41 protein-coding genes, 4 tRNA genes and 1 riboswitch (1 of these 46 only partly in view) are annotated in these 46,427 nt (G+C 59.4%); of the genes, 18 read left to right on the plus strand and 27 right to left on the minus strand.

Going from position 1 to position 46,427, the window contains the following annotated elements; genetic code table 11:
* From ACE1BR_RS07965 to ACE1BR_RS08005, 9 genes are all read right to left on the minus strand, one after another.
* Window positions 1-1,339 carry the 5' portion of a DUF4118 domain-containing protein gene (locus tag ACE1BR_RS07965; protein WP_374869160.1) on the minus strand. Its footprint begins 1,250 nt before the window's first position, so 1,339 of the gene's 2,589 nt are visible here — the first part of the coding sequence; the start codon lies at window positions 1,337-1,339; its stop codon lies beyond the left edge, outside the window.
* Between the two features lie 69 nt (window positions 1,340-1,408).
* Window positions 1,409-1,936 carry a potassium-transporting ATPase subunit C gene (locus ACE1BR_RS07970; RefSeq protein ID WP_374869162.1) on the minus strand — a complete coding sequence of 176 codons (528 nt, stop codon included), beginning with the start codon at window positions 1,934-1,936 and terminating at the stop codon, window positions 1,409-1,411.
* Between the two features lie 62 nt (window positions 1,937-1,998).
* The gene (kdpB, locus tag ACE1BR_RS07975) at window positions 1,999-4,056 is read right to left on the minus strand and encodes a potassium-transporting ATPase subunit KdpB (RefSeq protein WP_374869163.1); all 2,058 of its coding nucleotides are present in this window, start codon (window positions 4,054-4,056) and stop codon (window positions 1,999-2,001) included.
* A gap of 68 nt (window positions 4,057-4,124) precedes the next feature.
* The gene (gene kdpA, locus ACE1BR_RS07980; protein WP_374869165.1) at window positions 4,125-5,807 is read right to left on the minus strand and encodes a potassium-transporting ATPase subunit KdpA; all 1,683 of its coding nucleotides are present in this window, start codon (window positions 5,805-5,807) and stop codon (window positions 4,125-4,127) included.
* A 350-nt stretch (window positions 5,808-6,157) separates the two neighbouring features.
* Entirely contained in the window at window positions 6,158-7,507 is a 1,350-nt protein-coding gene (gene gorA / locus ACE1BR_RS07985) for a glutathione-disulfide reductase (RefSeq protein ID WP_374869167.1), read from the minus strand.
* Window positions 7,508-7,583: 76 nt separating this feature from the next.
* Window positions 7,584-9,551, minus strand: coding sequence for an ATP-binding protein (locus tag ACE1BR_RS07990; RefSeq protein ID WP_374869169.1), 1,968 nt, complete (start codon window positions 9,549-9,551; stop codon window positions 7,584-7,586).
* 116 nt (window positions 9,552-9,667) lie between these two features.
* A complete protein-coding gene (locus tag ACE1BR_RS07995; protein WP_374869171.1) occupies window positions 9,668-12,748 on the minus strand; it encodes a multidrug efflux RND transporter permease subunit in 3,081 nt (1,026 codons plus the stop codon).
* Between the two features lie 15 nt (window positions 12,749-12,763).
* The gene (locus ACE1BR_RS08000) at window positions 12,764-13,897 is read right to left on the minus strand and encodes an efflux RND transporter periplasmic adaptor subunit (RefSeq protein ID WP_374869173.1); all 1,134 of its coding nucleotides are present in this window, start codon (window positions 13,895-13,897) and stop codon (window positions 12,764-12,766) included.
* On the minus strand, window positions 13,894-14,490 hold the full coding sequence (locus ACE1BR_RS08005) for a TetR/AcrR family transcriptional regulator (protein WP_374869175.1): 597 nt from the start codon (window positions 14,488-14,490) through the stop codon (window positions 13,894-13,896). The genes ACE1BR_RS08000 and ACE1BR_RS08005 overlap by 4 nt, the downstream gene beginning before the upstream one ends.
* 241 nt (window positions 14,491-14,731) lie before the next feature.
* Here ACE1BR_RS08005 and ACE1BR_RS08010 point away from each other — a divergent pair.
* From ACE1BR_RS08010 to ACE1BR_RS08030, 5 genes are all read left to right on the plus strand, one after another.
* A tRNA-Arg gene (locus ACE1BR_RS08010) sits at window positions 14,732-14,808 on the plus strand.
* 51 nt (window positions 14,809-14,859) lie between these two features.
* Window positions 14,860-14,935: transfer RNA gene (locus tag ACE1BR_RS08015), tRNA-His, on the plus strand.
* A gap of 20 nt (window positions 14,936-14,955) precedes the next feature.
* Window positions 14,956-15,041 (plus strand) — tRNA-Leu (locus ACE1BR_RS08020).
* An 80-nt stretch (window positions 15,042-15,121) separates the two neighbouring features.
* Window positions 15,122-15,198: transfer RNA gene (locus ACE1BR_RS08025), tRNA-Pro, on the plus strand.
* A 180-nt stretch (window positions 15,199-15,378) separates the two neighbouring features.
* Window positions 15,379-15,894 (plus strand): ricin-type beta-trefoil lectin domain protein, encoded by a 516-nt coding sequence (locus ACE1BR_RS08030; RefSeq protein ID WP_374869177.1) that lies wholly within the window; start codon window positions 15,379-15,381, stop codon window positions 15,892-15,894.
* Window positions 15,895-15,928: 34 nt separating this feature from the next.
* Here ACE1BR_RS08030 and ACE1BR_RS08035 read toward each other — a convergent pair whose 3' ends face one another.
* The 8 genes from ACE1BR_RS08035 to ACE1BR_RS08070 all read right to left on the minus strand — a co-directional run bounded on the left by ACE1BR_RS08035 (window position 15,929) and on the right by ACE1BR_RS08070 (window position 23,908).
* A complete protein-coding gene (locus ACE1BR_RS08035; protein ID WP_374869179.1) occupies window positions 15,929-16,744 on the minus strand; it encodes a Cof-type HAD-IIB family hydrolase in 816 nt (271 codons plus the stop codon).
* A gap of 89 nt (window positions 16,745-16,833) precedes the next feature.
* On the minus strand, window positions 16,834-17,874 hold the full coding sequence (locus ACE1BR_RS08040) for an alpha/beta fold hydrolase (RefSeq protein ID WP_374869181.1): 1,041 nt from the start codon (window positions 17,872-17,874) through the stop codon (window positions 16,834-16,836).
* Window positions 17,874-18,536 (minus strand): CatB-related O-acetyltransferase, encoded by a 663-nt coding sequence (locus tag ACE1BR_RS08045; RefSeq protein WP_374869183.1) that lies wholly within the window; start codon window positions 18,534-18,536, stop codon window positions 17,874-17,876. Before ACE1BR_RS08045 ends, ACE1BR_RS08040 begins: the two co-directional genes overlap by 1 nt.
* Complete coding sequence (trmH, locus tag ACE1BR_RS08050; protein WP_374869185.1) at window positions 18,536-19,267, minus strand: tRNA (guanosine(18)-2'-O)-methyltransferase TrmH; 732 nt, start codon at window positions 19,265-19,267, stop codon at window positions 18,536-18,538. Before trmH ends, ACE1BR_RS08045 begins: the two co-directional genes overlap by 1 nt.
* Window positions 19,268-19,312: 45 nt before the next feature.
* Window positions 19,313-21,430: a bifunctional GTP diphosphokinase/guanosine-3',5'-bis pyrophosphate 3'-pyrophosphohydrolase gene (gene spoT, locus ACE1BR_RS08055; RefSeq protein ID WP_374869187.1), complete on the minus strand. Its 2,118-nt coding sequence runs from the start codon at window positions 21,428-21,430 to the stop codon at window positions 19,313-19,315.
* Between the two features lie 136 nt (window positions 21,431-21,566).
* On the minus strand, window positions 21,567-21,842 hold the full coding sequence (gene rpoZ, locus ACE1BR_RS08060) for a DNA-directed RNA polymerase subunit omega (RefSeq protein ID WP_026456240.1): 276 nt from the start codon (window positions 21,840-21,842) through the stop codon (window positions 21,567-21,569).
* A gap of 80 nt (window positions 21,843-21,922) precedes the next feature.
* Complete coding sequence (gene gmk, locus ACE1BR_RS08065; RefSeq protein ID WP_374869189.1) at window positions 21,923-22,549, minus strand: guanylate kinase; 627 nt, start codon at window positions 22,547-22,549, stop codon at window positions 21,923-21,925.
* 303 nt (window positions 22,550-22,852) lie between these two features.
* A complete protein-coding gene (locus ACE1BR_RS08070; protein WP_374869191.1) occupies window positions 22,853-23,908 on the minus strand; it encodes a glycosyltransferase family 9 protein in 1,056 nt (351 codons plus the stop codon).
* A gap of 200 nt (window positions 23,909-24,108) precedes the next feature.
* Between ACE1BR_RS08070 and ACE1BR_RS08075 the strand changes: the two genes are divergently transcribed.
* Together ACE1BR_RS08075 and ACE1BR_RS08080 are read left to right on the plus strand one after the other, a co-directional pair.
* The gene (locus tag ACE1BR_RS08075) at window positions 24,109-24,822 is read left to right on the plus strand and encodes a 3-deoxy-D-manno-octulosonic acid kinase (protein WP_374869193.1); all 714 of its coding nucleotides are present in this window, start codon (window positions 24,109-24,111) and stop codon (window positions 24,820-24,822) included.
* A gap of 70 nt (window positions 24,823-24,892) precedes the next feature.
* Complete coding sequence (locus tag ACE1BR_RS08080) at window positions 24,893-25,756, plus strand: sensor domain-containing diguanylate cyclase (protein ID WP_374869195.1); 864 nt, start codon at window positions 24,893-24,895, stop codon at window positions 25,754-25,756.
* A 7-nt stretch (window positions 25,757-25,763) separates the two neighbouring features.
* On the opposite strand, the gene ACE1BR_RS08085 is transcribed toward ACE1BR_RS08080, so the two are convergent.
* Window positions 25,764-26,618 carry a carboxylate/amino acid/amine transporter gene (locus ACE1BR_RS08085; protein WP_374869197.1) on the minus strand — a complete coding sequence of 285 codons (855 nt, stop codon included), beginning with the start codon at window positions 26,616-26,618 and terminating at the stop codon, window positions 25,764-25,766.
* Between the two features lie 42 nt (window positions 26,619-26,660).
* On the opposite strand from ACE1BR_RS08085, the gene ACE1BR_RS08090 reads away from it, so the two are divergent.
* The gene (locus tag ACE1BR_RS08090) at window positions 26,661-27,119 is read left to right on the plus strand and encodes a DUF6314 family protein (RefSeq protein WP_374869199.1); all 459 of its coding nucleotides are present in this window, start codon (window positions 26,661-26,663) and stop codon (window positions 27,117-27,119) included.
* Between the two features lie 124 nt (window positions 27,120-27,243).
* On the opposite strand, the gene ACE1BR_RS08095 is transcribed toward ACE1BR_RS08090, so the two are convergent.
* Both ACE1BR_RS08095 and ACE1BR_RS08100 read right to left on the minus strand, forming a co-directional pair.
* Window positions 27,244-27,405 (minus strand): hypothetical protein, encoded by a 162-nt coding sequence (locus tag ACE1BR_RS08095; protein ID WP_374869201.1) that lies wholly within the window; start codon window positions 27,403-27,405, stop codon window positions 27,244-27,246.
* Window positions 27,390-28,289: a DMT family transporter gene (locus tag ACE1BR_RS08100; RefSeq protein ID WP_374869203.1), complete on the minus strand. Its 900-nt coding sequence runs from the start codon at window positions 28,287-28,289 to the stop codon at window positions 27,390-27,392. The genes ACE1BR_RS08095 and ACE1BR_RS08100 overlap by 16 nt, the downstream gene beginning before the upstream one ends.
* A 91-nt stretch (window positions 28,290-28,380) precedes the next feature.
* Between ACE1BR_RS08100 and ACE1BR_RS08105 the strand changes: the two genes are divergently transcribed.
* On the plus strand, window positions 28,381-29,340 hold the full coding sequence (locus tag ACE1BR_RS08105; protein ID WP_374869205.1) for a LysR substrate-binding domain-containing protein: 960 nt from the start codon (window positions 28,381-28,383) through the stop codon (window positions 29,338-29,340).
* Here the strand turns inward: ACE1BR_RS08105 and trpS are convergent.
* Together trpS and ACE1BR_RS08115 are read right to left on the minus strand one after the other, a co-directional pair.
* Window positions 29,319-30,332 carry a tryptophan--tRNA ligase gene (trpS, locus tag ACE1BR_RS08110; protein WP_374869207.1) on the minus strand — a complete coding sequence of 338 codons (1,014 nt, stop codon included), beginning with the start codon at window positions 30,330-30,332 and terminating at the stop codon, window positions 29,319-29,321. The two genes, ACE1BR_RS08105 and trpS, sit on opposite strands and share 22 nt — an antisense overlap.
* Before the next feature lie 192 nt (window positions 30,333-30,524).
* Window positions 30,525-30,962 (minus strand): universal stress protein, encoded by a 438-nt coding sequence (locus ACE1BR_RS08115; protein WP_005339229.1) that lies wholly within the window; start codon window positions 30,960-30,962, stop codon window positions 30,525-30,527.
* A gap of 390 nt (window positions 30,963-31,352) precedes the next feature.
* Between ACE1BR_RS08115 and fabV the strand changes: the two genes are divergently transcribed.
* From fabV to ACE1BR_RS08145, 6 genes are all read left to right on the plus strand, one after another.
* Window positions 31,353-32,540: an enoyl-ACP reductase FabV gene (gene fabV / locus ACE1BR_RS08120; RefSeq protein ID WP_374869209.1), complete on the plus strand. Its 1,188-nt coding sequence runs from the start codon at window positions 31,353-31,355 to the stop codon at window positions 32,538-32,540.
* 92 nt (window positions 32,541-32,632) lie between these two features.
* Window positions 32,633-33,157, plus strand: coding sequence for a non-heme ferritin (gene ftnA, locus ACE1BR_RS08125; RefSeq protein ID WP_111808883.1), 525 nt, complete (start codon window positions 32,633-32,635; stop codon window positions 33,155-33,157).
* A gap of 158 nt (window positions 33,158-33,315) precedes the next feature.
* A complete protein-coding gene (locus ACE1BR_RS08130) occupies window positions 33,316-34,500 on the plus strand; it encodes an NAD(P)/FAD-dependent oxidoreductase (RefSeq protein WP_374869211.1) in 1,185 nt (394 codons plus the stop codon).
* Window positions 34,501-34,581: 81 nt separating this feature from the next.
* Window positions 34,582-36,255 (plus strand): LytS/YhcK type 5TM receptor domain-containing protein, encoded by a 1,674-nt coding sequence (locus ACE1BR_RS08135; protein WP_374869213.1) that lies wholly within the window; start codon window positions 34,582-34,584, stop codon window positions 36,253-36,255.
* 46 nt (window positions 36,256-36,301) lie between these two features.
* Complete coding sequence (locus ACE1BR_RS08140) at window positions 36,302-37,033, plus strand: LytR/AlgR family response regulator transcription factor (RefSeq protein WP_374869215.1); 732 nt, start codon at window positions 36,302-36,304, stop codon at window positions 37,031-37,033.
* 109 nt (window positions 37,034-37,142) lie between these two features.
* Window positions 37,143-38,339, plus strand: coding sequence for an MFS transporter (locus tag ACE1BR_RS08145; protein WP_374869217.1), 1,197 nt, complete (start codon window positions 37,143-37,145; stop codon window positions 38,337-38,339).
* 75 nt (window positions 38,340-38,414) lie between these two features.
* On the opposite strand, the gene ACE1BR_RS08150 is transcribed toward ACE1BR_RS08145, so the two are convergent.
* The 4 genes from ACE1BR_RS08150 to ACE1BR_RS08165 all read right to left on the minus strand — a co-directional run bounded on the left by ACE1BR_RS08150 (window position 38,415) and on the right by ACE1BR_RS08165 (window position 41,342).
* Window positions 38,415-39,539, minus strand: coding sequence for a 5-(carboxyamino)imidazole ribonucleotide synthase (locus tag ACE1BR_RS08150; protein WP_374869219.1), 1,125 nt, complete (start codon window positions 39,537-39,539; stop codon window positions 38,415-38,417).
* Window positions 39,536-40,045, minus strand: coding sequence for a 5-(carboxyamino)imidazole ribonucleotide mutase (gene purE, locus ACE1BR_RS08155; protein WP_374869221.1), 510 nt, complete (start codon window positions 40,043-40,045; stop codon window positions 39,536-39,538). Before purE ends, ACE1BR_RS08150 begins: the two co-directional genes overlap by 4 nt.
* Before the next feature lie 63 nt (window positions 40,046-40,108).
* Window positions 40,109-40,411, minus strand: coding sequence for a P-II family nitrogen regulator (locus ACE1BR_RS08160; protein ID WP_374869223.1), 303 nt, complete (start codon window positions 40,409-40,411; stop codon window positions 40,109-40,111).
* Between the two features lie 4 nt (window positions 40,412-40,415).
* Entirely contained in the window at window positions 40,416-41,342 is a 927-nt protein-coding gene (locus tag ACE1BR_RS08165; protein ID WP_374869225.1) for a sodium-dependent bicarbonate transport family permease, read from the minus strand.
* A gap of 109 nt (window positions 41,343-41,451) precedes the next feature.
* On the opposite strand from ACE1BR_RS08165, the gene nhaR reads away from it, so the two are divergent.
* The 3 genes from nhaR (at window position 41,452) to murI (ending at window position 45,409) form a co-directional block, all read left to right on the plus strand.
* Window positions 41,452-42,354, plus strand: a complete 903-nt coding sequence (nhaR, locus tag ACE1BR_RS08170) for a transcriptional activator NhaR (RefSeq protein WP_374869227.1) — start codon at window positions 41,452-41,454, stop codon at window positions 42,352-42,354.
* Window positions 42,355-42,389: 35 nt separating this feature from the next.
* Window positions 42,390-42,568, plus strand: a riboswitch (cobalamin riboswitch).
* A 51-nt stretch (window positions 42,569-42,619) separates the two neighbouring features.
* Entirely contained in the window at window positions 42,620-44,497 is a 1,878-nt protein-coding gene (locus ACE1BR_RS08175; RefSeq protein ID WP_374869228.1) for a TonB-dependent receptor domain-containing protein, read from the plus strand.
* Window positions 44,498-44,605: 108 nt separating this feature from the next.
* Window positions 44,606-45,409: a glutamate racemase gene (gene murI / locus ACE1BR_RS08180; RefSeq protein ID WP_374869230.1), complete on the plus strand. Its 804-nt coding sequence runs from the start codon at window positions 44,606-44,608 to the stop codon at window positions 45,407-45,409.
* 7 nt (window positions 45,410-45,416) lie between these two features.
* Here the strand turns inward: murI and ACE1BR_RS08185 are convergent, their stop codons facing one another.
* Window positions 45,417-45,908 (minus strand): RNA recognition motif domain-containing protein, encoded by a 492-nt coding sequence (locus tag ACE1BR_RS08185; protein WP_374869232.1) that lies wholly within the window; start codon window positions 45,906-45,908, stop codon window positions 45,417-45,419.
* Between the last annotated feature and the right edge of the window lie 519 nt (window positions 45,909-46,427).

Genomic DNA, 46,427 nt, shown 5'->3' on the forward strand with positions numbered 1-46,427 from the left:
AGTAGGGGGCGGTGAACAGCAGATTGTGGGCGATAAAGCCCATCACTGCCGCCAGCGTGGCGGGCACCAGACTGGTGGTAAGGGCGGTCGCCAGTACCCCCAGCACGAAGATGAGCGGCAAAGCTGCAGGGGGCAGCCAGTAGGATAGCCCCCATGCGATGGCCGAGGTGATCCCCATGATGGCCACCGCCAGCAGGCTGTGGTGGATATCCTTCTGCGTCGGGGCGCGCATCACCACCTCGGGCTTGTGTTTCCCGGTATCGACCAGGGTTATTTCGAGCCCCTGTGCCTGCTTGAGCAGGTGCTGCACCAGCGAGCGACGCCACGGTGCCTTGTGGGGTTTGCCGAGCAGCAGCTGGGAGACCTGCTGCTGCTCGGCGGTCTCCAGCAGGGTATTGGCGACCGCCGGACTGGAGAGAGTCAACACCTTGGCTCCCAGTTGGGAAGCGAGCGCCAGCGCCTGCTCCACGTCGGCTGAGCGGCGGCCATTGCTGTCAATATGCACCACCAGCCAGGGCAGCTGGCGACGCTGGGCAAAGCGGTGGCCATAGCGCACCAGCGCAGCCCCGTGCAGGTCGCCGAGGCAGACCATCAGCTTGCCCCGCAGCGGCAGGGTGGTTTTGCCTGCCGCCTGCCACTGTAGTTGCAGATCGCCCTCCACATGGCTGGCGGCGGTTTGCATCGCCAGCTCCCGCAATGCGGTGAGGTTGTTGAGAGAGAAGAAGGATTGCAGGGCGGCCTTGGCCTGATGGGGGACATAGACCTTCCCCTCGCGCAGGCGGCCGAGCAGCTCTTTGGGGGGGAGGTCGATAAGGATAATGCTGTCTGCATCGAGCAGCACCTGATCGGGTAGGGTCTCTTTGACCCTGACCCCGGTCAGCTGCCACACCAGATCGTTGAGGCTCTCCAGATGCTGGACGTTGAGGGTGCTGTAGACGTCGATCCCGGCGTTGAGCAGCTCCTCCACATCCTGCCAGCGCTTCTCGTGACGGCTGCCGGGGGCGTTGCTGTGGGCCAGCTCGTCCACGACCGCGATGGCCGGCTTGCGCGCCAGCAGGCCGTCGAGGTCCATCTCCTCCAGCCGCTGCTGACGATGCATGTGGATCTTGCGCGGCTGGATGGCGAGTTTGTCGAGCAGGGCCAGGGTCTCTTGTCGGCCGTGGGTCTCCACCACGCCGATCAGGATATCGACCCCCTCTTTGGCCTGTTCCCGTACCGCCTGTAACATGGCGTAGGTCTTGCCCACACCGGGGGCGGCCCCGAGAAAGACCTTCAGCTTGCCCTTGTGTTCCTGTTCCAGGCTCGCCAGCAGGGCGTCAGCCCTTACCTCATCACGCATGCTTATCCCTATCGAGCCAACTGCCCGCGTCGAAAATGGAGGTCAACGCCAGATCGGCAAGGAGCGCCCTCAGGCGCCCTTTTGATGATCCAGTTGCAGGTTCAGCTGGAGAATGTTGACCACCTGCGGGCCAAGGATACCAGCTTGTGTGGCCGACTTGACCTGCTCCGTCAGTTGGGCGGGATCCAGTCCACGCTCTCTGGCGACGCGATCCACCTGCGCCAGCACCGCATCGAGTGGCAGATGGGGATCTAGGCCAGAGGCGGAACGGGTCAGCATGGCGGGAGATCTGGTTTCAGGCTGTGCCTTGGCGGCCTGTTCGGCGAACTCCGCCCGCAGTGGTGAACTCATGCCCAGATTGCTGGCGCTGCCGCCAATGGTGTTGAAATCGCTGGCGGAGGGGCGGGGATGGAAGTAGTCCGCCCGCTCGAATTTCTGCCCCAACAGGGCGCTGCCGATCAGTTGCTGCTTGCTGTCGGTCAGCTGGCTGCCGTTGGCCTGCCAGGGGAACAGCAGTTGGGCCAGCCCGGTGACCGCCAGCGGATAACCCACTCCCAGCAGTAGGGTCAGGGTCAACAGGGTTCTGATTGCTATCATGATTCTCTTGCTCCAAAAGGATGGCTGGGAATGCGGAGCTGCCCCGCATCCCGGTTATGTCGTTACACCAGACCCAGGCCGGTAATGACCAGATCGATCAGCTTGATACCGATAAACGGCACCAGCAGGCCGCCGACACCGTAGATCAGCAGGTTGCGGCGCAGCAGGCTGGCGGCCGAGCCTTTCAGGTCGACTCCGCGCAGGGCCAGCGGCACCAGCGCTACGATGATCAGGGCGTTGAAGATGATGGCCGACAGGATGGCGCTCTGCGGGCTGCCCAGCTGCATCAGGTTCAGTACCCCCAGTTGCGGGTAGGCAGCGATGAACAGGGCTGGCAGGATGGCGAAGTACTTGGCCACGTCGTTGGCGATGGAGAAGGTGGTCAGGGCGCCACGGGTCACCAGCAGCTGTTTGCCGACCAGCACCACATCCAGCAGCTTGGTGGGATTGGAGTCGAGATCCACCAGATTGCCCGCCTCCTTGGCGGCCTGGGTACCCTCGTTCATGGCCAGACCCACGTCAGCCTGTGCCAGTGCGGGCGCATCGTTGGCGCCGTCACCGCACATGGCGACCAGACGGCCATCGGCCTGCTCCTGCCGGATATAGGCCAGCTTCTTCTCCGGCGTTGCTTCGGCGATGAAGTCATCCACCCCGGCTTCGGCAGCGATGGCGGCGGCTGTTTTCGGGTTGTCACCGGTGATCATCACGGTACGGATCCCCATGTGGCGCAGGATCTGGAAGCGGGCCTTGATGCCGGGCTTGATGATGTCCTTGAGGTAGACCACCCCCAGCAGCTGCTCATGGGTACAGACCAGCAGCGGAGTACCACCCTGGCGGGCGATGTTGTCGACTGACTTGAGCACCAGCTCCGGTACCGCTTTGCGGTCGAGGGAGAGGTAGTTCAGTACCGCATCGACTGCCCCCTTGCGATATTGGTGACCGTTGCGATCCAGCCCGCTCAGACGGGTCTCGGCGCTGAAGGGGATCACCTTGTCATCATCCAGCTGGCTCGGTTTGGTGTGGCTCTTGCCCGCCAGAGTCAGGATAGATTTACCCTCGGGAGTGTTGTCACCCAGCGAGGCCAGCATGGCCGCTTGTGCCAGCAGGGCAGGATCAATGCCGGGGGCCGGGATCAGCTCATCTGCCATTCGGTTACCGAAGGTGATTGTGCCGGTCTTGTCCAGCAGCAGAGTACGCACGTCACCGGCCGCCTCGACGGCCCGGCCCGATTTGGCAATCACGTTCAGTTTCACCAGTCGATCCATACCGGCAATGCCGATGGCGGAGAGCAGGCCGCCGATGGTGGTCGGGATCAGGGTGATAAAGAGAGCGATCAGGTAGAGGCGCGGGACCTGGGTGCCGTTGTAGTCGAGGAACCAGGGCAGGGTGGCGACCACCAGCAGGAAGATGAGGGTCAGCCCGACCAGCAGGGCATCCAGCGCCATCTCGTTGGGCGTTTTCTGGCGCTTGGCCCCTTCCACCAGTGCAATCATGCGATCCAGTGTGCTTTCGCCCGGATTGTTGCTGACGCGTATCCAGATCTCGTCTGAAACGACGGTGGTATTGCCGGTTACACCGCTGCGATCGGTACCCGATTCGCGGATGACGGGGGCGGATTCGCCGGTGATGGCGGCCTCGTTGACCGAGGCGATACCGGCGATCACCTCGCCGTCGGCCGGGATCATCTCGCCGCTGCGTACCAGCACCAGATCACCCTTCATCAGGCTGGTGGCAGGAACCCACTCACCCTGACCATCTTTTGCATTAGCCACCCGACGGGCCTTGAGTTGGCTCATGCCCGCCTTGAGGCTGTCGGCTCGCGCCTTGCCGCGACCTTCGGCCAGCGTCTCGGCGAAGTTGGCAAACCAGAGGGTGAGCCAGAGCCAGGCTGTCAGCTGCCAGGCCAGCGAGGGGGCGACGCCGGAGAACGGCTGCCCCAGCAGTGACTCCACCGTCGCCATGACTGCTGCCAGCCAGAGGGTGAACAGGATGGGGCTGCCAAACAGTGCCTTGGGATTGAAGCGGTAGATGGCTTCAACCATGGCCTGCAGGATCTGCGATTGCTGTTTTTTGCCCTTCGCCAGCATGGTGTCGGGACTCATTGAAGTGGACTTGCTCATTTAGAAAGCTCCCAGCATCAGATAGTTGGCCATTGGCATCCGGATAGTGATCGACAGGGGTTGATTCATCAGAACGCTCCTCCAATCAGGCTCAGATGCTCTGCCACCGGGCCCAGTGCCAGCACCGGCAGGAAGGAGAGGCCGCCAATCAGCAATACGGTGATGATCAGCAGGGTAATGAAGAGTGGGCCGCGGATCGGGAAATCCCCCTCGCTTATCTCCTGGCGCGGAGCGCGGGCGAGCTGGCCGGCAATGGCCATGATGGGGATGATGTAGCCGAAGCGACCGAGCAGCATGGCCAGACCGATGGCAACGCACTGCCAGTTGTCACCGGCGGCAAAACCAGCGAAAGCGGAGCCGTTGTTACCGGCAGCCGAGGCGTAGGCATAGATGAGGCGTGACAGGCCGTGCGGGCCATCATGGCCGATGATTGTGCTGGCATCCGGCATCAGCAGAGTGATACCGCCGATCACCAAAACCCCCACCGGCATCACCAGCATGCTGGCGACGACCCACTTCATCTCGGTGATACCGAGGCGCTTGCCCAGATAGGTGGGGGTACGACCCACCATCAGACCGCACAGGAAGACGGTGAGCAGCACGAACAGCATCATGCCGTAGATGCCGGCACCCACACCGCCGAACACCACCTCACCCAGCAGCATGTTGATCATCGCGACCATGCCGGAGAGAGGAGCGAAGCTGTCGTGCATTGAGTTAACCGAGCCGTTGGAGGCGGCGGTAGTTGCCACTTCCCAGATACTGGAGAGCACAGGGCCGAAGCGGCTCTCTTTGCCCTCCCAGTTGCCCGCTTCGCTGGCAAGATGAGTCAGGGCCGGATCCAGTTTCATCTCCTGAGTGATGGAAACGAAGAGTCCCAATGCCAGCATTATGGTCATGGCAATGACGATAGCGCGGCTGTGGGCCATGTCCTTCACATAACGGCCCAGGGTAAAGACCATGGCGGCGGCCAGGGTCAGCAGGGCGACCATCTCCAGCCAGTTGGAGAGGGCGGTCGGGTTCTCGAACGGGTGGGCGGAGTTGATGCCGAAGAAGCCACCGCCGTTGGAACCGAGCTGTTTGATGGCAATTTGCGAAGCAGCCGGGCCGAGCGGCAGCAGCTGTTCCTGACCTTCCAGAGTGTGGAACGGCGGATAGGCTGACAGGCTCTGCGGAACCCCTTGCCATACCAGCAGCAGCGCCAGGATCAGCGACATCGGCAGCAGCACGTAGAGGCAGAAACGCACCAGATCCAGCCAGAAGTTGCCAAGGTGGGTTGTCTGCTGGCGGGCGATACCGCGGAACATCGCCACCGCTACGGCAGCACCTGTGGCGGCAGAGACGAAGTTCTGGGTGGTCAGGCCCACCATCTGGCTGAAGTAGGAGAGGCTGGCCTCACCGGAATAGGCTTGCCAGTTGGTGTTGGTCATAAAGCTGACCGCAGTGTTGAAGGCGAGCTGCCAGTTCAGGCCCGGCAGTTGCTGCGGGTTGAGGGGCAGCAGACCCTGCGCCATCAGGATCAGGAACAGCAGGCCGAAACCGGTGCCGTTGAAGGCCAGCAGGCTGAGGGTATAGGACTTCCAGTCCTGTTCCCGTCCGTCCGTGCCGCAACAGAACAGGGTGGCACGCTCCACAGGAGCCAGCCAGCGGCACTGGCCTTCAAATACCCGGTAGAGATAACTGCCAAGCAGAGGTGCTGGCAGCAGTACCAGCAGCACAAATGCGACGGGATAGATCATTTCTTGCCACATAGCGGATTCCTCACTCGTGACTGCGCGTGAGTGCGCGCAGCAGATAGACCATCAAAGCGAGGACCAGCAGCAGATATAGCCAATTCATATCGACTCCATTGAGATAATTAGCTGCGAGAGCCGATGTAAAACCATATCGACTCTGTTGGTGTAATTGACGCTTAAATGGTAAGAAGAACCGGCGTAAAGGCGCCATAAAGCGCCATGTGGCAGGCGTAAAATCGGCGTAAAGAACGATGCTTTTGCGAGGGTTCTGGTGGCGAGGCGGGATCAAAAAACCCGGCCTGAGCCGGGTTTGAACGCTGGTGGATGAAGATGACCTGATAGTGACAGGCCAGCCTGCAACGTGCTTATCGCATTGTTACAAACTCTTCCGCACTGGTGGGATGAATGGCGACGCAGTTGTCGAAGTCTGCCTTGGTGGCGCCCATCTTCATGGCGACGCCAAAACCTTGCAGGATCTCGTCCATCGCAAAGCCGATACCGTGCAGACCGACAACTTTCTCTTCGGGGCCGACGCAGACCAGTTTCATCCGGGTAGGTTGGCGATGCTGGGTCAGCGCCGAGTACATGGCGGTGAACTGGCTGCGGTAGACTTTCACCTGATCCTCGCCATATTCGGCGATGGCTTCCGGCTCGGTCAGGCCAATGGTGCCGATGGGCGGGTGGCTGAACACCACGGTCGGCACCAGATCGTAGTTGAGGTGCTCGTTCGGCTTGTTGTTGAACAGCCGCTCGGAGAGGCGACGACCTGCTGCGACGGCTACCGGCGTGAGCTGGATGCGACCAGTGTTGTCACCTACTGCATAGATGTTGGCGACGGCGGTGTTCTGGAACTTGTCGGTCGGGATAAAGCCCTTCTCGTCCAGCTCGAGACCGGCGGCGGCCAGATTCAGGTTGTCGGTGGCCGGGACGCGGCCGATTGCCCAGATCAGGCAATCGACGGTGAGGTGGCGACCATCTTCCAGCTGCAGAGTCAGGCTGTTGTCAGCGTTCTTGAGCACGGCTTTGGGAATGGCGTGGGTATGCAGCTTGGGTCCTTCCTGCGCCATGATCTCCACCAGTGTCTCGTGGATCATGGGATCGAAATTACGCAGCGGGGCGTGCTTGCGCACCACCAGATGGGTTTCTGAGCCCAGCGCCTGCATCACCCCGGCGATCTCGACGGCGATATAGCCAGCACCTACCACGGCAACCCGTTTGGGCTGGCTTTGCAGGTCAAAGAAACCGTCGGAGTCGATACCCAGCTCGGCGCCCGGGATGACCGGAATTTCCGGACGGCCACCGGTAGCGATCAGGATGTGATCTGCGGTGTAGTGCTCGCCATTGACCTCGATCGTGTTGCTATTGACGAAGCGAGCGAATCCCTTGATGACGGTGATCTGGTTCTTGCCCAGCACATTCTGATAAGAGGTGTGGATACGGCCGATGTAGGCCTGGCGGGACTCGACCAGCTTGGCCCAGTCGAAGTGGTTGAGAGTGGTGTCGAAGCCGTAATCGGCGCCATATTTAAGGGCATCGGCGATCTGGCCAGCATACCACATGGCTTTCTTCGGGACGCAGCCTACGTTGACGCAGGTTCCACCCAACTCTTTGGCTTCAATCAGGGCAACTTTCTTACCGTACATGGCAGCCCGGTTGGCAGAGGCGATACCGCCGCTACCGCCGCCGATGGCGATATAGTCAAAATGCTGTGCCATTGCGAGGTTCTCCGCTCATTAAGAATGCAATCACAGCATGATGGGGATAAAGCGGCTGGCTCACAAGAGCCAGCACTCAGTTATGTTGGATCGGCAGGCGAATATGGAACTCGGCGCCGTTGCCTGGCTCGCTAGCACAGTGGATGCGGCCACGCAGCAGTTGCACCACCAGGTTGTAGATGATGTGAGTGCCGAGGCCGCTACCGCCCTGGCCCCGCTTGGAGGTGACGAACGGGTCGAAGATGCGCGGCAGTATTTCCGGCGGGATGCCGCGACCGTTGTCGCTGTAGTCGATCAGCAGATCCTCTCCCTGTTGTTCCACCTTGATGGTGATCTTCTTGGGTTTGTCCCAGTTGTCGAACCCATGGTTGATGGAGTTGAGGATCAGGTTTGAATAGATTTGGGTGAAGCTGCCGGGGAAGGAGAATATCGACAGTTTGGGATCGCACTGGATATCCACTTCGCACTGGCTCTTCTTCAACTTGTGGCCAAGGGAGACCACCACCTGGTGGAGGTTGTCGGCGAGGCTGAAGTTGTAGCGAGCTTCCGATGATTGATCGACCGCCACCTGCTTGAAGCTGGCAATCAGTTCGGAGGCGCGGCGCAGGTTGCTCTGCAGCAGTTGCATCGATTCGTCGAGGTTGACGGTGAACTCGTTGAGATAGGAGCGCGATAGTTGCTTGGAGTCGATATGGGATTTGAAGTCTGCCACCCGCTCCTGCAAATAGGAGGAGGCGGTCACGCTGATACCAATCGGGGTGTTGATCTCGTGTGCCACGCCAGCTACCAGCGAACCGAGGGAGGCCATCTTCTCTGACTCAACCAGGGTCTGCTGCGCCTGTTTCAGGTCGTCGTACGCTTTGCCCAGCTGGTTGTTGGCTTCGCTCAGGCTGCGGGTTCGCTCGGTGACTTTGCCTTCCAGCTGTTCGTTGAGCTGGATAATCTCCCGCTCGACTTTCTTCAGTTGGGTAATGTCATAGCCAAAGCCAATCTGGTATTTGAGGTTTGGCCCCTCGTAGAAGGGGACAAAGGTCCACTGCAACACCAGCTCATGGGCCTGCTGGTCATGCATGATGACCACCTTGTCGGCCAGTGACCCCTCTGCAGAGAGAATATCGCTCAGCTCTTTGCGTTGCGCCGGGCTGACAAACAGATCGAGCCAGTTGTGTTGCAGCAGCTCTTGCTGGTGGTAGCCGGTGAGCAGGATCGCGGCCGGGTTGATGCTGGCGATGGTGAGATCCGGTTCCATGCAGCAGATGACCATGTTGGCCGAATTGATCAACGTAGCGGAGAAGTCCCGTTCCTGTTGCAGCTGTTCGACCGCCTGATGGCGAGCAAGCAGCTCGTCGCGCAGGCGTGTTCGCATCTGGTTGAGGGTGGCGACCAGGGTGTCCAGCTCATCGGGCTTTTTACGGGGCAGGGGGCGCCCTTCCAGCTCCAGCTCCATATCGAGTCGATCCAGATTGAATTTCTGGGCATAGCTGGCGATGCGGTTGATGTGACGAACCACCAGGTAGTAAATGATGATCAGGATGCAAAATGAGACCACCAGCGTCTTGATGGTCTGGCTGACCATGATGAGCACCGACTTCTCGATGAGGCGCTGGTAGATTTGCTCCAGCGAGGCGGCAACGAACAGCTTGCCCACCACTTCGCCCTGATAGGTGAGATTGAACTCGCGGGAGATGTCGTAACTCTCCCGTTCAACCCCTTGGGTTAGCAGCGGAACTTCGGAGTTGCCGAGCATCTCCTTGACCATCACGAACTGCATGTTGGGCAGGTTCATGATCCCTTCTATCTGCACCTTGACCTGCTCTTCATCCAGGTTCCACAAGCTGGCAGCGATGGGTTGCAGGAAAGAAGCCTCGATCTGGCCGATGCTGTCCTCGATGACGGCGACATCCTTGCGGTAATCCCAAGCAAGTTGCAGTGCCGTAATGATCATCGCCAATACGGTACTGCAGACCAGAATATAGGAGAGCAGGCGGTATGAGAGTCCGTTGCGGCCGACGGCCGTGGCGGTCTTGAAGAAATGTCCTGACATGGCGTCCTTGCGGTCTGGATGTGATGCTTTTTAGTTTAACTGCTTCATGGACTTATGTCGTCTTTCCTGAGATGCATAAAAAAAGGCCCCTTGTGGGGCCTTTATTGTTATGGGGATCAATGCCCACTATTCGCTTTGGGTGGAATAGTTTCATCGAATACCGGCAACGGTTTGTGCTCGGAAGCCAGGAAGGTGTAGATCACCGGCAAAACGAACAGAGTAAACAGGGTACCGATGGCAAGGCCTGCCACGATGACGATACCGATGCTGAAACGCTGTGCGGCACCGGCGCCTGTGGCGTAGAGCAGCGGGATCAGACCGGCAATCATGGCGGCTGTGGTCATCAGGATTGGGCGTAGACGCACCTTGGCAGCTTGCATCACAGCCTCCATCCGGTTCATGCCGCGCAGCAGCTGCTCTTCCTTCGCCACTTCACAGATCAGGATGCCGTGCTTGGTAATCAGTCCGACCAGGGTGATGAGGCCCACCTGGGAGTAGATGTTCATGGTTGCCAGTCCCCATGCCAGGGCAATCAGTGCCCCGCTGATGGCGAGCGGTACAGAGACCATGATCACCAGCGGGTCACGTACCGACTCGAACTGGATCGCCAGCACCAGGAAGATGATGGCCAGTGCCAGCGCGAAAGTAGCGTAGAGCGCGTTCCCTTCGGTGACGAACTGGCGGGCTTCTCCCATGAAGTCATAGCGATAGCCTTGCGGTAACTTCTCGTCGGCAACGGTCTGGAACCAGTTGATCGCATCACCCATGGCCACGCCCGGTGCCGGAACGGCGCCGATGGTGGCGGAGTTGAGCTGGTTGAAGTGGGGCAGGGCACGGGGCTCGCCAACCACTTCGATGCTGATCAGGCTGCCGAGCGGGATCGACTTGCCGTCAGCGGCTCGCACGTAGTAGCCATTAATGGATTCCGGATTGAGACGGTATTTGCGCTCGACCTGCGGGATCACCTCGTAGGAGCGGCCATCCAGATCGATCCGGTTGACGTAACCGTCCGCCATCATGGTGCCCATGGTGATACCGATGTCCTGCATGGTGATGCCGTAGGCACCCGCCTTGTCCTTGTCGATGCGGATTTTCATGGTGGCAGAGTCGTAGTTCAGATCGAGATCCGAATAGACGAACTGACCGTTACTCTGAGCTGCTGCCAGAATTTCACCTGCCACCAGGAACAGGCTTTCGAAGCTGTTCGGGGTGGTAATGACAAACTGGATTGGCAGGCCGCTGGAGGCGCCAGGCAGTTCCGGGAACTGGAAGGTGGTGATGGCCATACCGGGAATGTCTTTTACCAGCTTGGCGACCCGATCCAGCACCTCTTTCTGGCTTGCCTCACGCTGACTCCAGGGCACCATGGAGGCGATGCCGAACGCCTGGTTGGCGTTGAACACACCGGAGAATACCTGGGAGAAGGCGATCTCGGGCTGGTCGTCTAGGATCTTGTTCACATCCGCCATGGTGTGTTCGATGTAGTCCAGGTTGGCGTTGGAGGGGGCAGTCCCCAGCACCGCCATTACCCCTTTGTCCTCTGATGGTGCCAGTTCACTCGGGATGAACTTGAACAGCAGCGGTAGGCTGGCGAAGACGATGATGGCGAACGCCACGATGACGATGCGCTTTTTCATTACGGCATGCAGCATGCGATCGTAGCGGTCAGTCATCCGCTCCAGCAGATGGTGGACGGTACTCTCGAATTTGCCCGGCTGTTCATTGGCCTTGAGCATCTTGGAGCACATCATGGGTGACAGGGTCAGGGCGATGATGCCCGACACGAACACCGCGCCCGCCAGGGTCAGGGCAAACTCCTTGAACAGCGAGCCGGTGATGCCCCCCATCAGTGCAATCGGTGCGTATACCGCTGCCAGAGTGACCGTCATGGCGATGACTGGCACCGCGATTTCACGGGTACCAATGATGGCTGCCCGAAACGGCTCTTCCCCCTCCTTGATATGGCGGTCGACGTTCTCCAGCACCACGATGGCGTCATCCACCACCAGACCGATCGCCAGCACCATCGCCAGCAGGGTCATCAGGTTTATCGAGAAGCCGAACATATCCATCATCATTACCACACCGATAAGACTGAGCGGGATGGTGATGATCGGGATGATGACCGCACGGAACGAGCCTAGGAACAGGGTGATGACCACCAGTACGATGGCTGCAGCCTCCAGGATGGTCTTGATAACTTCGTAAATGGACTCGTTGATCGCTACGGTAGAGTCATACATCACGTTGAGATGCATGGTGCTCGGCATGTTGCGCTCAAGACTTGGCAGCAGCGCCAGCACATCGCGGGCGATGTTGATGGGGTTGGCTGTCGGTGCGGCGTTGACCGCCATGACCACGGCTTCACGGCCGTTGGCGCTGGCGCGATAGATATCGTGGCTCTTCTCGAGGCTTACCTTGGCGATGTCGGAGAGGCGGATCACCTTGCCGTCACGGGTGGCGACTACCAGACGTTTCAGCTCGTCGACATCCTTGACCTGGGTCTCGGCATTGCCATTGAAGAGGGTGAAGTAACTGGTTGCCTGACCTGTGGCTGACTGATAGTTGTTGCTGTTGAGCACCGTCATCACGTCGCTGGCCGTCAGGTTGAACGCCGCCATCTTGGCCGGATCCAGCCATACCCGCAGGGCAAACTCGACGCCACCGTAGAGGTCAACCTTGGAAACCCCGCCGACGGTGAAGAGTTGCGGCTTGATAACCCGCTCCAGATAGTCGGTGATCTGGCTGGAGTTGAGCTCCGGGCTGGTGAAACCGAGGTAGAGCACCGCCGTGGTGGAGCCGGTGGAGGAGGTGACCGAGGGGTCTTCCGCCTCTTTCGGCAACTGGGACCGTACCGAGTTCACCTTCGCCAGGATGTCGGACAGCGCGGCGTTGGGGTCGGTGTTGAGCTTCATGTAGGCGGTGATGGTGGAGCGGCCCAGCTGGCTGGAGGAGGTCATGAAGTCGATGTTGTCGGCTTGCGCGACCGCCTGCTCCAGCGGCTGGGTGATGAACCCCTGGATCAGGTCAGAGCTGGCGCCATAGTAGCCAGTGCTGACGGTGATCACCGTGTTGGTCACTTCAGGGTATTCCCGTACCTGCATCTTGAAGATGGCCTGAAAGCCCAACAGGGCGATCAGGAAGCTGAGCGAGATCGCCAGCACAGGCCGTTTTATAAATATGTCAGTAAATCGCATTGCAGATCTCCGCGCTTACAGCATCGGGGTTTGTGCAGGGACGGCCAGAGCATCGTTCTTGACCACATGCACCCTGGTGTCGTTGCTCAGGCGTACCTGACCTGAAAGCACGATCTGGTCACCGGCCTGGATGCCAGAGAGCACATGTACATCATTGCCACGGCGCTCACCTGCCTTGACCACGACCTGTTTGGCTCGCAGCACTTTCACCTTTTTACCCTCTTTGTCGGTCTCTTCGCTCTCTTTGAGCACATAGACGTTTTGACCGTACAGAGTGAAAGAGATGGCTGTTTGCGGGATCACAATCTGATCTTTCACCGTCGGCAGAATGATGCTGGCGCGGGCGAACATACCGGAACGAAGTTGGCCATCGTTATTCGGGATATCTGCCTGGACCTGGATCAGACCGCTCTGGTAGTTCACTGCAGGCTCAATGGCGGTGATGTGGCCGTCAAACTGGGTCTGGGGATAGGCATCCACATTGATCTTGATGGTCTGGCCCAGAGTGATTTTGGAGATATCGGTCTGTGGCACTGTGAAGCGCAGACGCATCACGCTGGTATCTTCCAGGCGCACGATATCGGTGCCCGGCTGCAGATACTGACCAAGGAAGACGTTGCGCAGACCGACGACGCCGCTAAACGGAGCGCGTACTTCGCGGCGGGCTATGGTTGCCTTCAGGCTCTCGATATCTGCCTCCAGCGAGCGGTAGCTCGCTTCGGCATCATCCAGCTGATCCTTGGAGATGGAGCTTTTCTTGTAGAGGTTCTGGAATCGCTCGAATTTTGCTCGCGCGGCTGGCAGCTTGGCCTGGGAGGCTTGCAGATTGGCTCGCTCCACGGTGGAGTCCAGGCTCAGCAGCAGCTGTTCGGCCTTGACCGGTTTGCCCGACTCGAAGGTAATGGTATCAATGGTGCCTGCCAGCTCGGTTGAGAGTGTAACGCCTTGATTTGGCTCGATAAAACCAATTGCCTCGATGGTCGGAACCCAATCTTGCGCTTTGGTCACCATGGCGGTGACCGGGAACTCGGGCTCCGGCCGGTTGGCCATATACTGGGCAATCATCTTCTGTTTAAACAAATTGAAGCCGATGACGCTGCCAAAAAGGGCGATTGCAATCAGCAACATAATGGCCATCCACTTTTTCATGAACAGGCTCCTGAGGTGGAAATATTGGGGGATAAAATGGCATTCCAGCTGGCCCGGATCGCGGTTTCCAACTGTGATTCAGTCAACGTAATGTTATGTACCCTGCACTGCAGGGCCAGATGCATGACACTGTCCAGGCTTAACACCTGCAGTGCCCGTATCGGTAAATCGATAAACAGTCCTTGTTCAACTCCCTGTTCAAAAAACCGGTCCAGAGGTTTCCACGCGGTCAGGATGAAAGGATTGGTTTCCAGTTCAGCCCCTAGTGGAGAGCTTTCATACTGCAGTTTGCACCTGATGGCATTGGGTTCATTAACAAAAATGGCATGAATATTGAGCCATAATTGGCGAAATTGTTGAAATGAAACTTTATCGACATCTACATCAGCCATGACCATGGGGACACACTGAAGAATGGTGTGCTGATGCAGTTGCCGGATCAGGTCATCCTTGTCGCCGAAGTAGCGATAGATGGTCCCGGTGGCTACGTTGGCTTTTTTGGCGACCTCCGCAATGGACAGGCCATGAAAGCCTCGTTCACCCAGCACCTCATGGGCGGCATTAAAGATGCTCTCTTTTTTATCCAGAATCATCAGTGTGACTTTCGATTGAATGAACGTTCATTCATTCTAGATGGCCGTCATACCAAGTCAAGGCAGCAAAACGATTTGAACCGAACCGGCTGGCGGGTACCTCTGCGCAGGGGGAAAATGGGGGGTAATTGGGAGAAAAGTGCACAATATGCTTGAAAAAACAACGGTCAGCGCGTTGCGTGAAGAAAAGTGTAGACAAACCACCACCCATCATTAATAATGCGCCCCGTTCGACAGCGTAGCGCCCGTAGCTCAGCTGGATAGAGCGCTGCCCTCCGGAGGCAGAGGTCACAGGTTCGAATCCTGTCGGGCGCACCATCAAAAGTGCGCCGGTTAAACGGGCGATGTTGTGGAACGAAAACAGCTGTGGTGGCTGTAGCTCAGTTGGTAGAGTCCCGGATTGTGATTCCGGTTGTCGTGGGTTCGAGCCCCATCAGCCACCCCATTTTACAGCTTGTCAGGTACGCGAAGGTGGCGGAATTGGTAGACGCGCTAGCTTCAGGTGTTAGTGCCCCCCGGGTGTGAGGGTTCGAGTCCCTCTCTTCGCACCATACTTGCTGTATGACGAGGATGACCTCACTGGTCGTCTTTGTGTTTTAAAAGAAAGACACTATTTTGAAAGAAATAGCTTCGGTGATTAGCGCAGTCCGGTAGCGCATCTGGTTTGGGACCAGAGGGTCAAAGGTTCGAATCCTTTATCACCGACCACATTTAGAAAAACCCCGCTTCGGCGGGGTTTTTTGCTTTCTGAAATCTGCCAGTCCAGCCTCTTCTGCATTGTTACGTCTTTTTACACTCTATCTCGGCAGAGCTCCCTGCTTTTCGGTTATGCTGCAGCTTCGAGTCATTGACAACCGGATGTCATCGGCCCATTTCAGGCTTTTTTCCATGCATAACAAAATTTCATTTTCTGGCACTCCCATCATGCTGGCTGTATTGCTGCTGGGAGGTTGTACCATCAAACCGCCATCAACGGGTGTCATGATGGGTTCCATTGCCTCTCAACCACAGGAGGCGTATGCACGCTCTCCCTTGCTGACGAGCGGCGGTTTTTGTATTACCGTCCAGCAGCAGAAAGTACTGGCCTTGCCCTGCAGTGGTAAGGACGATCAGTTATTCGAGTGGGATCTGGGTGAGTTGCGTTTACAGGATCTCTGTTTGCAAGCGAAGAGCGACAGCGAGTTGATGCAGGCTCCGTGTGACGGTCAGGCGCAGTGGGAGTGGCAGAAGGATCGACTGTTCAACAGCAAGGTCTCCCGTTGTCTCGATGTGGCTGGTCGTCGCCATTCGCCGGGTACACCGCTGCGGCTGACAGACTGTTACGGTGGTGCGAACCAGAGTTTCAGCTGGCAGCGCCCCAATCCCTGGCTGGAAACGCTGAAAAAACAAAGCCTCACTTGGTGAGGCTTGGTTGACGTGGATGTTGAGCTGGGGGGTATCAGGCTGCGCTGACGCTCTCCAGTTCGAACAATTTTTCCAGATAGACTGCCACGCCATCTTCATCGGAAGTGAGGGTCTGCTCATACTCGGGCAGCGCCATTTTCAGGCGATCATGAGCGTTGCCCATCACGATGCCGCGTCCAACCATGGTCAGCATCTCGAAGTCGTTCATACCATCCCCGAAGGCGATTGCCTGTGACATGTCGAAACCGTTCTGCTCCAGCACGGCGCGCACCGCATTGCCTTTATGAACCCCGGCATTCATGACTTCGAGACAGTCTGGCAGGGAGAAGGTCACATTGAGTTGGTCACCATAACGTTGATTGAGGTGATCCTCGATCTTCAGCAGTTTCTCGTGGTCGCCGATGTAGAACACCTTGTTGATCTTCTCTTTCGGCTCTTTGGTCAGATCATCGACCAAGCGATAGGTGAAACCTGATTCGTCATGAAACTCCAGCAGCCAGGGCAGCTCCTCTTCAACAACCCAGTCATCACCCTGATAGATGTTGAGGTGAATGGAGGGATCGCGTTCCAGGGCAATCAGTTCGGCGGCAATGTCGGTCGGTAATGGCTGGTTGAAAATCAGCTGGTCTTGTTTGTCATGAACAACGGCACCGTTGGAGGTAATGAGGTAGATGTCCATCCCCAAGGCATCGCGGAAGCTGCGTACGTCAACGTGGTGACGGCCGGTGGCGACCACGAATTTCACACCTTGTTCTACAAGGCGGTGCAGGGTGTCCCGGGTGCGGGAGGAGATCTGGTGCTGCTTGTTGAGCAGAGTCCCATCGAGATCGGATACAACTACCTTGAACATCATTACCTCGGTATCAATTGAAAACTTGGGCAGTTTACCTTAGCCCGCCTAGTCACCCCATTTATTTAGGGTTACAAAAAATAGCCAACTTAGTGGCGAGCAAAGAAATCGAGTATGGCGCTCAGCGCAGGCTGACGCTTGTCATCAGCCTCGATAAACAGTTCGTGCCAGGCCCCCTCGATCCGCAGTGGCTTGCCCCCTTCGCAGCTGACTTTGGTGCAGAACTCATCCTGTGCGGCATTGTCCACTACGCTGTCGCTGCCAGCCTGCAGCAATAACAACGGCGTTTTGATGGCGCCCGCATCTGCGATGGCGGCATCACCGCCAGTGATCCCCTGATAAATCCAGTGGGCGGTGGCCCCTCCCAGCTTGATCTGCGGGTGCTGCTCATAGATTTGGCGAAAGGCTTGATAGCGAGACTGACTGTGAGTCAGTTCGTTATCGGCAAAGCCGTGATCTTGATAGGGGCCCTGTCCCGGCCCGTAGGGCGGTTCGCCGATCCAGCCACCGACAGTACCTATGGTGGCGGCCAACCCCTTGGCCAACCATTTCGGCAGACCGCCGAGATTGATGCCCATCATGGGGGAGGAGAGCACGGCGGCGCGGATATCATCGGGCCAGCGCTCCAGATAGCGGGCCGAGATAGCGCCCCCCATGGAGTGAGCCAGCAGGAACAGCTTGGCCGGCTTGTCCTCCATGATCACCTGGTCGTGAAATTGCTTCAGATCGACCACATAATCGTCGAACTGGTCGACATATCCCTTGTCATGGTCGCTCAGCATGCGGCCAGACATCCCCTGACCACGGTGATCGATAAGGTAGAGGCTGTAACCCTGGCGCCAGAGATCCCATGCCAGCTCCTGATACTTGAGGTAGCTCTCGACCCGGCCGTTGACGATCAGAATGGCGCGGTCGACCTTCTCCTGCCGCAGGGCGGCATAGCGGATGGTGACGCCATCCTTGCCCTTGAACTCTCCTTCGACCGCATGCTGGCGCCAGAAATCGGGCAGGGTTTGCTGGTAAAGGGTGGGCACATCGGCTTCGCTGGTCAGCGCATAGGTATTGGTCACAGCAAGGGCTCCGGCAGAAAACAGGGTCAGGGCCAACAGGGAAATAGAGAAGGATTTCATCAGGCACACTCCGTTTGCCACTGATCATAAAGGGCGGCGATATCCCCCGAGCAGAGCAGCGTCATGCTGGCCTGCAAAAGTGATAGAGGCCAGTCCCACCACTGCATCTCTTGCAGCATGGCGATCTGCTCATCGTTGAAGCGGCGGCGGATCGACTGGGCCGGGTTGCCGCCGACTATGGTGTAAGGGGCCACATCCTTGGTCACCACGGCACGAGTGGCGATGACGGCGCCATCACCGATAGTGATGCCGGGCATGATCATCGCTTCCGAGCCGATCCAGACATCGTTGCCAATCCGGGTGTCCCCCTTGCGCAGAAAGCCACTGCGGGCCTCTTTGCCAAAGATGTCTGGGTTGAACGGGAAGGTGGAGACCCAATCCAGCCGATGTCCCTGATTGCCCGCCAGCATGAAGGTGGCACCCGAGGCGATGGAGCAGAACTTGCCGATGATCAGGCGGTCTACTTCTGTGCCCCACTCGCCGCTGTCCCAGCTTGCTCTGGTCGAGCCATCCCCCAGTAAATAGCGTACGCAGTGGTCTTCGAACGGCTTGCCATGGTAGTAGCCTGAATAGTAGCTATAGTCGCCAGCTTCTATGTTGGGGTTGGTCAGGTGATCCCGGATGATGCGGGATTCCAGCCAGCTGCCAAAAGGGTTCTCCATCACTCCTCCTGCTCGCCATCATCTGCATTGTGTTGCACCCATCCTTTGCGGGTCAGCTGCATCCGTTGCCACCACTCCTCGTCCGCCAGAATTTCACCGGCCGGGCCGAGCCGGGGGTAGGGCATCTCCTTCTCCTTGCAGAGCTGGGCGTAGATGGGATAACCCCCCTCGAACAGGATGCTGTTCTGCTCCTCCAGAGTGAGCGGGCAGCCGCGTTGATAACAACCGGCCAGCTCGCGCTGGCGTTGCGCCTCGTAGAGGATGGCTGCTGCGGCCACCGAGACGTTGAGGGACTGCACCATGCCCACCATGGGGATGACGATATGGTGATCGGCCAGGGCCAGCGCCTCTTCACCGATGCCATGCTTCTCCTGACCGACCAGAATGGCGGTCGGTTTGGTGTAGTCGATGGCGCGAAAATCGACCGAGCTGTCGGAGAGGTGGGTCGCCAGGATCTGCATGCCGGAGGCTTTCAGCTCGGCAACGGCGCTGCCGATGTCCGGGTGCAGTTTTACATCCACCCAGTTCTGGCTGCCGCGGGCAGTCCCCTTGCGCTTGTGGATCCAGGTTTTGGGCCAGACGGCGTGTACCCGGTGGATACCGATGGCATCGGCAGTGCGCACGATGGCGGCCAGATTGTGAGGTTTATGGACCTCTTCCATGCAGACGGTCAAATCGAGCTGACGCTGGGCCAGCATATCGGTGATGCGCTTGAAGCGTTCGGGGGTCATGGTTGTCTCTTAAAAAGCAGCAGGCGGCTTGCGCCGCCTGTGTGATCAGTTCTTCTGTCGACTCACCTTAAGCACGTTGGGCATCACGCGGATCTTGCGCATGATGTTGGCCAGATGGATGCGGCTCTTGGTGGTGATGAGCAGGCTCACCTGATAGACCCGGCCATCCTTCTCTTCGGTGCTGATGGCGTGAATGTTGGCGCCGGTGGCGGCAATCACGTTGGCCAGCTCGGCGAGTGCACCCTGATGGTTGACGATTTCGATGCTGATGCCGGTACGGAACTCCTGTTCCTGCTCCTTGTCCACTTCCCACTGCACGGGCAAGTACTTGTCCGGCTCCTTGCTGTAGCCCTTGATGTTGCGACAGGCTTCCTGGTGGATCACCAGCCCCTTGCCCGGGCTGATGTGGGCGATGATGGCATCCCCCGGGATCGGGCGGCAGCAGTTGGCGAAGGTGACCAGCATGCCGTCGGCACCCTTGATCGGCATCTTCTTGCTGCTGGACTTGGGTTGCTCCTCCGGCGGCAGTTCATCCCCCAGCATGCGGCGCGCCACCATCACGCTCATGGCGTTGCCGAGGCCCACATCGGCCAGCAGCCCCTGCAGGTTCTCGTGCTTGGTGTCGGCCAGCACCTGCTTGATGCGTGGCTCGGGGATGTCTTCGATATTCTTGGCGCCCAGCGCGTGGTTGAGCAGGCGGCGGCCCAGCACCACCGACTCTTCGGTGCGCAGGTTCTTGAGGAACTGGCGGATCTTGGAACGCGCCTTGGTGGTCACCACGAAGTTGAGCCAGGCCGCGTTGGGACGGGCGCCCGGTGCCGTTATGATCTCCACCGTCTGACCCGAGTGCAGCGGGCTGCTGAGCGGGTAGGGGTGGCGGTCGACCCGCGAACCGACGCAGGCGTGGCCGATATCAGTGTGCACCGTGTAGGCAAAGTCCACCGGCGTGGCGCCAGCGGGCAGCTCCATGATGCGCCCTTCGGGGGTAAAGACGTAGATTTCGTCGGGGAATAGGTCGGTTTTGACCCCTTCGATAAATTCAAAGGAGCTGCCGGCGCTCTGCTGCAATTCCAGCAGGCTCTGCATCCAGCGCTGGGCGCGGATCTGGGCGGTGGTGCCCGAGCTGTCGCCATCCTGCTTGTAGGCCCAGTGGGCGGCAACCCCTTTGTCGGCCATCTGATCCATGAATTCGGTGCGGATCTGCACCTCTACCGGTACCCCGTGCGGTCCCACCAGCGAGGTGTGGAGCGACTGATAGCCGTTGGTTTTGGGGATGGCGATGTAATCCTTGAAGCGGCCGGGGCGCGGCTTGTAGAGGCTGTGCATCTGCCCCAGCACCCGGTAACAGGTATCTATGTCCTTCACCTTGACCCGAAAGGCGTAGATATCCATTACCTCATGAAATTGCAGCTCTTTTTTCTCCATCTTGTTGTAGATGGAGAACAGGTTCTTCTCGCGTCCGCTCACCTGATGTTCGATCCCTGCCTCACGCAGGCGTCCGCTGATTTCGCTCTGGATAGAGTCGATAATCTCGCGGCGGTTGCCGCGGGCACGGCGCACCGATTCGCGTAATACCCGCGATCGCATGGGATAGAGCGCCTCGAAGCCCAGCTCCTCCAGCTCGTTCTTCATGGTATGAATACCGAGGCGGTTGGCGATGGGGGCGAAGATTTCGAGGGTTTCCCGGGCGATGCGGCGGCGCTTGTCCGGTCGCAGCGAGCCGAGTGTGCGCATATTGTGGGTGCGGTCGGCCAGCTTGATCAGAATGACCCGGATATCCTGGGTCATCGCCATCACCATCTTGCGGAAGTTTTCGGCCTGAGCCTCTTTGCGATCGCGAAACTTCAGCTTGTCGAGTTTGGAGACCCCGGCGACCAGTTCGGCCACCGCATCGCCAAATTGTTCAGCCAGATCGGCCTTAGTGATGGTGGTATCTTCGATGACGTCGTGCAGCACGGCAGCCATCAGGGTTTCATGATCGAGGCGCATGTCGCCGAGAATCCGGGCAACGGCAACAGGGTGGGTGATATAGGGTTCGCCACTGGAACGCATCTGGCCCTGGTGAGCATCACGGGCCACCACATAGGCTTGCTTGAGCTTCTCGACCTGCTCGGGTGGCAGGTAGGAACTGGCTATTTCTTTAAGGTTTTCAAATAAATACAAGACAGTCCCCGCAGTGGTAAAACGGCAATTCGTGGAATTGAGGGTATAGCCCTGAGTTTGCGAGGTTTTCGAGCGGTTGTAAATGGGGATGAACAGTCGGCACCCGGGCGGGTGCCGACTATGGGGAAAGACTTACTTAACCGCGGCCTTCGGCGATGGCAGCAACGGCAGCCAGTTCGGCGGCTTCCTGTTCTTGCTGCTCGTAGCGGTCCTGGGTGTCCATTACCTGGTTGTTGACCAGACCCAGTTCGATCTCACGCAGGGCGATAACGGTCGGCTTGTCGTTCTCTTCTTCAACCAGCGGATCTTTGCCTTGAACCGCGATTTGACGGGCGCGGCGTGCGGCGACCAGCACCAGGTCAAAACGGTTACCAACCTGTTTTACAGCATCTTCTACAGTAACGCGTGCCATGCAGGACTCCAGTTATGTGGGCTTTCTGTGTTTAGAAAAGCGGTGTTTAAAAATGACGCAAAAGTTTACTCGTTTTTGGCTTATTCTGCCAGTAACTGTTGCAGCAAGTTTTGTTGTGCCTGCTGTTGATGACGCATCTCCAGCCGCTGGCACTCAATAATGGCTCTGAGCTGGAACAGCGCCTGCTCAAACTCTTCGTTGATAATGACATAGTCATATTCATCGTAGTGCACCATTTCGGCAATGGCTTTCTCCATCCGGCCAGCGATCACTTCGGCGCTGTCCTGACCGCGCCCAATCAGGCGACGCTCCAGCTCTTCCCGGCTGGGGGGCAGGATAAAAATGGATTTGGTCGGCATCAGCTCGCGGATCTGGCGGGCTCCCTGCCAGTCGATATCGAGGAATACGTCGATCCCTTTGGCCAGACAGGCTTCGATGGCGGCGCGGGAGGTGCCGTAGTAGTTGCCGAACACTTCGGCCCACTCCAGAAAATCACCGCGTTCGATCAGCGCCTTGAACTCTTCCACCTGAACGAAGTGGTAGTGCACGCCGTGCTCTTCGCCCGGACGGGTGGCGCGCGTGGTGTGGGAAACTGACAGCTGCATCTTGCCCGCAGCGTTATGTTGGGTCAGCAAGGCATTGAGCAGACTGGATTTACCCGCGCCGCTCGGAGAAGAGATGATATAGAGAGTGCCTTGTTGCGCCATGTCATTACCTTTAATCGAAACCGTTGTTTTGGTTGTAGCAGAGGCCGCCGTCTTGTGCCCGAAAGGGAGACAGCCAAACGCAAAACGCGGAAAATTATTGAGTCAGGGGGATGTAAAGGCGGCGAATTTTACCAGAATGCGGTGAATAAAAAAACGGCCGGAATCATATTCCAGCCGATCAAAGTATTCGTTGCTTGCTGCGGGAGCGTAACCCACATCAGCCGCCATTGTGCCTTGGGGCATGGCTTGGGGCTATCAGGTTATCCCAGTCTGATGGCTCGGAATTTCCGAGTTGCCCCATCATCAGTGCGGCAGTTGGCGAGCGGCGCAGAGGCGGTCGAAGGCGGCGATGACCTGCTCGCAGGTGACCTTGCTCATGGCCTCCGGGTCCTTGAGACGGGTGCGCCAGCCAAGCTCGGCCAGCGGCTTGCCGGTCTCCTGCTCGACCAGCTCCTGATAGACGCTGACCACGTAGTCGCGGCACAGATAGGGGCCGGTGCGAGCTGGATTGTGGTGAGCATAGAGGCCGATCACCGGTGTGCCGACAATGGTGGCCATATGGGTTGGGCCGGTGTCGGGGGCCAGCACCAGACTGGCCTCACCAATCAGCGCCAACAGCTGTTTGAGGTTGGTCTGGCCCACCAAATCGGCCGGTTTGCTCTGGCTGAGTTGCCGGATCTCGGCGGCCAGATCCCGTTCCAGTTTGGCCGGTCCGCCACAGAGATAGACCTGAAAACCCTTGCTGGCGGCGTGATCCGCCAGCGCGGCATAACCTGCGGCCGTCCAGTTCTTGAATGCCTTGCTGGCGGCGGCACAGATCAGCAGGGTCGGTTTACCGCCAATCTTCTCCTTTGCCCACGCCTGATGTTCGGCGCTGATGGGCAGTTGCCAGTCCGGGGTCAGATCCTTGATGCCGAGCTCTTTGGCAAAGGCGAGGAAACCGTCCAGCACGTGGGGAGAGGTAGGGGATGGCACTTTGTGGTTGGTGAACAGCCACTGGCCGTCGTTGGCCCGCTCCCGATCAAACCCGAGTTTGACCTTGGCCTTGATGCCGAGGGTGGCGATGCTGGCGCGCATGGCCGCCTGCAGATGGAGCAGGGCATCAAACTTGCGCCCCTTGAGGGTCTGCCACAGGTCGCGATAGCCGCGCCAGCCCTTGCTCTTGTCGAAGGCGATCACCTCGACGCCGGGCAGATCGGCAAACAGGGTTGCCTCGATTTTGCCGGTGATCCAGGTGATGCGGGTCTGTGGCCACTCCCGCTGGATGACGCGCACCAGCGCCAGTGCGTGGCAGCAATCCCCGATGGCAGAGAGCCGCAGGATGCAGATGGAGGAGGGTGGCGTTTGAAATAGCGGCATGTTGTGGCGCACGGCTGGCAAAAAGGGTGGATGGCATTATGCAAACTCCCCTCTGGATTGTAAAATTGCGCACAATCGTCAGCCGGGCTTTGCCACCCGAATAGCCGCCATGGCTGGCACATGTTGCGGGCATGCCACAGTCGCAGCCTCATCGCCCATAAACAGGGGCGATCAACGACCCATCGAGCGGGATCTCCACGATGCGAATACAGACCGAACACAACCAGATCTGCTGGTACGCCGAAGGGGCCTTTCGTGACCCCTCTCCCCAGTTATTCGATCCTGCCTGGTGGCAGAACAATCGCCAGGTCGTGGGCTCTGCCATTGGCCGGGGGGTGACCTGGTTCGTCAAGGATGAGTCCCGCCATCTGGTGCTGCGCCACTACTATCGTGGCGGCATGGTGGGCAAGGTGGTGCGGGATCGCTTCTGGTTTGAAGGGGTCGAGTCGAGCCGCGCCATGGCTGAATACAGCCTGCTAGCCAGGCTGTGCGAGCTGGGATTGCCGGTGCCGCGTCCGTTTGGTGCCCGTATGGTCAAGCATGGCCCCTTCTATCGGGCCGATATCCTGATCGAGCGCATTCGCGGTGCCAAAGATCTGGTGGCCCTGCTCAAACAGGGGCCGGTGGCGGCCGAGGTGTGGCACAAGGTTGGCCAGACAGTGCGTCAGTTGCACGATGCCGGGGTCTATCACGCCGATCTCAACAGCCACAATCTGCTGCTCGATAAAGCGGGCAAGGTGTGGGTGATCGACTTCGACAAGGGGGCAATCCGCTCCCCCGGTGAGTGGCAGAAGGGCAATCTGGAGCGGTTGTTGCGCTCGTTCAACAAAGAGTCCCACTTGCATACCAGTTTCCACTTCGTGCCGGACAACTGGCAGACGCTGATGAACGGGTATAACACAAAAGCGAGCTGACCCAGTTGCTCGGCGCGAGAGCCAATGTTACTTATTGAGCAGGTATTCAGATTCGGTTTCGAGGCGCCCCATGGAAATGCTCAAGACACCCCTGGTCGATGTGACTGCCCGGCTTGATCCGGGTCTGCTGTCTGATGCCATGGCGCTGCTGGAGGCGGGGATCTGGACCTGGTCCGCGCAACAGGGGCTGCGTCGCGATCCCTCCTGCCTGCGCCTGCTGGGGCTTGGCGAGAGCTGGCCGGATGATCTTGGCTGGCTGGAACGGGTCCATCCCGACGATGTCTCCCGGCTGGAAGATGCACTGAGCGCCTGCCAGAGCGGCCGCAGCAGCGGCTTGCGCCTCGAATACCGCATTCTGCACCACCACGGCCACTATATTCGGCTGGAGGAGCGGATGCGTCGTGACGAGCGGGGCCTCCTGCTGGGGGTCGTCCGTCATCTCGATCCTGCCGTGGTACTGGTGGAGGAGCGGCACGGCACCGATCCGCTGACCGGGCTGGAGAGCCGTAGCCGCTTCGAGCAGCTGCTTGAGGAGCGGCTGGTGACAGAGAGCGGCAGTTTTAGCCTGTTGCAGTTCTCGGTCGATCACATGGCCAAAATCCAGCAGCTGTTTGGTGAGGCTGCCTGTGATGCCATGCTGGCCAAGCTGGCGCGCATCGTGCGCCACGAGTTGCGGCGAGAAGATGCCTTCGCTCGCTGGGATGAGGGTGGTTTTATCCTGATGCTCTCCCAGACCGAGCGAATGAACGCGCTGGAGATTGCCGAGCGGCTGCGGCTGGAGGTTGCCGACGCCAGCCTGCTGCCACAGCGGCCGGTCACTGTCAGCATCGGGCTGGTGCAGAGCCAGTCCGGTGAACAGCTCGACCATCTGCTGGTCAGGCTGGCCACCTGCCACGGCCAAGCCCGGCGGGAGCGCAACGCGGTCGTCGGTTGACGCCGGATCAGCGCTGGCTGCTCTTGTGACGCTGGCAGACCCAGAGCGAGGCCAGCATCAGCAGGCCGCCGATGGTCAATCTGGTCAAGTCGGTATCCTTGCCCCATAGCAGCAGATTGACCAGCAATCCGGCCGGAATGAGCGCATTGTTCATGATGGCGAGCACCCCGCTGCTGACCAGCGTTGCCCCCTTGTTCCACAGGAAGTAGCCGAGGCCGGAAGCGCCTATCCCCAACCACAACAGAATGCCCCACTGCACTCCGCTGGTCGGATATTGCGGTTGGCCCAGCAACCACCAGGCAGGCAGGGCGATCACCAGTGCCCCCAGATAGAAGCAGCCGAACACGGCCAACTGGGGCGGTTGCTCCGCCTCCCGTGCCAGCAGTACCTTGTAGCCCACCTGACCCAGGGCGAAACAGAGGTTGGCCCCCTGTACCACCAGAAATCCAAGTACATAGCTTTCGGTCAGTCCGTCGAAGCGGATGACGGCGGCGCCGAGTACCGCCAGCAGGGCGCCCCACAGATAGGCCGGCTTGAAGCGCCCTTCCAGCAGATCGTGGAGCAGGGTGACGTAGATGGGGGTGAAGATGGTAAAGACCAGCACTTCCGGCACCGTCAGCAGTAGGAAAGAGTGGTAGTAGAAGAGATACATGATGCCAAGCTGGATGGCGCCGAGCGTCATCAGCTTGGCCACCAGGTCCCGGCGCAGCCAGCGGCGGCGCAGGAAGGGGAGAAATACCAGAGTGGCAAGGGCGATGCGGGTCAGCACCGAGAAGTAGGCATCCACCTGGCCAGCGAGGTAGACCCCGATCAGGCTAAAAGAGAATGACCAGAGCAGGGTGACCCCTATCAAGTAGTTCATGTGGTTGATTTGTCATCAGTTGTCAATTTTAAGGGGGCTATGATGGCCGAGATGGAAGCGGCAATCCAGCGTTTATGGGCGCGATTGCCACAGGTCGGAGCATTTGGCTTCACCGCCAGCAATGGTGAAGGGTCCGCGACCGACTGGAATGGCCGTGGTGAGGGGGAGGTAGTGGTGACCGATCACTGTGGTGGCTGGCTCTTCAGCGAGCAGGGGCGCTACACCACGCCCCATGGCCGGGCGCTCACCATGCACAACCGTTTCTGGTGGCAGCGCAGCGAGCGGGGGATCCACCTCTCTCATCTGCGTTATGAGCAGCCGGTCGAGCTGTTTGAACTGTTGCCGCAAGGGGATGGCCGCTGGCTAACTGCCGAGCCACATTTGTGCAGCGCCGATCACTATCGCGCCGAGCTGACCGAAAATGACAGCGGTTTTCTGCTGAGCTGGCAGATCACCGGCCCGCGCAAGAACGAGCGGCTCAGCTATCGCTATCTGCTCTGACGCGGGCTGGCAGGGATAAAAAAACCGGCGCAGAGCGCCGGTAGCGGGGGACAAATCGGAGGTTTTTAAAACAGTCCCAAAGAGAGTTGAGATGAGCTCTCGTCACACAATCAGAAAAGGGTGTTCAGGCATTCACGGCATAGCTCAGCATGGCTTGCAGCTTGCTATCGAATAACCAGGGCAGCAGTACCATCAACAGCCCCAGCATGCCTGCCAGGCGCTGGCGATATTGCCAGCCGGCAATCAGTACCAGACCACCGCAGAGGATGGTCAGGATGCCTGACATAGGGCCGCCTCCCGCTGCTGACGACGTTGCTGTGCCCACTGGTTCATGGCGACCGAGCCGAGGATCAGGGCCAGTGCAACGCCAGTGGTCGGCTTGACCTGTTCACCGAGGAGCACTGCACCCAGCATCACGCCAAACAGCGGCACCAGATAGTTGCTGAGGGAGGCGAACGTCGGGCCAGCCCGCTGGATCAGCGCCATGTAAAGGAAGTAAACCAGACCGGTACAGAGGGTCCCCAGCACAATCATGGAGCTCAGCGCCTGGCTGCTCGGCATGGTCAGCGCGCTCAGGTCAGTCACAAACGGGGTAGCAATCAGCAGTTGGGTTGCAGCACAAAGCAGGATATTGCGGGCAACGATCACCGGGTGATCCTTGGCAAAGCGCTTGATCATCAACAGACCGATGGCAAAGCAGCTGGCGCCAAACAGGATGCCAATGGCACCAAGCAGACCGGCATTCATCCCCTGGGAGAGATTTGGCCAGAACAGGGTCAGGACACCGGCAAAACCGATGATGACGGAGAGCAGACCGCTCTTGGTGATGCGTTCACCAGCAATAAACAGCGGTGCAGCCAGAATGGTCACAAACGGGATACAGCCCATGATCACGGCGGTGGTGGCGCTATCAACATGCTGCTGGCCCCAGGCGACCATGATGAAGGGCATGGTGGCATCCAGCAGGGCGATCAACATATAAGTGCGCCACGGGGTGTGCTCACTCTTGAGCCGCATAAACAGGCAGAGCAGACCCAGGATCAGGCTGCCGCACAGGGCACGACCGGCTGCGACCAGAATGGGGGGCAACTCGGCAACGGCTTGGTGCATGAAAATGAACTGGGAACCCCACAACAGGCCGATAGCCAACAACAATAGATAGTTACGCATTTTAGTCTCCGACGTATTTAGCCTGCGCATTCTAGGTAATCTGCTACTATGGCAAAAATGAATTGTTGGCATTTAACTATGGCTAATATCGATGGATAGCTCACTCGCTCGTCTCGATCTCAACTTGCTCGCCGTGTTCGACATGCTGATGCAGGAACGCAACGTCACCCGGGCCGCCGAACGGCTCTACCTCTCCCAATCCACAGTCAGCCATGCGCTGGGACGGTTGCGGGTGGCGCTGGATGACCCCCTGTTTGTGATGAGCCGACGGGAGATGATGCCGACCGAGCGGGCCAAGGCATTGGCCGGTCCGGTCCGGCAGGCGCTGGCGATGCTGGAGCAGGGGTTGCGCCAGGCCAAGGGGTTCGAACCTGCCACTGCGCGGCGGATTTTCCGCATGGCCACGCCGGGGTCGGTGGAGCACGGACTGGTGCCAGTGCTGGTGGAGCGGCTGTTCCGGGCTGCCCCCCATTGTCGGCTGGAGGTGTGCGAGCTGGCCAACAGCAACTATGAGCGGGAGCTGGAGAAGGGGGAGCTGGATCTGGTGATCGGCTTTGCCGATGCCAACCACCTTTCATCCCGCCTGTGGCGGGAGGATTGGTTTCACGAGCCGCTGGTGTGTCTCTCCCCCCTTGGTAGCGAGATGCCCGATCTGTTGACCCCGGCCGAGCTGGTCAGCCGCCCTCATATCTATACATCCAGCTGGGGTCACAGTCAGGCGATGGTGGAGCTCTGGTTGGCCCGTTTCGGGGTGGAGCGGGAGTTGGGGGTCAGATTGCCGAGTTTTATGGCGGTGCCGCCGTTGATGGCGACTGGCCGCTATCTGGTGGTAGTGCCCGAGATGATCGGGCGCCACTTCTGTCGCTACTATCCGCTGCGGATGCATCAGCTGGAGCCCAGGCTCCCCATCGTCTACCTGATGGCGGGCCACCCGCTGACCGCCCACGATGAGGCGATCAGCTGGTTCAAGAGCCTGTTGCACCAGCTGGTGTTTGACCTCTATGGCGACTATGCCCTGGGCTCGCCCGCTCAACGCAGTCTGGCGAAGTAGTCGAGTCCCATGGCGTTTTTCACCTCTGCCAGCACTTCATCAGTGATGATGCGCGACTGCTCGGTTCCCTGATAGAGCAGCTCCAGCAGCATCTTTTTGTCGGCGATGGCCGCTTGGCGGCGCTCCCGCATCGGGGCGAGCAGGGTCTGCAGGCAGTCATTCAGCACCTGTTTGCAACGCATGTCGCCCAGCCCGCCGCGCTGGTAGTGGGCCTTCATCTCGGCGACCAGATCTTTATCCGGGTGGAAGGCATCCAGATAGGCGAACACCGTATTCCCCTCCACCTGACCCGGATCGCTCACCTTGAGGTGGTTGGGGTCGGTATACATGGCGAACACCGCCTGTTTGACCTCTTCGGCCGACATGCCGAGCTCGATGGTGTTGCCGAGGGATTTGGACATCTTGGCCTTGCCGTCGATGCCGGGCAGGCGGCCGGTGTCGCTCAGGATCGGCTGGCACTCGGTCAGCACCTCTTTGCCCACTAATGTATTGAAACGACGGACAATCTCGTTGGTCTGCTCCAGCATCGGCAGTTGATCTTCCCCAACCGGGACGTGGCTGGCGCGAAAGGCGGTGATGTCGGCAGCCTGGCTCACCGGATAGACCAGGAAACCGGCTGGCAGCGTGCGTTCGAACCCTTTCTGCTGGATCTCCGCTTTGACGGTGGGGTTGCGCTCCAGCCGGGCGACGCTGACCAGATTGAGGTAGTAGCAGGTCAGCTCGGCGAGGGCGGGCAGGGCGCTCTGCAGGCAGAAGGTGGTCTTGGTCGGGTCGAGGCCGACCGCCAGATAGTCTGCCATCACCTCCAGTACGTTGTCGGTCACCTTGGCCGGGTTGTGGCCGTTGTCGGTCAGCGCTTGCAGATCGGCGATCATCACGAATTGACGGTAGTGGTGCTGGGCTTCGACGCGCTGACGCAGGGAGCCGACATAGTGGCCGATGTGCAGTTTGCCGGTGGGACGATCGCCAGTCAGGATTACGGGGTTGTGCATGTCACTCTCTCCAGTTGGGTGGGCCGGGAGGCGACAAAGGGATGAAAACAGTTGACCGCCTCTCGGCGGTCACGGTGTTTTCTTTGGGAAATCTCAGATAGAAACGCGGTGCCGCCTGTTTAGGAGCAGCACCACCAGTAGTTGTGATTGAATGCGGTCATGTTCATAGCAAATCAAACTACGCCGGTTTCATTACTTCTGCAAGGGGACGACCAGCAGATCGCAGGGCACGGTATTCATCAGCTGGCGCGCGCTCGAGGTGAGCAGGCTCCAGAAGCTCTGACGATGGCCGCATACCAGCAGATCGATCTCGTACTCCTTGACTGCCTGATTGACTCGCTCGCTCAGATCGCCGCAGATCACCAGTTTCTTCTCGATGGGGTAGTCCACCGAGGCGAGGAAGGCCTCCAGCTTCTCTTTCGCTTCGGCGATCACTTGATCCTGCACGTTGTCGATGTCGATATCGATCATTTCGGTGTAGAGATCCTTGAGGTCCACATCGACATGGATAACCGACAGCTTGGCTCCGTTGGAACGGGCTCTGTCCACCGCTTTGTCGATCACCTTGCGGTTATCCTCCGACAGGTCGATCGCGGCCAGAATATGCTTGTAATAGGTTGTACCACTCATGGGATGTCTCCTTGCCGATCCTTTACCCACTATACCAATCTCTGCTGAAACTAAAATGGTGCCTTGGGCACAATTTAGGGATCTGAACGAGTTTAATTTTTGGTGGCTGGTTGCAATTGACTCAGTTAACAATCCTGTTTTGGCCATAAATTAAACAGGAGTTTGAACCAGGTCACACCCATCGGCTTGCCCGTAATCAGTGAGAGGCATAGGATAGCTCCGTGCTTCGCAATGAACACAAAACAACAAAAAGCATCTGAATACCGCTTTGGGGAGCCACGTGCTCCCTTTTGTTTTTTCTGCTCGTTTTCTTGCCGACAACCTCCCCGTTATCGCGGTACTCTGTGACTTTGCGGTTATGTTCTAGCCAACCCATTTGGAGATTGCCTCATGATCATTCGCCCACAAATTCATGGCTGCGTTGCCCGCAACTGTCACCCCATGGGTTGTCGTGCTGCCGTGCAGCAGCAGATTGCACGCATCAAGGCTGCCGGTTCATTCGCGGGGCCCAAGCGAGTGCTGGTGCTGGGGGCTTCTTCCGGTTTCGGGTTGGCATCGCGCATTGCGCTCGCCTTTGGTGCAGGTGCGGATACCATCGGCATCTCGTTCGAGCGCGGTCCCTCCGACAAGGGATTGGGCAGTGCCGGCTGGTACAACAACATCTGGTTTCGCAAGGAGGCAGAGCAAGAGGGGCGCATCGCCATCAATCTGATTGGGGATGCCTTCTCTGACGAGATGCGCCAGCGCGCTATCGATACCATCCGCCAGCAGCTGGGGCAGGTGGATCTGGTGATCTACTCGCTGGCGAGCGGCATTCGGGTGCTGCCGGACGGCACGCAAGTGCGCTCCGTACTCAAGACCACCGGCCAGCCGTTCAGCGGCTGGGGGCTGGATCTGGAGCAGGATACCCTGGTGCAGCAGTCATTGGCTGCGGCCACCCCGGAGGAGATCCGCGACACCGTCACCGTGATGGGCGGCGAGGATTGGCAGCTCTGGATGCAGGCGCTGCAGCAGGCCGACTGTCTCGCCCCCGGTGCCCAGACCGTGGCCTACTCCTACATCGGTCCCGAATCTACTTACCCTCTCTATCGGGATGGCACCATCGGCTATGCCAAAGAGCATCTGCACGCCACCGCCGAGACCATCAATTTGCAGCTGGCCGAGATCGGTGGTCATGCCTGGGTGTCGGTCTGCAAGGCGCTGGTGACCAAGGCGAGCGCCTATATTCCGGTGCTGCCGGTCTATCTGGGCCTGCTGATGGGAGTGATGAAAGAGCGCGGCGTCCATGAGGGCTGCATCGAGCAGATGCAGCGGCTGTTCGCCGCCAAGATGTACGGGCCCAATGGGGTGGTGGCCGATGGCAACCGGCTGATCCGGATGGATGACCATGAGCTCGACCCGGCCATTCAGGCCGCCGTCTCGGCGCTCTGGCCCAAGGTGACGCCGGACAATTTCCATGGGCTGGGGGATTTTGCCGGACTGCGTCAGGATTTCATGCAGCTCAATGGCTTTGAGTTGCCGGGTGTTGATTATGATGCACCGGTGGATGTCGTCTCCCTTGGCGAGCTGACACCCTGAGTTGGCAGGAACGGGATCTCCCTCTCGCTGGCGGGTTGATTCGCGGTCGGAGTGTGGCGACAATCGATACCAAATCACTGAGGAGAAACAAGATGCTGGCTCAAGCCATGATCGAGAAGTTGAACGAGCAGATTAACCTGGAGTTCTACTCCTCCAATCTCTATCTGCAGATGAGTGCCTGGTGTGAAGACAAGGGCTTCGAAGGGGCGGCGACTTTCCTGCGCCAGCACGCGGTCGAGGAGCGCCAGCACATGGAACGCCTGTTCACCTATGTGAGCGAGACCGGTGCCATGCCGCGTCTTGGTGCCATCGATGCCCCTCCCCACGAGTTCAAGTCGCTGGGTGACGTGTTCCGCACCACCCTGGAGCACGAGTACCACATTACCAAGTGCATCAATGGTCTGGCCCACGTGGCCTTCACCACCCAGGATTACTCTACCTTCAACTTCCTGCAGTGGTATGTGGCCGAGCAGCATGAAGAGGAGAAGCTGTTCAAGAGCATCGTCGACCGTCTGGGTCTGGTCGGTGAAGATGGCAAAGGCCTCTACTTCATCGACAAGGAGCTGGCCGAACTGGCCAAGGGCGCTCCGGCCAGCATCATGGACGGCAACGCCTGATAGTCATGGACACTTAGTGTTCAGCCAGTACAATAACGGCCCCTTACAACAGGGGCCGTTTTTTTAATACCGGTTGGAATGAACGCAGCTGATTTGCAGCCGGGACAATAACGGTTCTCTACAATAGGGGCCGTTTTTCTTTTGATAAGTGAGTGATGATGAAGCAGGTCGATGTGGTGGTGATTGGGGCCGGTGCGGCCGGATTGATGTGTGCGGCGCAGGCGGGCTACCGGGGCCGCTCGGTGCTGGTGCTCGACAACGCCAAGAAGCCGGGCCGCAAGATCCTCATCAGTGGCGGTGGTCGCTGCAACTTCACCAACCATCAGGCGGGTGCCCACGCTTACCTCTGCGCCAACCCTCACTTCAGCAAGTCGGCGCTGGCCCGCTACACCCAGCAGGATTTTATCGATCTGGTGGACCGCCACGGGGTCAATTATCACGAACGCACCCTGGGGCAGCTGTTCTGTCTGGAGAGCGCCAAGGAGATCGTCGATGTGCTGCTCACCGAGTGCGACTGGGCCGGGGTGACCCTGCAGTTCCAGACCGAAATTCTCACCGTCAGCAAACAGGACGAGGGCTTCCTGCTGACCACCAGCAAGGGTGAGATCGGCTGCCACTCGCTGGTGGTGGCGACCGGTGGACTCTCCATGCCCAAGCTGGGGGCTACCCCTTATGGCTTCAAGCTGGCGGAGCAGTTCGGCCTCAACGTGTTGCCGACCCGTGCCGGTCTGGTGCCCTTTACCCTCCATCAGGCCGAGAAAGAGGCGTTCGCCGATCTGGCGGGCATCAGCCTGCCGGTAGCGGTGACCGCCGAGGATGGCACCCGCTTCAAGGAGGCGATGCTGTTCACCCACCGCGGTCTTTCCGGCCCCGTCATCCTGCAGATCTCCTCCTACTGGCACGCTGGCGAGAAGATCCACATCAACTTGCTGCCTGAGCTGGATATTCCGGCCGCCCTGCGCGAGTGGGCACAGGCACACCCGGCGCAGGAGCTGAAAACCGTGCTGGGGCGCGAGCTGCCCAAGCGCTTCGTCGACAAGCTGGTGGAGCTGGGCCAGCTGGTCAGCAAGCCGATGCGCCAGTACAACGAGCGTGAGCTGGAGGCGGTGGCCAATCTGCTGGGTGACTGGCAGATCCTGCCCAACGGCACCGAGGGATATCGCACCGCCGAAGTGACCCTGGGCGGCGTCGATACCAACGAGCTCTCCTCCAAGACCATGGAGGCGCGCAAGGTGCCGGGTCTCTACTTCATCGGTGAAGTGGTGGATGTGACCGGTTGGCTCGGTGGCTACAACTTCCAGTGGGCCTGGTCCTCCGGCTGGGTGGCCGGGCAGTACTGTTGATGTCGCTGGGGCTGGTTTATCCGGCCCCGGTTTATTGGTTGGGGTATTAGTGATCGGTCGGGTTGCCGCAAGGGGGCGCAGATGCTTGAAAATCAGATGATGTTGTTGGCAGTGTTCGAACGGGCGGCGCTGATGCTGATGACCCTGTTCTTCCTGACCCGCACCCGGCCATTCCAGCGGCTATTCCAGAAACAGGATCACACTCCGGCAGAACGGGTGCTGGTCGCCACCATCTTCTGTCTGTTTGCGGTGTTCAGTACCTACACCGGCATCCCGGTGGAGGGGGCGCTGGTCAACGTACGGATCATTGCCATTATCTCGGGCGGCATTCTGTTTGGCCCCTGGGTCGGCATTCCGGCCGGGGTTATCTCCGGTCTGCACCGTTATCTCATCGATATGGATGGCCACACCTCGATTCCGTGCCTCATCGCCAGCATCATCGCCGGTCTGCTGGCTACCTGGCTGCATCTGCGCTGCCGCAAGTCGCGGCTCTGGCTCTACGGCATTCTGGCGGGGATGTTGTGTGAAGGGCTCACCATGCTGCTCATCTGGCAACTGACGGAACCCCATGCCGTGGGGGTCGAGATCGTCAGCCATATTGCTTACCCCATGATCGCCGGGGCGCTCTGCATCGGTCTGATCATCAAGCTGGTGCAGGATCTGGATGACGAGAAGGAGCTGATTGCCGCCAAGCAGGCCAAGCTGGCGCTCGATATCGCCAACAAGACGCTGCCCTTCTTCCAGAACATCGACCGCCACTCCCTCTGCCAGGTGTGTGCAGTGATCCGGGGCGAGATCAGTGCCGATGCCGTGGCCATTACCGATACCCGTGCGGTGCAGGCTTATGTCGGGGTGGGCAAGGATTACTACGAGCTGGAGGAGCACCATGCCATCAGCGGCATGACCCAGCAGGCAGTGCTGCTCGACCAGATCATCATCAACAACGATCTGCGTCAGTATCACCTCTCCGATTTCCACTCGGTCATCATTATTCCGCTGCGGGAAAATGGTGCCGTCAGCGGCACCCTCAAGATCTACTATCGCCGCGCTCACAGCATCACCAGTTCGCTGCGGGAGATGGCAGTGGGCCTCTCCCAACTCATCTCCACCCAGATAGAGGTGTCACGCATCGAACAGCTCAAGGAGATGACTCGCAAAGCGGAGTTCTCCGCGCTGCAGAGCAAGATCAACCCGCACTTTCTGTTCAATGCCCTCAATGCCATCTCATCCTTGATCCGCATCCGGCCCCAGCAGGCACGCCAGCTGATCGCCAATCTGGCGGACTATCTGCGCTACAACCTCAACAAGGGGGAGGAGCTGATCGACATTCAGGAGGAGTTGCAGCAGGTGCGCGACTATGTGGCCATCGAGCAGGCCCGTTTCGGCGACAAGCTGGAGGTGGTGCTCGATGTGGATAATGTTCACGTCGAGGTGCCGAGCCTGTTGCTGCAGCCACTGGTGGAAAACGCCATCCTGCACGGCATCCAGCCTCGCAGTGCCCCCGGGCAGGTCACCATCGAAGTGAAGCAGTTGGCGGGCGGCATCCGGGTGGCGGTGCGCGATACCGGTTACGGCATCAGCCAGGCGGTGATCGACGGGGTCGCCGCCGGTCAGGTGGAGAGCCGCAGCATCGGCCTGATGAACGTGCATCAACGGGTCAAGCTGCTCTATGGCGACGGCCTGCACCTCAAGCGGCTGGAGCCGGGCACTGAAGTGAGTTTCTATCTGCCGGATCAGGAGTCGATGCCATGCTGAGAGCCATCATGGTTGAGGATAAGTGTGTACCGCGAGAGGTGTTGTCATGCTGAAAGCGATCATTGTGGAAGACGAGTATCTGGCTCGCGAAGAGCTGGCCTATCTGGTGGGGCTGCACAGTCAGATCGAGATAGTGGCGAGCTTCGAAGATGGGCTGGCCGCGTTCAAATACCTGCAGGATCACGAGGTGGATGTGGTGTTTCTCGATATCCAGATCCCCTCCATCGATGGCCTGCTGCTGGCCAAGAATCTGCACAAGTCGAGTCACCCGCCCCACATCGTCTTCGTCACCGCCTACAAGGAGTTTGCGGTCGAAGCGTTCGAGCTGGAGGCGTTCGACTATATCCTCAAGCCCTACAACGAACCGCGCCTCATCAGCCTGCTGCAAAAGCTGGAGCAGGCGGGCAAGTCGCAGGTCGGGCAGGGGATCGAGCCGGGGACAGTACAGAATCGCACCGTCAATCTGGTGAAGGGTGAGCGCATCATCGTCACCCCCTGCGAGCAGATCTACTACGCGGAAGCCGACGAGAAGCTCACCTATGTCTACACCCGCGATGATCGCTATGTGATGACCATGACCATCAGCGAGTTTGTCAGCCGGCTGCCTGCCGAGGGGTTCTTCCGCTGCCACCGCTCCTACTGCGTCAACATCAACAAGATCCGCGAAATAGTCCCCTGGTTCAACAGTACCTATCTCATCCGGCTCCATGATCTGCCGTTCGAGGTGCCGGTCAGTCGCAGCAACATCAAGGCGTTCCGTCAGCTGATGCGGCTCTGATTGTCATTCATTCCCGCCGATCTGCATTTCATGCCTTAATCGATCGGCGCGAACTGCGTCTTGTCTATAGTGGCCCCAGTTTCCTTAAGGCCATCGACCGAGACGTATCATGACCAAAGAGATGAATCGTACCCGGTACCTGACTCTGATCGGTACCATCATCACCCAGTTTGCACTGGGTTCCGTTTATACCTGGAGCCTGTTCAACGCCCAGCTCTCCGACAAGCTGGACGAGCCGGTGAGTCAGGTCGCCTTTGCCTTTGGCCTGCTCAGCCTGTCGCTGGCGGTTGCCTCCTCCATGGCGGGCAAGCTGCAGGAGCGGTTCGGGGTGCGCAACGTCACGCTGGGTGCTGGCGTGCTGCTCGGCATCGGCTTCTTCCTCACCGCCCATGCCAGCAATCTGGCGATGCTCTATCTCTGCGCTGGCATTCTGGTCGGTTTTGCCGACGGTACCGGTTACCTGATGACCCTCTCCAACTGTGTGAAGTGGTTCCCGGAGCGCAAGGGGCTGATCTCCGCCTGCTCCATCGGTGCCTACGGCCTCGGCAGCCTTGGCTTCAAGTACATCAACCTGCTGCTGCTTTCCAGCAACGGTCTTGAGACCACCTTCCAGCTGTGGGGGCTGATCGCCATGTCCATGGTGCTGGTGGGCGGCATGCTGATGAAGGATGCGCCCAAGCAGGCCGCCTCCGTGCAGCAGAGCGAGAGCCGCGACTTCACCCTGGCCGAGGCGATGCGCAAGCCGCAATACTGGATGCTGGCGCTGATGTTCCTCACCGCCTGCATGAGCGGTCTCTACGTCATCGGCGTGGCCAAGGATATCGGTGAGAAGATGGTGGGTCTGCCCGCCGTGGTGGCCGCCAACGCCGTCGCCATCATCGCCATGGCCAACCTGGGTGGCCGTCTGGTGCTGGGTATCCTCTCCGACAAGATGTCCCGCATCCGGGTCATCACCATCGCCCAGCTGATTACCCTGGCGGGCATGGCGCTGCTGCTGTTCGTGCCGCTCAATGCCAACCTGTTCTTTGTGGCGGTGGCCTGTGTGGCGTTCAGTTTCGGTGGCACCATCACCGTCTATCCCTCGCTGGTGAGCGACTTCTTCGGTCTCAACAACCTGACCAAGAACTACGGCGTCATCTATCTGGGCTTTGGTCTGGGCAGCATCATCGGCTCCATCGTGGCTTCCCTGTTTGGCGGCTTCATGGCGACCTTCAACCTGATCCTGGTGTTGCTGGTGGTGGCGCTGGTGCTCTCCCTCACCATCCGTCTGCCCGCCCCCGTGGCTCTGACTTCCGAACGGGCCTGATCAGTCATCCCTTCGTACTGCCAGCAATCGCAAAGACCCGGGCCATGCCCGGGTCTTTGCATTTCCGATGGTCGATCAGCGTGGCGCTAGCCACAGCAGCTGGCGGGCCTGACGGCAGGTCTCCTCCACCATTGGCCAGTCGTCACCGGTCACCGTGATATGGCCCATCTTGCGGCCGGGGCGGGGTTCGCCCTTGCCGTAGAGGTGCAGATTCAGGCCGGGCAGCGCCAGCAGTGCGGCCCAGTCGGGTGTGCCGTTCTGCCAGAGATCCCCCAGCAGGTTGATTAACAGGGCGGGGCGCACGGCGATCTGCTCTGGCAGCGGCAGATCGCAGAGGGTGCGCACCTGCAGCTCGAACTGGCTGCATGCGGCGTTGTCGAGGCTGGGGTGGCCCGAGTTGTGGGGGCGGGGCGCCAGCTCGTTGACCAGCAGTCGTCCCTCCACCAGAAAGAACTCTACCGTCAGCACCCCGACGTAATCGAGGGTTGCGATGATGTGTTTGGCGATCTCTTTGGCTTCGCTCTCGAGCGCCGGCACATTGGCCGGGGAGCGGGTCTGATCGAGAATGCCGCCGCTGTGCCAGTTCTCTACCAGCGGCAGGGCGCAGATGGCGCCGCTCTGGCTGCGGGCCAGGGTAAGGGCAAACTCCCCCTCCTGCGCCAGCCGTTGCTCCAGCACGCAGGGCACACCACTGCCTGCCAGCGCCGTCGCCAGCTCATCCAGATCGCTCACCTGCCACTGTCCCTTGCCGTCGTACCCCTCGCGGGCAGTCTTGAGGATGGCGGGGAAGATTTCGCTGGCCTGTGCGGGGATGGGCTCTTCCGGCAGTAGCGCCAGATAGGGGGCAACCGGGATGTTGGCTCCGCGCAGAAAGGCTTTCTCCTCGCGGCGATCCTGACAGATGCGCACCGCGCTGGCGGCCGGGCGCACCGGCTTTTGTTTTTCGAGCAGGGCGAGAGTGGCGGCGGGCACGTTCTCGAACTCGCAGCTGATGGCCTCGCAGCGGCTGGCCAGATTGAGCAGGGCGGTCTGGTCGTCATAGGGGGCGACAATATGGTGATCGGCGGCAGCCCCGGCGATGCTGGCCGGGTCGGGATCAAGCACTACTACCTTGTAGCCGAGGCGGTGGGCGGCCATCACGAAGTAGCGGCCGAGCTGGCCGCCCCCCAGCATGCCGAGGGTGGCGGGTGGCACTATCATGTCGGCTCCTCCAGTTGCAGTGCCAGCACCCGATCTCGCTCGTGGTTGCGGAAGTCGTCGAGCTGCTGCCGGTAGCGGGGGGCGTCGTCATCCCGCGCGACCGAGAGCAGGGAGACCGCAAACAGGGCGGCGTTGGCAGCCCCCGCCTCGCCGATGGCGAAGGTGGCGACCGGCACCCCTTTAGGCATCTGCACGATGGAGAGCAGGGAGTCCATCCCTTTGAGATGGCGGGAGGGAATGGGCACTCCCAGCACCGGCAATGTGGTCTTGGCAGCGACCATGCCCGGTAGGTGGGCGGCGCCACCGGCTCCGGCGATGATGGCGCGCAGGCCGCGCTCGCGGGCAGTGGCGGCATACTCGAACAGCAGATCCGGGGTGCGATGGGCTGAGACCACCCGCGCCTCGTAGGGTACGCCGTGCTCCTTGAGGATGCGGGCGGCAGCCTGCAGCACGGGCCAGTCGGAGTCGGAGCCCATTACCAGGCCGATCAGGGGAGGGGTGTTCATTTTTTCTGAATCCTTGTTGTTAAACGTTTGTTTTTGGTAAACAAAAAGAGCTGGCAAGCCGGCTCAGAATTTCTCGGGTCGCACGATTTCGACCGGTTGCAGAAAGGCGATCATGGCGTAATCGGGGTAGTAACGATTCTGCAGGTGGGCCAGCAGCCGCTCCGCCTGCTCCCGGCTGCAGATCGCCTCCAGCCGGATGTTGCCGCTCTCGCTCCAGCTGGCGTTGCGCTCGCCATGATCCCCCCGGCCACGGGCATCTGTGATGGTGTAGCCGCGCAGCCCCTCGCGGGTGAGGGTGCGCAGCAGGGTAGGCTCCAGATTGGCTTCCGTGATGATGGTCAGCAGGGTGCGGGTCTCGGTCTGCATGTGGCTACTCCGTGAAGTGGCGGGCCCAGCTGTGGTAGAGCGGGATCCCCAGCATGATGTTGAACGGGAAGGTGACCCCCAGCACGGCGCTGAGGGAGAGCCCCGGGTTGGCCTGAGGCACGGCGATGCGCATGGTGGCAGGCACGGCAATATAGGAGGCGCTGGCCGCCAGGGTCGCCAGCAGGGTCAGGCCGCCGAGGGAGAGTCCCATCAGCTGGCCAGCCGCCAATCCCAGTCCCGCGGAAGCGAGCGGCATCAACAGGGCGAAGCCGAGCAGGAACAGACCGTGACGGCGCAGATCCTGACACTGGCGGGCGACGATAAGGCCCATCTCCAGCAGGAACAGCGCCAGCGCTCCCTTGAACAGGTCGACAAACAGCGGTTTGAGCGGGGCAATCCCGTCCGGCCCGGCCAAATAGCCGATGGCCATGCCGCCCAGCAGCAGGGTCACCCCTTTGCCAAGGAAGGTCTCGTGGGCCAGCATGCGCCAGCGGGTTTCGCGGCTGATGCCACGGGCCAGCACTATGCCCACCAGAATGGCCGGGATCTCCATCACCGCGAGGAAGATGGAGAGCTGGGATTCGAAGCTGATGCCCCGTTCGGTGAGCCAGTTCACCCCGACCGCGAAGGTGGCGACGCTGACCGAGCCGTAGTGGGCGGCGGCGGCGGCGGCATCCACCCGGTTCATCTTGAGGCGCAGCACGGCAAAGCCGAGCAGTGTCTGCACCACGCCAAGCAGGATCACCAGTGCCAGTTGCGGCAGCAGAGGTTGCAGGGATTGCTGGGCCAGACCGACGCCTCCCTTGAGGCCGATGGCCAGCAGCAAAAAGAGGGAGAGGGTGTCGTAGAGGGCGGGTGGCAGTTTGAGCTCGGAGTGCACCAGACCGGCCAGCAGACCAAACAGAAAGAAGAGAACAACGACGTCCAGCATGATGGCTCGCAGGGCAGTTCAGATAATGGTTGCATGCTAGAGCTCGCAATGTTTCGATAAAATCAGATTCTCGCTGATGGTTGTTCGGTAAAAACTGATAGGGAACGGCATGCTCAACTACAAACAGCTCTACTACTTTTGGCATGTGGCGCGCAGTGGCAGCGTGACGCAGGCCGCCGAACAGCTGCATCTTACGCCGCAGACCATCAGCGGTCAGGTGGCCGAGCTGGAGCAGTCCCTCGGGGTGGCGCTGTTTAACCGGGTGGGGCGGCGTCTGGTGCTGACCGCCGCCGGACGGCAGGCGCAGGAGCAGGCGGGGGCTATTTTCTCGCTCGGCGCCGAGCTGGAGCACACCCTGCGCCACGCCAGTCAGGAGTTGACCATGCAGGTGGGGATCGCCGATTCGGTACCCCGTACTCTGGCGTTCGAGCTGCTGGCCCCCGCCATGGCGCTGGCGACCCCGCTGCGGCTGGTGTGTCACGAGGAGCGGGCCGAGCAGCTGTTCAGCGAGCTGGCCCGCCACAAGCTGGATATGGTGCTGATCGATCGCCCGCTTCCTCCCGACAGCGGGGTGCGCGCCTATAACCATGAGCTGGGGCGCAGTCCGCTGGCACTGTTTGCCAGCCCCGAGCTGGCGGCGCGGGCGCGGGACGGTTTTCCCGCTTCGCTGGAGGGGTTGCCGCTGCTGATCCCCGGAGAGAAGTCGGCCACCCACGATCGGCTGCTGGAGTGGTATCGCCAGCAGGGCATTCATCCCCATCTGGTGGGGCAGTTTGATGACTCCACCCTGATGAAGTCGTTCGGCAAGGCGGGGATGGGGATCTTCCCGGCGCCGCTGGCGATGGCCGACGAGATTGGCCGCCTCTACGGGGTGGAGCGAATTGCGACCCTGACCGAGGTGACCCTCTCTTACTATCTGGTCTCGGCCGGGCGGCAGCTTTCCCACCCCGGGGTACAGGCGGTGATGGAAGGGGCGAGAGAGCGGTTGCTGGCGCTGGAAAAGAGTAAATAGAAATCTGGATGGCTATACATCCAACCCTGCCCTGCCTATAATCCTCCCGCTTTGGCGCATCATGCTTAATAGGGAATCCGGTGAAAATCCGGAGCTGGCGCGCAGCGGTAAGGGGGAACGAAGCGACATCAGGGCACTGCCGTCAGGTGGGAAGCCGTCGCCGTAGGCCATCAGCCCCCCAGCCCGAAGACCTGCCAAAGTTCGTATTTCGGGCCGAGAGACATCGGCCACGAAGTAGATGCTTACGCGAACTTAAGGATCTCTCATGTCGAATAAATTTCTGGCGGCGGCCCTGTTGCCAACGGCGGCATTTGCCCAGCAGCTGACCATTCCTGTCAATCCCACCATGGTGGTGACGGCCACCCGCGTCGTCCAACCTGCCTCCAGTGTGCTGGCGCCGGTCAATGTGGTGACCCGGGACGAGATCGATCGTCTGCAGGCCCAGACCGTGACCGATGTGGTCAAGACCCTGCCCGGCGTGGAAGTGGTCAGCAATGGTGGCCGTGGCCAGACGAGCTCGCTGCGGGTTCGTGGCGGTACCTCCTCCCAGACGCTGGTGCTGGTGGACGGGGTGCGTAGCGCCTCGCTGACCGCCGGGATGACCGAACTCAACAACCTGCCGCTCAATCAGGTGGAGCGGATCGAATATATTCGCGGCCCGCACGCCACCATCTATGGCTCCGATGCCATCGGCGGGGTGATCAACATCATCACTCGCCCCGACAAGGGCGCGAGCGAGCACCAGTTCAATGTCGGGGTTGGCTCCCATCAACAGCGTCAGGCCTCTTTCAGCAGCACAGAGCAGATAGGCGAGGCGGGTCAGTTCAAGGTAGCCGGTGGCTTTGATGATGAAGAGGGCTACAACGTACACCCCCTGCCCGGTATCAACGATGGTGACCAGCATGGTCACCGTGGCTATAACGCCATGCTCGACTATCAGCAGGCATTGGGTAGCAACTGGGATCTGTTCGGCGCAACCCGCTGGTTCCGCAATATTGCCCAGTACGATCGCTCTTCCGAGGCGTCAGCCTGGGGCCCTGCCCTGCATCAACGCAACGAGTCATGGAACGAAAACCAGAGTTATCAGCTGGGTTCCCGCTATCACAACGAGCGCTATCTGAGCGAGCTGCGTGGTGCCTTTTCCAAGCAGGATGCCTACGACTATCCGGACAGCAGTGGCCGCGATCAGGCCAATGACCGGACTTATACCCGCCAATACAGTCTGAACTGGGTCAACAGCCTCAAGCTGAATGAGCTGTGGACGCTTGGCGGCGGGGCGGACTGGCAGCGCGACATGCTGGACGATCGCTCCCGCTCCTCCGGCTCCACGTATCCGGCCGATGCCAAAGAGCGCGACAACACCGGCCTCTATGCCCTTGCCCAGTTCGACAACCAGACCTGGCAAGCCGAGCTGAGCGGCCGTAGCGATGACAACGAGCAGTTTGGTCGCCACAACACCTGGCAGACCGGCGCAGGTTGGCGCTTTGTTGAGGATTACCGCCTGAGCGCCCGTTACGGTACCGGTTTCCGCGCGCCTACCTTTAATGACCTCTACTACCCGGGCTCTGGCAATCCCAACCTGAAACCGGAAGAGTCGAAGAGTAGCGAGCTGATGCTGGACGGCCAAACCGCCGGTGTTGAGTGGCGTATGACCGGTTATCGCAATGACTTCGAGCAGATGATCCAGTGGGCGCCGGTTGACCCTAATAATGACAGTGGCCTCTGGATGCCACAAAACGTGGAGCAAGCCTCCATCAAAGGGATTGAGCTGGAGGGGGAGTTTGACACCGGCTGGCTGAGCCATCGGGTCTCTGCCGAGTATAAGGATCCCAAAAACAAGGTGACCGACAAGCAGATACAGCTGATCTCTCGCAAAGGGGCCAAGTGGGTGACTCAGGCACAGTGGCAGCAGTTTGATGGTTCATTGAGCTGGATCTATCAGGGTGAGCGCTATAGCGATACCGCCAACACCCAGACGCTGGGTGGTTACAGTCTCTGGAACCTGGTGGTCGGCTACAAGGTAACCCCGGCGCTCAAGGTGTCTGGCAAGGTTAACAACCTGCTGGACAAACATTACCAGACGGCAGCTGGCTACCCTGCCGATGAGCGTGCTTACTACGTGACGATGGATTATTCGCTCTAAGCTGGTTTCGGCCGAGCAGAAAAATCAGGGGCCCTGCCATTGGCAGGGCCTTTTCTATTGGCGGCAGGCGGGAGTATGATCGCCGCCTTGCAGCAAAGGGGAGCTCAAGTGGCCAATATTCTCGTGTTTGATTCCGGTATGGGTGGCCTGACCATCTATCGCGAGATCCGTCGCGTCTTGCCGGCACACAACTATTTCTACTGCTTCGACAATGCCAACTTCCCCTATGGCGAATTGAGCGAGCCAGCCTTGATTGCCGCTTGTTCCCGCTTGGTCACTACCATGGTGGCACGCCACCAGATCGATCTGGTGGTGATCGCCTGCAACACGGCCAGTACCATAGCGCTGCCTGCCCTGCGGGCGGCACTGGAGATCCCTGTCGTGGGGGTGGTGCCTGCCATCAAGCCCGCCGCCGCACAGACTCGCAACGGTTGTATCGGTCTGCTGGCCACTCCGGGCACGGTTAGTCGCGACTATACCCATGAGTTGATCGCCCAGTTTGCTCCCGGCAAGCGGGTGCTGCTCAAGGGCACCACCGAGCTGGTAATAGAAGCCGAACACAAGCTGGCGGGTCTGCCGGTCAATATGGCGTTGCTGCGTGAAGTATTGGCCGACTGGCTGGAGGGAGAAGAGAAGCCGGATACGCTGGTGCTCGGTTGCACTCACTTCCCGTTACTCAATGAAGAGATTGGGCAGCTGATGCCGCAATGTCAGCTAATCGATTCCGGCAGTGCTGTTGCCAAACGGGTGGCCTGGCTGCTGGCTAATGAAAGGAAGGAAGAGTCGCCATCGGCTGATGGGGATGGGGTTCTCGCCAAGGCATATTGCACCCGGCTGGATGGGGAGGCCCAAAAACTGACAGCCCCCTTGCAAGCATGGGGGCTGTCATCACTGGAAGAGGTGGGATTCTGACGAGGGCTCAAGCCTCGACTTCGCCACCCTCCTTCTCCTCTTTATCTCGTTTGTCGTTCGCTTCACGCACCTTGAGGGTGCGCTGCTGATACTCTTTGTCATTCAATGCAGCAATCGCCTTGGCGGCATCGGCGGCAGGCATCTCCACGAAACCGAAACCTCTGCGCTTGCCGGTTGCCTTGTCCTTCATCAACCGCACGGAAATGACCTGGCCCTGTTCGGCAAACAACTCGCGCACTGCAATCTCGTTGGCACGATAAGGCAGGTTGCCTACATATAAGGTGCAAGTCTCCTGATTGGCGACCGCTTCGCTTGCATCTGCAGGGGTTCGCTTCAGGAACAGCGGTACCACGAAACCGCCAATTGCCAGACCCGCTGCAAAAATGACTTCCGCTTTCAAAGAGAATTGCAGGGCCTGGGCAACCAGGTAGCCAACCACTGCCAATACCAGAGCAAGGATTGCGGCCTGCATATAGACGGGAAACTTGGATAAATTCATCTTAAAAGACCTTTTGTAAATGAAAGCAAAAAAGGTGCAACACTGTATTCACCTCCATGGTAACCAGCTTTCCTGATTGGCGCTACCATGGTCCACTCGGAAGAGGTTATCGGCTCCAGTATGGCACTCCCAAGGGCTCTGGCTGCGATATAAATGACGCTAAAAGGGGAGTGGAACTACTGGATTGTGGATAACCTTGTATATATACACTGAATAAGCTGTTTCTAATTGAATAATTTGAAATTTTCGTGATTTTCTTCAAAAAAACTATTGTCATCCCGGCGCGGCTCCCTATAATGCGCCCCTACCAGCACGGCGGAACACGCCGAACTGATGAGCTAGCTTCCTTGTGAAGCCGGCGCCGAAAGAAAAGCGAAAACAATCGCTTGACTTTCGAAGTGAGGAGCGTAATATACGCCTCCTCAACGCGACAAGCGTGACGCTCTTTAACAATTTGAATCAAGCAATCTGTGTGGGCACTCACAGCATCGAACATCAAAAACAATTTTTGATTTTCAA

The organism is Aeromonas sp. MdU4 (assembly GCF_041929505.1).
GTDB lineage: Bacteria > Pseudomonadota > Gammaproteobacteria > Enterobacterales > Aeromonadaceae > Aeromonas.

What these genes read in the sequence shown, in the direction of transcription:
- ACE1BR_RS07970 (WP_374869162.1), bottom strand. Translation starts at nt 1,936, where the DNA reads ATGATAGCAATCAGAACCCTGTTGACCCTGACCCTACTGCTGGGAGTG.
- kdpB (WP_374869163.1), bottom strand. Translation starts at nt 4,056, where the DNA reads ATGAGCAAGTCCACTTCAATGAGTCCCGACACCATGCTGGCGAAGGGC.
- kdpA (WP_374869165.1), bottom strand. Translation starts at nt 5,807, where the DNA reads ATGTGGCAAGAAATGATCTATCCCGTCGCATTTGTGCTGCTGGTACTG.
- gorA (WP_374869167.1), bottom strand. Translation starts at nt 7,507, where the DNA reads ATGGCACAGCATTTTGACTATATCGCCATCGGCGGCGGTAGCGGCGGT.
- ACE1BR_RS07990 (WP_374869169.1), bottom strand. Translation starts at nt 9,551, where the DNA reads ATGTCAGGACATTTCTTCAAGACCGCCACGGCCGTCGGCCGCAACGGA.
- ACE1BR_RS07995 (WP_374869171.1), bottom strand. Translation starts at nt 12,748, where the DNA reads ATGCGATTTACTGACATATTTATAAAACGGCCTGTGCTGGCGATCTCG.
- ACE1BR_RS08000 (WP_374869173.1), bottom strand. Translation starts at nt 13,897, where the DNA reads ATGAAAAAGTGGATGGCCATTATGTTGCTGATTGCAATCGCCCTTTTT.
- ACE1BR_RS08005 (WP_374869175.1), bottom strand. Translation starts at nt 14,490, where the DNA reads ATGATTCTGGATAAAAAAGAGAGCATCTTTAATGCCGCCCATGAGGTG.
- ACE1BR_RS08030 (WP_374869177.1), top strand. Translation starts at nt 15,379, where the DNA reads ATGCATAACAAAATTTCATTTTCTGGCACTCCCATCATGCTGGCTGTA.
- ACE1BR_RS08035 (WP_374869179.1), bottom strand. Translation starts at nt 16,744, where the DNA reads ATGTTCAAGGTAGTTGTATCCGATCTCGATGGGACTCTGCTCAACAAG.
- ACE1BR_RS08040 (WP_374869181.1), bottom strand. Translation starts at nt 17,874, where the DNA reads ATGAAATCCTTCTCTATTTCCCTGTTGGCCCTGACCCTGTTTTCTGCC.
- ACE1BR_RS08045 (WP_374869183.1), bottom strand. Translation starts at nt 18,536, where the DNA reads ATGGAGAACCCTTTTGGCAGCTGGCTGGAATCCCGCATCATCCGGGAT.
- trmH (WP_374869185.1), bottom strand. Translation starts at nt 19,267, where the DNA reads ATGACCCCCGAACGCTTCAAGCGCATCACCGATATGCTGGCCCAGCGT.
- rpoZ (WP_026456240.1), bottom strand. Translation starts at nt 21,842, where the DNA reads ATGGCACGCGTTACTGTAGAAGATGCTGTAAAACAGGTTGGTAACCGT.
- gmk (WP_374869189.1), bottom strand. Translation starts at nt 22,549, where the DNA reads ATGGCGCAACAAGGCACTCTCTATATCATCTCTTCTCCGAGCGGCGCG.
- ACE1BR_RS08070 (WP_374869191.1), bottom strand. Translation starts at nt 23,908, where the DNA reads ATGCCGCTATTTCAAACGCCACCCTCCTCCATCTGCATCCTGCGGCTC.
- ACE1BR_RS08075 (WP_374869193.1), top strand. Translation starts at nt 24,109, where the DNA reads ATGCGAATACAGACCGAACACAACCAGATCTGCTGGTACGCCGAAGGG.
- ACE1BR_RS08080 (WP_374869195.1), top strand. Translation starts at nt 24,893, where the DNA reads ATGGAAATGCTCAAGACACCCCTGGTCGATGTGACTGCCCGGCTTGAT.
- ACE1BR_RS08085 (WP_374869197.1), bottom strand. Translation starts at nt 26,618, where the DNA reads ATGAACTACTTGATAGGGGTCACCCTGCTCTGGTCATTCTCTTTTAGC.
- ACE1BR_RS08090 (WP_374869199.1), top strand. Translation starts at nt 26,661, where the DNA reads ATGGCCGAGATGGAAGCGGCAATCCAGCGTTTATGGGCGCGATTGCCA.
- ACE1BR_RS08095 (WP_374869201.1), bottom strand. Translation starts at nt 27,405, where the DNA reads ATGTCAGGCATCCTGACCATCCTCTGCGGTGGTCTGGTACTGATTGCC.
- ACE1BR_RS08100 (WP_374869203.1), bottom strand. Translation starts at nt 28,289, where the DNA reads ATGCGTAACTATCTATTGTTGTTGGCTATCGGCCTGTTGTGGGGTTCC.
- ACE1BR_RS08105 (WP_374869205.1), top strand. Translation starts at nt 28,381, where the DNA reads ATGGATAGCTCACTCGCTCGTCTCGATCTCAACTTGCTCGCCGTGTTC.
- trpS (WP_374869207.1), bottom strand. Translation starts at nt 30,332, where the DNA reads ATGCACAACCCCGTAATCCTGACTGGCGATCGTCCCACCGGCAAACTG.
- ACE1BR_RS08115 (WP_005339229.1), bottom strand. Translation starts at nt 30,962, where the DNA reads ATGAGTGGTACAACCTATTACAAGCATATTCTGGCCGCGATCGACCTG.
- fabV (WP_374869209.1), top strand. Translation starts at nt 31,353, where the DNA reads ATGATCATTCGCCCACAAATTCATGGCTGCGTTGCCCGCAACTGTCAC.
- ftnA (WP_111808883.1), top strand. Translation starts at nt 32,633, where the DNA reads ATGCTGGCTCAAGCCATGATCGAGAAGTTGAACGAGCAGATTAACCTG.
- ACE1BR_RS08130 (WP_374869211.1), top strand. Translation starts at nt 33,316, where the DNA reads ATGAAGCAGGTCGATGTGGTGGTGATTGGGGCCGGTGCGGCCGGATTG.
- ACE1BR_RS08135 (WP_374869213.1), top strand. Translation starts at nt 34,582, where the DNA reads ATGCTTGAAAATCAGATGATGTTGTTGGCAGTGTTCGAACGGGCGGCG.
- ACE1BR_RS08140 (WP_374869215.1), top strand. Translation starts at nt 36,302, where the DNA reads ATGCTGAAAGCGATCATTGTGGAAGACGAGTATCTGGCTCGCGAAGAG.
- ACE1BR_RS08145 (WP_374869217.1), top strand. Translation starts at nt 37,143, where the DNA reads ATGACCAAAGAGATGAATCGTACCCGGTACCTGACTCTGATCGGTACC.
- ACE1BR_RS08150 (WP_374869219.1), bottom strand. Translation starts at nt 39,539, where the DNA reads ATGATAGTGCCACCCGCCACCCTCGGCATGCTGGGGGGCGGCCAGCTC.
- purE (WP_374869221.1), bottom strand. Translation starts at nt 40,045, where the DNA reads ATGAACACCCCTCCCCTGATCGGCCTGGTAATGGGCTCCGACTCCGAC.
- ACE1BR_RS08160 (WP_374869223.1), bottom strand. Translation starts at nt 40,411, where the DNA reads ATGCAGACCGAGACCCGCACCCTGCTGACCATCATCACGGAAGCCAAT.
- ACE1BR_RS08165 (WP_374869225.1), bottom strand. Translation starts at nt 41,342, where the DNA reads ATGCTGGACGTCGTTGTTCTCTTCTTTCTGTTTGGTCTGCTGGCCGGT.
- nhaR (WP_374869227.1), top strand. Translation starts at nt 41,452, where the DNA reads ATGCTCAACTACAAACAGCTCTACTACTTTTGGCATGTGGCGCGCAGT.
- ACE1BR_RS08175 (WP_374869228.1), top strand. Translation starts at nt 42,620, where the DNA reads ATGTCGAATAAATTTCTGGCGGCGGCCCTGTTGCCAACGGCGGCATTT.
- ACE1BR_RS08185 (WP_374869232.1), bottom strand. Translation starts at nt 45,908, where the DNA reads ATGAATTTATCCAAGTTTCCCGTCTATATGCAGGCCGCAATCCTTGCT.